The sequence below is a fragment of the Streptomyces sp. NPDC090022 genome, assembly GCF_044748145.1.
Classification (GTDB): Bacteria; Actinomycetota; Actinomycetes; order Streptomycetales; family Streptomycetaceae; genus Streptomyces.
Genome location: NZ_JBIVFN010000038.1, coordinates 1 through 56,307, shown reverse-complemented (window position 1 = coordinate 56,307; position 56,307 = coordinate 1). Strand labels below are relative to the sequence as shown.

Sequence of the window (56,307 nt, the reverse complement as noted above, 5' to 3'; positions counted from 1 at the left end):
CACCCACATGGTCCCCGCCACCCTCACCCCCCTCACCGCCCTCCCCCTCACCCCCAACGGAAAACTCGACCCCACCCAACTCCCCGCCCCCCGGCATCTGCTGACCTCGGCGGAGTACGTCGCCCCGCGCGACGACATCGAGGCCGAGCTCGCCGATCTGTTCGGTGAGGTGCTGGGCCGGGAGGCCGTGGGGATCCACGAGAACTTCTTCGACGGCGGTGGCGACTCCCTGCTCGCCGTGCGCCTCATGGCACGGCTGCGCCGCGCCTTCGGCGTACCGCTCCAGGTGCGGGCCCTGCTCGACGCGCCGACCGTCGAGCGGCTGGCCGTGGCCGTGATCGAGGCGCTGGCCGAGGCCGCCGATCCGGCCGAGCTGGAGCGGATGCTCGCAGGCCCCGGAGCCGGAGCCGGACACGGACACGGACCTGAAAGGACGCCATGACCCCCACGGACACGAGCCCGGGGAAGCGCGAGCGAACCCGCGCCGACCTGGGCCGGTTGATGCGCAACCGGGAGTTCCGGCTGCTCTACATCGGCCAGACCTCCTCGGTCATCGGCGACGCGATCGTGCCGCTGGCCCTGGCGTTCGCCGTGCTGGAGCTGACCGACTCGGCGTCGGCCCTGGGCCTGGTCCTGGCGGCCCGGGTGGTGCCCACGGTGGTCCTGCTGCTGCTCGGCGGGGTGATCGCGGACCGGATGTCACGGCGCCGGCTCATGCTGCTGTGCGACACCACCTCGTTCCTCGCGCAGGCCGTCCAGGGCGTGCTGCTGATCTCCGGGAACGCCACCCTCGCCTCGATGGTGGCGTTGCAGCTGGTCGCCGGCACCGCGTCGGCGTTCTTCCACCCCGCCGCCACCGGGCTGATGCCCGAGGTGGTCAAGCCCGCCGAACTCCAGCGGGCCAACGGCCTGGTCGGGCTCAGCGAGAACACCGCGTACATGGTCGGGCCGGCCATCGGCGGTCTGCTGCTGGCGCTGTTCTCCCCAGGTGCCGCGCTGATCTTCGACAGCCTGACCTTCCTCATCAGCGCCATCGCGCTGTACCTGATCCGGCTCGCGCCCGCGGGTGACGCCCGCCGGGCCAAGGACGGCGAGGGCGCGCCGGCCACGTCGGTGCTCCAGGACCTCAAGCTCGGGTGGGACGAGTTCCGTTCCCGGACCTGGCTGTGGACCATGGTCGCCTGGGCGGCCAGCTTCCACCTGCTGGTGCTGCCGGCCTGGCAGGTCTTCGGGCCGGCCGTGGCCCGGGACCAGCTGGGCGGCTCCACCCCGTGGGCGATCATCAGCGCGGCCACCGGGCTCGGTGCGGTCCTGGGCGGGGTGATCGCCCTGCGGATGCGGCCGCGGTACATCATGCGGGCCTCGTTCATCCCGCTCGGTCTGTACGGGCTCCAGCTGCTGGCGCTCGCGCTCGTCGCGCCCGTGTGGGTGATCGCGGTGGCGGCGCTGATCAGCAACATCGGTCTGTCGATGTTCAACGTGTTCTCGCTGACGGCCATGCAGCAGAACGTGCCGATGGAGTCGATGAGCCGGGTCAGTTCGTACGAGTGGCTGGGCAGCATCGGCCTGCTGCCGGTGGGGCAGGCCCTGGTGGGCCCGGCCGGCGGGCTGAGCTCGCCGACCACCGTCCTGGTGGTGGGCGCGGTGTGGATGTTCCTGACGCCGGCGCTGCTGTTCGTCGTACGCTCCGCCCGCAACCTCCGCGCGGTGCACGAGGAGCCGGGGGACGACGAGAAGCCCGAGAAGCCCGAGGAGTCCGGGGCGGTCTCGGCGGCGCCCGCGGGCGCCTGAGCCGCACCCCCGGACCGACCCTGCCGGGGCGGTGGCCGAAAGGCCCCCGCCCCGGCCTTTTTCCGCCATCAGCAGGTCTGATGACACGTTGACGACGGGCAGGGCCAAAGGCAGCCTCGAAAGGTCGGAGCGTAATACGCTCCGGTGCGGCCGAAATCGCCGCCCGAAATCGCGTTCACGGGGGAAGAGAATGACCGTCGACGTTCTGATCTGCGATGAAATGCCATTGGTTCGCGACGGCATAAAGGCTCTCCTCGCGGACGAGGAGGACATCCGTGTGCTGGATGTCACGGACAGCGGAATTCACGCGATGATGATGATCCGGACCCGTCGGCCGGACGTCGTCATCACCGGGGTCCGGCTCAGCGGCCTATCCGGTCTGGACATGATGCGGCGGCTCAAGGACGAGATCCTGGAGCCGCCGCCGCGCGTCATCGTCTTCGCCATGGACGACAGCGACGAGACCATCACCGAGGTGCTGCACGCCGGTGCCTGCGGGCTGCTCGTCAAGGACGTCAGCCGGGGCGAGCTGGTCGCGGCCGTGCACGCGGCTGCGCGGGGCCAGGTGATGCTGGCCCCGCGCATCGCCGAACGGCTGGTGCACTGGTTCTGCCGCCAGGACAGTCAGCCCGAGGAGCTGCTCCAGCCGGCCGCGGAGGCGCTCACGCCGCGCGAGCGCCAGATCCTCGTGCTCATCGCCAACGGTCTGTCGACCGAGGACGTGGCCGAGGAGCTGACGATCGGGCTGGCGACCGTGCGCACCCACATCTACCGGCTACGGCACAAGCTCGGTCTCAAGGACCGTGCCCAGCTGGTCTCCTTCGCCTACCGGGCCGGCCTCATGCAGCTGACCTCCCAGACCACGGTCACGCCCTGAGGCGGAGCCGGTCCGCTCGTCCGCGAAGTGGCAGGCGGACTCGTGCGCGGCGGGGGTGTCCTTGCCCTTGAAGCGCTCCGGGATCGCCAGCAGCGGCTCCTCGGTGGCGCACGTGTCCTCGGCCTTCCAGCAGCGGGTGCGGAAGCGGCAGCCCGAGGGCGGGTTGGCCGGCGAGGGCACGTCACCGGTCAGGATGATCCGCTCGCGCGACTCCCGCACCTGCGGGTCCGGGACCGGGACGGCGGAGAGCAGGGCCTGGGTGTACGGGTGGGTGGGGTGGTCGTAGATCTGCGCGTCGGTGCCGATCTCCGCCATCTTGCCCAGGTACATCACGCCCACGCGGTCCGAGATGTGCCGCACGATCGACAGGTCGTGCGCGATGAAGACATAGGACAGGTCGAACTCGTCCTGGAGCTTCTCCATCAGGTTGATGACCTGGGCCTGCACCGAGACGTCCAGCGCCGAGACCGGCTCGTCGCAGATGATGATCTCCGGGTTCAGCGCGAGGCCGCGGGCGATGCCGATGCGCTGGCGCTGGCCGCCGGAGAACTGGTGCGGGTAGCGGTTGATGTACTCCGGGTTCAGACCGACCACGTCCAGGAGCTCCTGGACCTTGCGCCGGCGGTCGCCCTTGGGAGCCACCTCGGGGTGGATCTCGTACGGCTCGGCGATGATGTCACCGACCGTCATCCGCGGGTTGAGCGAGGTGTACGGGTCCTGGAAGACCATCTGGATGTTGCGGCGCACGGCCTTCAGCGCGGCCCCGGACAGCTTGGTGATGTCCTGGCCCTTGTAGAAGACCTCGCCCGAGCTCGCCCGCTCCAGGTTCATCAGCAGCTTGGCGACGGTGGACTTGCCACAGCCGGACTCGCCGACGATGCCCAGGGTCTCGCCCTGGTAGAGGTCGAAGGAGATCCCGTCGACCGCCTTGACCGCACCGACCTGCTTCTTGAACAGGATGCCCTGGGTCAGCGGGAAGTGCTTGACCAGGTTGCGGACCTCGAGGATCGGCTCACGCGTGGTCGCCTCAGCCATCGATCGTCTCCTTCCAGAAGTGGCAGGCGCTGCCCCGGCCCGGTACCGCGTGGCCTTCCCGGTCCGTGACCGGGTGCAGGGCCGGGATCTCCGTGCGGCAGACGTCCTGCGCCCGGACGCAGCGCGGGTTGAAGGCGCAGCCGCTCGGGATCGCCAGCAGGCTGGGCGGCAGACCGCTGATCGCGTAGAGCTCCTGGCCCTTCTGGTCCAGGCGCGGGATCGAGTCCAGCAGGCCGCGGGTGTACGGATGGGCCGGGCGCCGGTAGATGTCGTGCACGGGAGCCGTCTCGACGATCCGGCCCGCGTACATGACCGCGATCTTGTCCGCGACGTCCGCCACCACGCCCAGGTCGTGCGTGATGAGCACGAGGCCCATGTTGAGCTCCCGCTGGAGTTCGGCGAGGAGGTCCATGACCTGGGCCTGGACGGTCACGTCGAGAGCCGTGGTCGGCTCGTCGGCGATGATCAGGTCCGGCTCCAGGGCCAGCGCCATCGCGATCATGATGCGCTGGCGCATACCGCCGGAGAACTGGTGCGGATAGTCCCCGACCCGCTGCTTCGCCGCCGGGATCTTCACCCGGTCCATCAGTTCCACTGCCTTCGCGCGGGCGGCCTTGCGGGAGAGTCCCTCGTGGACGCGGAACATCTCGCCCAGCTGGGTGCCGACCGAGACGACCGGGTTCAGGGCGGACAGCGCGTCCTGGAAGACCATGGCCATCTTGGCGCCGCGCAGCCTGCGCCGCTCCTCGGCGGTCATCGTGAGGATGTCCCGGCCCTGGAAGAGGATCTCGCCCCGGCTGATCCGGCCGGGCGGGCTGTCGAGGATGCCCATGATCGCCTGGGCGGTCACGGACTTGCCCGAGCCGGACTCGCCGAGCACGGCGAGGGTCTCGCCCGGATCGACGCTGTAGCTCACACCGTTGACGGCCTTGGCGACCCCGTCCCGGGTCGCGAACTCCACGTGCAGGTCGCGCACCTCCAGGACTGGGGTCACGCTGCCGGGCCCGGCGGCCGCGCCGGGGGCCTGGGCGGCGCCGGGTGCGGCGCCGGGCCGGTGGTCGGTGATGGTCATGTACGTCTCCCTCAGCGCAGCTTGGGGTCGAGGGCGTCGCGCAGACCGTCGCCGACGAAGACGAATCCGAGGACCGTCAGGACGATGGCGAAGCCGGGCGCGAGCCACAGGTAGTCCTTGACCCCGATGAAGCCGCGTCCGGTGGCGAGCATGCTGCCCCACTCGGGGACGCCGGGGGCGACGCCGATACCGAGGAAGGACAGCGAGGCGACGCCGACGACGGCCGTACCGACGTTGAAGGCGGCGTAGACGAGCACGGCGGTCATCGAGTTGGGCAGGATGTGCTTGAGGACGATCCGCGGGGAGCGGGCCCCCAGGGCGCGCGCGGCCTGGACGAACTCCGCCTCGCGGACGGAGAGGATCGAGCTGCGCAGCAGCCGGGCCACGGTGGCCCAGGAGAAGACGGCCAGCGAGACGATCACCGGGGTGATGCCCTGGCCGACGACGAGGATGATGGCGATCGCGCCGATGAGCAGCGGGAACGCGAAGAAGATGTCGGCCGTCCGCATGACCAGGGTGTCGACCCAGCGGCCGGCGTAGCCGGCGAGGGCCCCCAGGGTGACGCCGATGAGGCAGGTCAGGGCGATCGAGGCGAAGCCGACGAGCATGGCGAGCCGGGTACCGGCCAGGAGCCGTGCGAACAGGTCGCGGCCGAGGGTGTCGGTGCCCAGCCAGTGGGCGCCGGACGGCGCGGCCAGCGCGTTGTCGAGGTCCTGGGCGTAGGGGTCGTACGGGGAGAGCAGCGGGCCGAACGCGGCGGCCAGCACCAGCAGGCCGACGATGACGAGTCCGGCGACGGCCAGTTTGTTCTGCAGGAACCGCTGGCGTACGTCCGACCAGTAGGCGGCACGTTCGCCGGGTTCGGGGAAGGCGCCCGGCGCGGCGGCCGCGGCGGCCGCCCCCGCGGGGGCGCCGGCCGGGGCGCCGCCGCGCGGGGCGGCCGCCGCGTCCTCGTCCGCCGCCGGGCGGTGGGTGATGAGGTCGGTCATGGGAGTTTCCTCACGGACGGGGGCGCGGCGGTCACTGGTAGCGGATGCGGGGGTCGAGGATCCCGTACAGCAGGTCGACGACCAGGTTCAGCAGGACGAAGATCGCCACTCCGTACGTCACCACCCCCAGCACGACCGGGTTGTTCTGCATCTGCACGGCGGTGACCAGGGCCAGGCCGACCCCGTCCCAGTTGAAGATGGACTCGGTGATCAGGGCGCCGCCCATCAGCAGGCCGAAGGAGATGCCCAGGTAGGTGACGACCGGGATCACGGAGTTGCGCAGGATGTGGTGGGACAGGACGCGCCGGCGGGGCAGGCCCTTGGCGATCGCGGTCTTGACGTAGTCGGCGCGCAGCACCTCGAGCATGGTCCCGCGCATCAGCCGGGCCACCAGGGCGGCGTCGACGATGGCCAGCGAGATCGCCGGCAGCACCATGGACTGGAAGTCGCCCCGGCTGAGCAGGGGGAACCAGCCCAGTTCCACCACGAACACCTTCTGGAGCAGGAAGCCCGTCACGAAGGTCGGGAACCCGATGGCCAGGGTGGTGGCGAAGGTGGTGAGCACGTCCCAGACGCTGTAGCGGAAGAGGGCGGCGATCAGGCCGACCGCCAGGCCCAGTCCGACGTCGATGACGATGGCCACCAGGGCCAGCTTGCCCGTGTTGACCAGCTTGGGCGCCAGGATGTCGCTGACCTCGCGGCGCTGGACGTAGTCCTCGCCGAGGTCTCCGGTGACCAGGCTGCCGACGTAGCGGACGTACTGCTCGTGCAGCGGCTTGTCGAGCCCGTAGCGCTCCTTGAGGACCTCCACGACGGCCGGGTCGTGCGCGTTGTCGCTGCCGGCGAGCGAGCCGATCGGATCGCCCGGCAGCATGAACAGACAGGTGAACAGGATCATGGTCGCGCCGAGCAGGACGAAGACCATTTGCCCGAGGCGACGGGCGATGTACCGACCCATGCCGGGCTCACTTCCGCTTGAGGGAGATCTCCTCGAGGACCGGCGTCTCGCCGAACCCGATGTCGTCCAGTCCGTCGAACTTGTCGGTGGCGACGAGGCGGTACTCGGACCGGTTGAAGGTCGGGATCAGCGCCATGTCGTCCATGGCGATCTTCTCGGCCTGCTTGTAGAGGGCGATGCGGGCGGCCTCGTCCTTGGTGGCGCGGGCCTGCTCGATCACCTTGTCGAACTCCGGGTTGCTGTAGCGGCCGGTGTTGTCGCCGCCGACGGTGCCGTTGTCCTCCTTGGCGATGGAGGAGGAGTGCAGCATCGGGAAGAGGTAGTTGTCCGGGGTCGGGTAGTCGGCGCCCCACGAGTAGCGGAAGAGTCCGGTGGCGTCGGGGGCGTGCTCCTTCTCCAGCAGCTCGGGGAAGGGCAGGCCCTTGACCTCGACGACGATGCCGAGGACGTCCTCCAGCTGCTTGCCGACGGCCTGGATCCAGTCCTCGTGGCCCACGCCGGTGTTGAAGGCGAGGGTGAGCCGGGTGCCCGGGGTCAGCCCGCCGGCCTTGGCGAGCTCACGGGCCTTGGCCGGGTCGGGGGCGAGGCAGGAGGCGCACAGGCCCTCCTGGTACGAGTCGGGCAGCGCCGGCGGGACGATGGAGGACGCCGGCTTCTGGTAGCCCTGGTAGAGGCTCTTGGCGATCTTGGCGCGGTCGATGGCGTACGAGACCGCCAGCCGGGCCTCCTTCGTCTTCAGCGGGCCCTGGTCGGTGATCGGCAGCAGGTAGTTCTGGCCGTTGACGTCCTTGTGCAGCCACTTGCCCTGCGGCTTGTAGCGGGCCTCGGCGGCCGTCAGCTGCGTGGTGGGGACGTGGGCGTAGTCGAACTCGCCGGTCTGGAAGCCCTGGTACTCGAGGTCGAACATGCTGAAGTAGTTGACCAGGGAGATCTCGACGCGGGCCAGCTTGGCGGGCTTGAGCCCGTAGCCGTCGTTGCGGACGAGGCTGATCTTCTTGTTGTGGTCCCACTTGCCGTCGAGCTTGAAGGGGCCGTTGCCGATCGGCTGGTCGGCGAACTCCTTGTTCTCGGGTCCGCCGGCGGCCTTGGGCATCGGGGAGAAGACGGTGTGGCCGGTCTTCTTGTCGAATTCGCAGTCGCCGGAGGAGAGCTCGACCTTGAGGTGGTCGGGGCCGGTGGAGGACAGGCCGGCGAGCTTGTCGGCCTTGCCGTCCTGGATCTCGTCGAAGCCCTTGATGCCGGCCAGGTGGTAGGCGATGTCGGAGGCCATCGGCTTGCTCGTGGCCCGGTTCCAGCCGCGGATGAACGCCTCGGCGTCCACGGGCTCGCCGTTGGTGAAGGTGGTGCCGGTCCTGACCTTGAACGTCCACTCGGTGCACGTGTCGTTCGCGGTCGCCGACTCGGCCAGGCGGGGCTCCAGCTTGCCGTCGGGGGCCGTACGGTACAGCCCGGTGAAGACGACCTCGGAGACGATCAGGCCGGTGGTCTCGGAGGCCAGGGCGGGGTCGATCGCCTTGGGTTCGGTGACGCCGAACCGGAACGTCCCGCCGTCCTTGCCGGCCGCGCCGGCACCGCCGTCCGGGCCCGGGCCGCACGCCGTGGCCAGCAGTGCGGTGACCGCCGCAGCGGTCAGCCATCTGGCGTGTCGCACGCCGCGCATCATGATGCCTCCTGGGTCGTCCTCTGGGTCTTTTCACTTTTCGCCCGGAGGGGGGAGGGCGGCCATGGGCGCCGGATCACGGGATGATTACGGGCGGACCGGCGTGGAGGAGAAATACGGACCAACGGGAAAACGGCCGAATTCGCGTGTACGGGCGGGTGTTTCCCGTTTACCCGGGACCTCATCGGAATGCTGACACGGGGTGGGTCGGGGGGCTCACAATGAATTCACGCGGAAGGGTGCGGAAGGGGGGCGGAACGGGTGCGCCTCGCGTAGTGGCGGGCGGCTTTCGCCCGGTTTCCGCAGCCGGTGCCCGCGCCGGCGCACCAGCGGCGGCTGCCGTTGCGGCTGGTGTCGAGGAAGTACAGCCCGCAGGAGGGATCGGCGCAGGTGCGGATACGGCCGGGGTCGCCGGCGAGCAGCGTCAGGTAGTCGGCGGCGGCGAGCCAGCCCAGCAGCCGGGCCGGGTCGGCGACGTCCGTGCGCTCGACGGGGCCGGCCGGGGTCAGCAGGCGGCGGATCCGGCCGGGTTCGAGGAGCCGGTTGAACGCGTCGAGGGCCGCCGGGTCCGGCGGATCGGGCGGCCGCCGGCCGGCCACGACGGCCAGGGCCGACCGGGCCTGCCGGGCGACGGCGAGGGTGGCCGCGTCGGCGCGCAGGTCGCCGTCCCGGTACCGGTGGGCGGCACGGGAGCCGGCGAGCCACCGGGCCAGGCCGTCGGTGCCGGCGAGCAGGTCGTGGTGGCCGTGGCGGTCGTGCCAGCGGGTGTTGAGCAGGTCCAGGCAGAGCGGCTCGCCGGTAAGCGGCCGCGGGTCCCCGCCGCCCTCCGGACCGTCGGCGGCGCGCGCCCGGGCCGCGCCGGCCGTACCGGCGACCGCGACCGCGCCGGGGGCCGGGTCCGGGGGCGCCGCCTCGGTCGGGGTGCGGGAGGTCAGGCCCATACGTCGCTCAGGGCGGGGGTGGGGAAGGTGACCTGCGGTTCGGTGGCGCAGCCCGCCGGGCAGGCCCCGGACGAGCCCTCGGGGATGAACTCGGCGGCCCACGGACCCGGTACCAGGCCCGGCAGCAGCAGTTGCCACAGGCTCGTCAGGTGGTGCCGGAGCGGACCGCAGTCCCCCGCGGCACCGCGGCCCGGTCCGGGCGTGAGCGCGTCCAGGCCGAGCAGGGCGGAGCCGAGCTGGCCGCAGACCTCGCCGGGGTCGGCGCGCGGGTGCAGCCGGCCGCCGAAGCGGGCGGCACTGAGCAGGTCGTGGACGGGCACGATCCAGGAGGCGTGCCAGTGCACGATGCCGCCGGTGCCCAGGCCCGTGCGGGTGGCGTCGCGGGCGAGCCGGGCGCCGGCGCGGATCACCGGGTCGTGGCCCAGCAGTCCGGCGACGGCCTGGGTGGCGTCGATGGCCGTCTGCAACGGCTCGCCGCCGGAGCGCAGGACGGGCGCCAGGACCCGGCCCGTGCGGCGCCGGGACTCGGTCCGTACGGCGTCGGCGAGGTCGGCCTTGGAGGTGAAGTGGTAGGTCAGGGCCCCTTTGGTCACCCCGGCGGCCGTGCTCACGGCGGTGAGCGAGGCCGCGGCGTAGCCGTGCCGGTCGATGGCTTCGGCGGCCGCGTCGAGCAGTGCGCGGCGCGTCCGGGCGGCTCTCTCCTGCTGGGTCATGGGTGGGCTCTCCTGGATGGGGGGGTGGCGGCCGGACGGTCGTGTGCGTGCGTGGGGGGAAGCGGGCGTGCCGGAGGGGTGGCCGCGGGGTCCCGCGGCCACCCGTCCGGACGTGGCCCTAGGCCACGTCGGCGGCGGTCGCCCGGCGGTCCTCGAAGCTCTTGCGGAGCTGGGCGCGGCGGAGTTTGCCGATGCCGGTCTTGGGCACCTCGGAGCGTTCGACGGGCAGGACGTGCGTGACGTCGACGCCGAGGCGGGCGGCCACACGGGCGCGGATCTCGCCGGTCTCGGCCTCGGTGACGTGGCCGGCCCGGGGGTGGAAGAAGACCGCGAGTTCCTCGGCGGCGCCCGGCGCGGGGGCCACGAGGGAGGCCACGGTGTACGAGGGCTCGACGAAGGGGAGTTCCTCGACGGCCGCCTCGATCTCGTGGCCGTGGTAGACGACGTCGCCGAGCTGGATGACGTCGTCGGTGCGGCCGGTGACGGTCAGGATGCCGTCCTCGACGTAGGCGAGGTCGCCGGTCTTGAACCAGCCGTCCTCGGTGAACGACTGCTGGTTCTGCGCCGGGTTGTCGTAGTAGCCGCAGGTCACGGTGGCGCCGTGGACCTGGAGCCGGCCGGTGGTGCCCCAGGGGACCAGCGCGCCGTGCTCGTCGACGACCCGGACCTTCGTCCCGGGCTGCGGGCGGCCGACCGGCACGTAGCGGTCGTCGCCGGCGGCGGCCTCGGTGAACTGGCAGTCGGCGACGCCCGCGGTGGTCTCGGACATGCCCCAGCCGGGGAACATGGCGGTCTCGGGCAGGCCGTAGGGGGCGAGGATCTCCAGGAAGCGGCGTACGACTCCGGAGCGGACGGCCTCGCCGCCGTTCATGATGTAGCGCAGCCGGTGGAGGTCCAGGCCGCGCCCGGCCAGCTGGTCGGCGCGGTCGTTGACCAGGACGTACGCGAAGTTGGGCGCCCACGTGGTGTCGGCCCGGTGCGCGGAGACGGCGTCGAGCCAGCGCAGCGGGTCCTGGAGCACCCAGCCGATCTTGGCGTGGACCTGCTCGCAGGCGAGGAAGACGTCGCGCGCGTGGAACATGATCAGGCCGCCGACGTGGTCCAGCGGCATCCAGTTGAAGGTGCGCGTGTCCTGGTCGAGCCGGTTGACGCGGGCGGTGGCCGCGCTGCGCACGAGCACGTTGCCGTGGGTGAGGGTGACCGCCTTGGGCACGCCGGTGCTGCCCGAGGTGAGCAGCAGGACCACCGGGTCGCCGGCGGCGGGCCGGTGGTGGCCGGTGGCGGGCTCGTGGGCGTCGCGCAGGGCGGCGATGTCGCCGAGGTGGGCGGCGGCCCAGCCGGTGTCGGCGGTGACGGCGGCCGCGATCTCCTGGCCGGCGCCGGTCAGGACGCGGGGGCGGCCGTAGCCGGTCCAGACGCGCTCCAGCAGGGCGGGGCCGGTCTCCGGGTCGGCGCTGACGGGCAGCGGCAGGTAGCCGCCCAGCACGCAGGCCCAGAAGGCGGCGACGAGTTCGGGGTCGTAGCCGGCCTGGAGGACGACCTTCTCGCCGGGGCGGACGCCGGCGGCGCGCAGCCCGGCCAGGATCCGGGAGGCGTCGGAGAGCAGGCCCGCGTAGCTCTGGCGCACCTCCGTGCCGTCGGGCTGGATGTACGTCACGCCGTGGCCGGTGCCGGCGGCGCGGACGAGGGCGGCGCCGAGGTCGGGGACGCCGGGGTCGGGGGCGGGCCCGCCGTCGAGCAGCGATATGCCGGTGGTGGTCACGCGTGGTTCTCCTCTTGCTGGGCGGTGGATGCCCCCGCGGTGGCGACGATGACGAGCGGGCCGCGGCCGTGGAAGGGGGCGGGCTCCTTGCGGAAGCCGCCGTACTCGGCGGTGACGGTCAGGCCCGCGGCGGCCAGCAGGTCGCGCATCTCGGGGCCGGTGAGGACCGCCTGGTCGAAGAAGTTGTCGTACATCGAGACGGTGCCGTCGGCGGCGCGGACCAGGAGGGTCTCCTCGTTGCGCCAGTTCGCGGCGTGCGCGTTGACGGCCTGCCGGGCGAGGCGGGTGATCAGGACGCCGTCGGGGCCGCGGTGGTGGGCGACGGTGTGCGGCTGGAAGGTGTCGACGAAGTTCAGCAGGTGGCCGAACTCGAGGACGACGTGGCCGCCGGGGCGCAGCAGCTCGCGGATGCCGCGCAGGGTGGCGCCCAGTTCGGCGCGCGGCAGGTAGTTGAGCGTCATGAACAGGCTGTAGACGAGGTCGTAGCGCTCGTCGGTGCGGTACGTCTCGGCGCGGCCGTGGACATAGGTGAGCCCCGCGCCGCCGGCGGCGCGGGCGTAGTCGACGAAGGCGGCGCTCTGGTCGACGCCGGTACCGCGGTAGCCGCGCGCGGCCAGCGCGCGCAGGTTGGTGCCGGTGCCGCAGCCCAGGTCGAGGGCGGTGCCGCCGTCGGGGAGCAGGGAGCTGAGGAATTCGGTCTCGGCGTCGACGCTGCGGAAGTCCTTCCGCATGATCTCGTAGTACTCGCCGGGGAACTCGAAGCTGGTGCCGGTCAAATCCGTCATCCTCCTCGGATGTCAGTGCTCGTCAGTTGGCCGCGGCGGGCTCGCGCATGGTGCGGTAGCCGCGGGGCGTCACGCCGTACCGGTCGCGGAAGAGCCGGCTGAAGTGGGAGGCCTGGAAGAGGCCGGCCCGCTCGCCGATCACCCCGACGGGCAGGTGGTCGAGCCGTGCGTCGAGCAGCTCGGACCGGCAGCGCGCCAGGCGCTCCTCGCGGATCCAGCGGGCGGGACTGGTCCCGTTCTCCTGGAAGATCCGTTGCAGGTAGCGCAGGGAGATGTGGTGGCGCTCGGCGACCGCGTGCGGGGTGAGCGCGGGGTCGGAGAGGCGCTCGCGGATGTAGGCCTGGATGTGGAGCATGAGGTCGTGCCGGGCCACCTCGTCCTCGGCCGCGAGGTTGCGCAGCCGGTCGGCGAGGACGGCGGCGGCGAGGCCCGCGATGGTGCCGCCGACGCGGTCGAGGGCGGAGTGGATCTCGGTGCCGTGCTCGTCGAGGCCGGCCAGCAGCTGGGAGAGCAGGGCGCCGGCGCCCATGCGGCCGCACCAGGCGGTGGCGGTGAGCTTGGCGGTGTCGGCCGGCGGCATGCCGATCTGACGGTGCGGCAGCAGGACCTCGACCAGGCGGAAGGGGCGCGGCAGGAACAGCTGGTAGGGGCGGGTGCTGTCGCAGCAGACGATCTGCGGGGCGACCGCGTGGCCCTCGCGGCCGTCCTGGTGGACGCCGATCCCGCCGCTGAGCGGCCGGAAGAGGTGCAGGTAGGCGCCAGGGCCGGGGCGGATGGCGCGGGCGGGGCGGATGGCCTCGTGGGGGCCGCCGGCCGCGACGACGATCTGTACGTCGCCGAACTGCTTGCGTACGGCGGAGCCGCGGACGCAGTCGTCGTGGCCGCGCAGGACATGGGCGGGCTCGTGACCGGGCCGGGAATCCCGCGGTCCCGCTCCGGGAACGGCGGTGCGCGCGTCCGGCATGTCCATCGTCCTCCTCGCTCCGCGAAGCGTCGTGCCGTGCTCTGCCGTGGCGTGCCCTGCCGTGCAACCGGGCAGGCGATGCCATAAAAACATACCCGCGTGCACGTATCCGAGCGTCATCAGAGGTTTCAATCCACCGCCGCCCATCTCGGGTTTCCTGCGCAAACCGCTGATCATCAGGCGCATTTCGGCAACCACGGGGGTGGATCCCGAGGTACCGTCGAAGCCCCGGATCGGCCCGCACCGGCGATTTTCCGTACGGTGGCGGATGTAATTTCGAAGAGGGGTATCACGTGACGATCAAGGTCGGCATCAACGGATTCGGCCGTATCGGCCGCAGCTTCTTCCGCGCCGCCCTCCAGCGGGACGCCGGGCTGGAGGTGGTCGCGATCAACGACCTCACCGACGCCGCCACGCTCGCGCACCTGCTCAAGTACGACAGCACGCTCGGCCGCCTCGGCCACGAGGTGCGGGCCGCCGAGGGCGCGCTCGTCGTCGACGGCCGCACCATCGAGGTGACCGCCGAGCGCGACCCCGCGAACCTGCCCTGGGGCGAGCTCGGGGTCGACGTCGTCATCGAGTCCACGGGTGTCTTCACCGACGCGCACAAGGCCCGCGCCCACCTCGACGCAGGCGCCCGCAAGGTCATCATCAGCGCGCCCTCGAAGAACGAGGACCTGACGATCGCCTTCGGCATCAACGACCACCTCTACGACCCGCAGGCGCACGACATCGTCTCCAACGCCTCGTGCACCACCAACTGCCTGGCCCCGCTGGCGAAGGTCCTCGACGACGCGCTCGGCATCGAGCACGGCCTGATGACCACGGTCCACGCCTACACCCAGGACCAGAACCTCCAGGACGGCCCGCACGCCGACCTGCGCCGCGCCCGCTCGGCGGCCACGAACACCGTGCCGACCACCACCGGCGCCGCCAAGGCCATCGGCCTGGTGCTGCCCCAGCTGAACGGCAAGCTCGACGGCTACGCGCTGCGCGTGCCGATCCCGACGGGTTCGGCGACCGACCTGACCGTACGGGTCGGCCGGCAGACCACCGCCGAGGAGGTCAACGAGATCTTCGCCAAGGCCGCCGAGGGCGCCCTGTCGGGGATCCTCACCTACACCGACGAGCCGATCGTCTCCAGCGACATCGTCACCGACCCGGCGTCCTGCATCTTCGACTCGGGCCTGACCAAGGTCATCGGCGACGGCCGCCAGGTCAAGGTCGTCGGCTGGTACGACAACGAGTGGGGCTTCTCCAACCGTGTGGTGGACACCGCCCTGCTGATCGGCGCCCGTGGCTGACCGGAGGTCACCGTGATCAAGACGCCCTACCACGAAGGAGAGCAGGCCGTGCAGCGGCGGGCCCGCGAGGGCCGCGGGCCCGGCTGGGGCTCGCCGATGTTCGAGGACGAGATCCTGCCGGGCTTCGACCAGTACCTGCACCGCCAGCGCATGCTCTTCCTCGGCGGCCGGGACACCGCGGGGGCCGTCTGGTCCTCGCTGGTCACCGGCGAGACGGGCTTCGCGACGACGCCCGACACCCGCACGATCGTGCTGAACGCGCTGCCGGTGCCCGGCGATCCGCTCGCGGACGCGTTCGAGTCGACCGCCGACATCGGGCTGCTCGCCCTCGAGCCGCACACGACCAGCCGGATCCGGATCAACGGCGTGGCCCGGCGGGACGGCGAGACGCTGCGCGTGCGCACCGAGCAGGTCCTGGGCAACTGCCCCAAGTACCTCCAGGTACGGGTGCCGGCCCCCGACGGGCCCGCGGACCCGCCCGGCCCGTCACGGGCCGGCACCGCGCTCACGGCCGAGCAGGAGAAGTGGATCCGCGGCGCGGACACCTTCTTCATCGCCAGCCACGCCGAGGGCTACGGGGCCGACTCCTCGCACCGCGGCGGTGATCCCGGCTTCGTCACCGTGGCCGGGCCGCGCAAGCTCGTGTGGCCCGACTACTTCGGCAACTCCTTCTACATGACCCTGGGCAACCTGCAGCTGGACGCCGGCTGCGGACTGCTCTTCCTGGACTGGGAGACCGGCGGCACGCTCCAGATCTCGGGCAGGGCCCGGATCGACTGGGACGAGCAGCACCGCGCCCACGTGCCCGGCGCCCTGCGGATGTGCGAGTTCGACATCGAGCAGGTCGTCCAGATCGACGGGGCGACCCGGCTGCGCTGGGCCTACGGCGCGCCTTCGCCCTTCAACCCGCCCGCCCCCCAGGGCTGACCACCCCCGCTCACCCCCTGGGACGCCCCGGTCCGACCGGGGCCCCGTCCGGCCGTGCCGTCTCCCCCGTCGGCGCGGCCGGACGGCGTTTCACGTCCGTGCTCCGCACCGCCGGGGACACCTCCCGCGCCCGAAGCCACCGCCTCCACACGACTCCACACGACTCCACACGACTCCACCGACCTCACGATGGGATGCACCGCTGCCATGTCCGATCCGGCCTTCCCGCGGCTGCGCGCCGACGTCTCCACGCTCCCCCGCTACGTCCCGGGCCGTCCCGCCCCCGACGCACTCGTCGACAAGCTCTCCTCCAACGAGAACCCCTATCCCCCGCTGCCGTCGGTGATCCACGCGATCGAGGAGGAGCTCGGCCGGCTCAACCGCTACCCCGACCCGGCCGCCCGCGAGCTCACCGCCGAGCTGGCCGCCTTCCTCGGCGTGCCCGCCGGGCACCTGGTGCTGGGCACCGGGTCCGTGGGCATCACCCAGCACCTGGTGGCCGCCGCCGCGGGCCCGGGCGACGAGGTCCTCTTCGCCTGGCGGTCGTTCGAGGCGTACCCGCTGATCACCTGGGCGGCCGGGGCCGCCTCGGTGCAGGTGCCGCTGCGCGAGGAGCGCCACGATCTGGACGCGCTGGCCGGCGCGGTCACCGACCGGACCCGGCTGATCTTCATCTGCAACCCCAACAACCCCACCGGCACCGCGGTACGGCGCGCCGAGCTGGAGCGGTTCCTGGACCGGGTGCCGCGCGAGGTGCTGGTCGTCCTCGACGAGGCGTACCGGGAGTTCGTCGACGACCCGGAGGTGCCCGACGGCGTCGAGCTGTACCGCGACCGGCCCAACGTGGCGGTGCTGCGCACCTTCTCCAAGGCGTACGGGCTGGCCACGCTGCGCGTCGGCTTCGCGGTGGCGCACCCCCGGGTGGCCGCGGCCCTGCGCGCCTGCGCCGTCCCGTTCGGGGTGAGCGGGCCGGCGCAGGCGGCGGCGGTCGCCTCGCTGCGCGCCGGGGACGAACTGGCCGAGCGGGTCGCGGACCTGGTGGCCGAGCGGGCGCGGGTGACGCAGGGGCTGCGGGAGGCGGGTTACACGGTGCCGGAGAGCCTGGCCAACTTCGTGTGGCTGCGGCTGGGCGCACGGACCGCGGACTTCACCGACGCCTGCGAGGCCGCCCGGCTGATGGTCCGCCCGTACGGCGAGGAGGGCGTGCGCGTGTCCATCGGCGCGCCGGACGCCAACGACCGGCTGCTCAAGACCGCGGCGGACTGGCTGCGCTGACGCCGCGCGCCCGCTCCCCGGTCCCGGTCCCGGCGCGGGACCGGGACCGGGCGCGGCCGCGGGCCGGGCGGGCCGCGGTGCAGGCCCGCCGCAGCACCCGGCCCACGATGACGGCCAGCGGGACCGGCGCCTCCCCGTACGAAGCGCCGGTACCGCGGCCGTCGGCGCCGGCCGGGTGAGCGGCCGGCGCGGTCATGGCCGGCCCGCCGGCGCCGCCGTGTCCGGGGCGAAGAGCCGGGCGAGCTCCTCGTGGAAGCCCGGGAAGGTCTTGCCGACGCAGGCCGGGTCGTCGAGGACGATTCCGGGAACGCGCAGCCCCAGCACCGAGAAGGACATCGCGATGCGGTGGTCGCGGCGGCAGCCGAGGACCGCGCCCGCGACCGGAGTGCCCGGGTGCACGGTGATGCGGTCCGGGCCCACCTCGGTGCGGATGCCGAGCAGGGCCAGGTTCTCGGCGACCGCCGCGATGCGGTCGGACTCCTTGAGCCGGGCGTGGCCGATGCCCGTGATGGTGACCGGCGCGTCGGCGAGCGGGGCGATCGCCGCGAAGGTCATGAAGGTGTCGGAGATGTCCCCCATGTCGACGCCGAACCCGCCGCGCAGCGCTCCGGTGCCGGTGACCTGGGTCCAGTCGGGGGTCACGGTCACCTCGGCGCCGGCCCGCCGCAGGACCTCCACGAAGGCGGTGTCGCCCTGGAGGCTGCCCGTGCCCAGGCCCGCGACGCGGACGGTACGGCCGGTCACGGCGGCCGCCGCGAAGACGTAACTGGCGGTGGAGGCGTCCGGTTCGACGGTCAGGTCCGTGGCGGTGTAGCCGCCGGGGCGCACCGTGACGGTGCTGCCGTGCTCCTCGACGTCGGCCCCGAAGCGGCGCATCAGGGCCAGGGTCATGTCCAGGTAGGGGCGGCTGACCAGCCGGGGCACGTCCACCGTGAGGGGGCCGGCCATCAGCGGGGCGGCCATCAGCAGCCCGCTGAGGTACTGGCTGCTCAGCCCCGAGTCGAGCCGGACGCGGCCGCCGGCCAGGCCCCGGCCGGCGACCGTGAACGGCAGGCCCGCACCGCGTACGTCGGCCCCCAGGCCCGTGAGGGCGGCCAGCAGCGGCTCCAGCGGGCGGGCCCGCAGCTGGTCCGAGCCGTCGAAGCGGACGGGCGCGTGGCCGGTGGCGGCGAACGGGGGCAGGAACCGGGCGGCGGTGCCCGCGTCGGCGCACCACACGTCGGCGGGGCGGGCGGGGCCGGCGCCGGTACCGGTGACCGTCCAGGCCCCGGCTCCCCCGTCACCGCCGTCGTCGGTGACCCCGCTGCCCAGGGCCGTGAGCGCGGTCCGGAAGGCGAGGGTGTCGTCGCTGACGAGCGGGGCGGACAGCCGGCTGCGGCCGGGCGCCGCCGCGGCGAGCAGCAGGGCCCGGTTGGTGATGCTCTTGGACCCCGGGACCCGCGCGTGCAGCACGGGGCCGGGGGCCGTCGCAGGGGCCGGCGCGCTCATCGGGCGGCGGACGTACGGCGGGAGCGGGCGTGGCTGGCGCGGGCGGCCGCGGCGACCTTGGGCGCCGTCAGGCCGTGGGCCTCGTACAGCGCCTGGTAGGGGGCGCTGGCGCCGAACGAGTCGATCCCGACGGGCACGCCGGCCTGCCCGAGCAGGGCGTACCAGCCGAGGACGGAGCCCGCCTCGACGGAGACCCGGGCGGTGACCTCGGGCGGCAGCACCTGGTCGCGGTAGTCCTGGTCCTGGGCGTGGAACCACTCCAGGCAGGGCATCGACACGACCCGCGTGGGCAGCCCCTCGTCCTGGAGGATGCGGCGGGCGTCGAGGGCGACGGCGACCTCGCTGCCGGTGGCCATGAGGACGATCTCGGGCCGGCCGCCGTCGGCCTCGGCGAGGACGTAGCCGCCGCGGGCGGCGCCGTCCGCCGGGGCCAGGCCGCTGCCGGCGGTGCGCTCCAGGACGGGCAGGTTCTGCCGGGACAGGCACAGGCCGGCGGGGCGGTCGTGGTGCTCCAGGATGGTGCGCCAGGCGACCACGGTCTCGTTGGCGTCGGCGGGGCGTACGACGTCCAGGCCGGGGATGCCGCGCAGCGACCACAGGTGCTCGACGGGCTGGTGGGTGGGGCCGTCCTCGCCGAGGCCGATGGAGTCGTGGGTCCACACGTAGGTGACGGGCAGCCGCATCATGGCGGCGAGGCGGACGGCGGGCCGCATGTAGTCGGAGAAGACCAGGAAGGTGCCGCCGTACGGACGGGTGCCGCCGTGCAGGGCGATGCCGTTGAGGACGGCGCCCATGGCGTGCTCGCGGATGCCGAAGTGCAGGGTGCGGCCGTAGCGGTGGCCGGGGAAGGCGCCGGTGGCGAACTCCTCGGGGACGAAGGAGGGTTCGCCCTTCATGGTGGTGAGGTTGGACTCGGCGAGGTCGGCGGAGCCGCCCCACAGCTCGGGCAGCACGGCGGCGAGCGCGTTCAGCACCTCGCCGGAGGCCTTGCGGGTGGCCATCTGGCCGGGGGCGTCGAACACGGGCAGCCGGTCCTGCCAGCCCTCGGGCAGCCGGCGCTCGGCGAGCCGGTCGAAGAGGGCCGCGCGCTCGGGGTTCAGGGCGCGCCAGTCGGCGTACGTCTTCTGCCAGGCCTCGTGCGCGGCGCGGCCCCGGTCGGCGACCCGGCGGGCGTGGGCGAGGACGTCTCCGGGGACCTGGAAGGCGAGGTCGGCATCGAGGCCCATGGCCCGCTTGGCGGCGGCGGCCTCCTCGGCGCCCAGGGCGGAGCCGTGGACGGCGCCGGTGCCCTGCTTGCGGGGCGCGGGCCAGCCGATGATCGTGCGGAGGCTGACGAGCGAGGGGCGGTCGGTGGTGGCGCGGGCCTCGGCCAGGGCGCGGTACAGCGCGTCGACGTCCTCGCGGTAGCCTCCGGCCTCCCCCGCGGTCCAGTCGACGTGCTGGACGTGCCAGCCGTAGGCCCGGTAGCGGGCCAGGGTGTCCTCGGAGTGGGCGATGGTGCGGTCGTCCTCGATGGAGATGCGGTTGTCGTCGTAGAGGACGACGAGGTTGCCGAGCTTCTGGTGGCCGGCGAGCGAGCTGGCCTCGTGGGCGACGCCCTCCTCGAGGTCGCCCTCGGAGGCGATGACCCAGACCGTGTGGTCGAAGGGCGAGGTGCCCGGGGCGGCGTCGGGGTCGAAGAGCCCGCGCTCGCGGCGGGCCGCCATGGCCATGCCGACGGCGTTGGCGACGCCCTGGCCGAGCGGGCCGGTGGTGGTCTCGACGCCGGGGGTGTGCCCGTACTCGGGGTGGGCGGGGGTCAGGCTGCCCTCGGTGCGCAGGGCCTTGAGGTCGTCGAGGCCGAGCCCGTAACCGGACAGGTAGAGCTGGGTGTACAGGGTGAGGCTGGCATGGCCGCAGGACAGCACGAAGCGGTCGCGGCCGGGCCAGTCGGGGTCGGCCGGGTCGTGCCGGACCAGGTTCTGGAACAGCAGGTAGGCGGCCGGGGCCAGGCTCATCGCGGTGCCCGGATGGCCGTGTCCGGCGGCCTCGACGGCGTCGACGGTCAGGCCGCGGGCGATGTCGACCGCGCGGCGGTCGAGGTCGCTCCAGAGCAGGTCGGCGGGGGCGGCGGCTGTCATGGCGGAGCCCTTCGTGTTCGGTTCGGTGTCAGGAGGCGGCGGCGAGCGGCCGGGGCTGCCAGGTGGAGCGGACGGGCAGCAGGACGGCGGCCGCGTGGGCGACGGAGGCGAGGGTGATGTGGCGGTGCCAGGCGGGGAAGGAGCGGCCGGTGTACGCGTACAGCCCGGTGTCGGGCTGCGGGCCGCCGCGCCGGGCCGCGCGCAGCAGGCTCAGCAGGTCGAAGGTGGTGCGGTCGGTGAGGTCGGTGAGCCAGAAGGCGGTGGCGGAGGGGGCCGGGCCGATGCGGTCGGGCCGCTCGGACCGTTCGCTGCGTTCGGCCCGGTCGACCCGCTCGGCGAGCAGGACGTGCGGGCGGCCGGCCGGCGGGCCGTCGGCGGGCCGGCAGGCCACGCGGACGATGTCCCGGCGGCCGCCGTCCCGGCCGGCCAGTGTCAGCGCGGCGGTGCCGGGCCGGCGGGGCGGCAGCCCGGCGGCGGACAGCGCGCCGAGGCGGCGGGCCGGGACGGGGGCGGTGTCCCCGGCGACGGAGAGCGGCTCGGACCCGCCGACCCGCAGCAGGTACGGGATCCCGCGCGCGCCGAACTCGGCGACCACGGTGGGGACGTCGGCCTGCCGGGCGTCGAGGACGACGGGGTGGCCGAGGGGGTCCGGCTCGCCGTCGAGCACGCAGTCCAGGGCGGTACGGGCGGTGTCGGCGGGCGCGACGCCTTCGGGGACGGCGGAGCGGGTGCGGTGGACGGGGTCCTCCAGCCAGGCCGGTGAGAGGACGAGCCGCCAGTCGACGGGGATGTCACCGCGGTCGGTGACGAGCCAGCGGCCGACGCAGCGCTGGGCGCGGACGGAACGGCCGCTGCGGTAGTCGACGTAGTGGTCGACGCCGATGCACTGGCGGCCGCGCCGCACGACGGTGGCGGGCCGGACGGCGGAGGCCACGGGCCGGGCCAGCTCGGCCACGGACTCGGCGAGCGCGGCGCGCACGGGCCGCCAGTCCCAGGGCGCGGAGCTGATCAGGTGCTGGAGCCGCTGCCCGTCGTCACCGTGGCCGGCACAGCGCGCGATGTGCCGCAGGCTCTTGCGCCCGGGCACGGCGAGCAGCGCCCGTACGTAACTCTCGGCGGTGGCCCGCTGGTCGCGCCGGGGCAGCCCGGCGAAGACGGCGCGGCAGAGCTCGGCGACGGCGTCGTCGGCGGTGGGGGCGGTGGCGAGTGCGCTCATGGGCGCACCCGCGGCGAGGGGGGTGGGGTGGGTCATCGGTGCACCTTTCGCCAGGCGGCCGTGAGCAGGTCCTCGGGCGGGCCGGTCAGCAGGGCGGGGCAGCCGATGGCGTCGAGGACGACCAGACGCGGCCGGGTACCGCGGGTGTGGGCGTCGAGGTTCATGGCGGTGCGCAGGGGCAGCCAGCCGGCGTCGCAGGCGGTGGGCAGGCCGGCGGCGGCGAGCAGCTCGCGGTGGCGGTCGGCCTCGGCGCCGGTCAGCCGCCCCGCGAGGCGGGCGAGTTCGGCGGCGTAGACCATCCCGACGGCGAGGGCGTGCCCGTGCGGGACCCGGTGGCCGGTGGCCCGCTCCAGCGCGTGGCCGAAGGTGAGCCCGTAGTCGAGGTGCGCGCGCCGGTCCGCCGGACCCGCCGTGAGCCGGGCGGCGGCCCGCAGGGCCCGGTCGAGGAGGAGGCGGGTGTCGGTGCGGGAGGCGGCCGCGTCCAGCAGCGGCGGGTCGGCGACGAAGGCGGTCCTGAGGATCGCGGCGAGCCCGGCGGCGTGGCCGGCGGGCGGCAGGGTGTCCAGCAGGTCCAGGTCGCACAGGACGCCGGCCGGCGGGTGGTGGGCAGCCAGGAGGTTCTTGCCCGGGGGCAGGTTGACGGCGGCCGGCCGGGCGTCGGCCGCGACCGCCATGCCCAGCAGGGTCGTCGGCACCAGCACCAGCCGTACGCCGCCCTGCCAGCCGGCCGCGGCGAACCCGGCGAGGTCGGTCGTCGCCCCGCCGCCGACGGCCACGACCGCGTCGCCGCCGCTCAGTTCGGCGTCGGCGAAGGCCCGCCACAGGTTCAGCAGGACCGCCGGGTCCTTGGCGGGCTCACCGTCGGGGACCTCCAGGGACACCACGATCCGGCCCTCGTCGACGAGCCCGGCCGCCACGCGGCGCGCTGCCGTCCGTACGGCGCGGCCGTACACGACGGCCACCCGCAGCGGACCGGGCCCGAGCAGCCGTCCGGCGCCGCCCAGCAGCCCGGTGCCGAGGACCACGTCGTACGGGCGCTGCCCGCCGACCGGGATCCGGGCCGTCGGCGCCGTGGCGGCGGGGGCGGGGGCGGGGGCGTCGAGGGTCGCCGTCGCGGTGTTCACCGGACCGCCGGGTGGGTGCGGTGGCCGCGGGCGGTCCTCGCGGGACCGTGCGGTGCACGGGCGGTGAGCCGTCGCAATGTGGTCAAGGGGGGCCTCTGTCCTGTCCGTTCCGTGTCCTGCGTGCGGTGGGTGGGCCGTGCGGAGTCCCCCGGGCGGGGCCTTGCGGAGGCGGGGCGTACGGGTCCGGCGGATGTGGCCGCCGGGACCCGGGCCGGCCCGGACCGACCCGTGCCCCGGCGGCCGCAACCGCCGCCCCGTCCCCGCCCCGTTCCTGGCACCGGTCCGGTCCCAGCCCGGCCCCTCCGGGCCGGAACCGGTGCCGGACCGAACCGGTCACCGACCGGACCAGTGACGGGCCGTCGGCGGACCGGCGGGCCGGGACCCCGGGTCGGCGGGAGCCGTGCGGGGCCCGTCACCGTGATGCGGCCGCCGGGGTCCGGACCGGCCCGGACCGGCCCGGGCCCCGGCGGCCGCATCGGCCGGCCCCGTCCCGCCCTGCCCCCGCCCGCCCGGTGACGGACCGGGGACGGACCGGCGGCCCCGGGGCCGGGTCCGGCGCGGCCCGCGGTGTCAGACCGGGACCGGGGCCGGGGGTTCGGAGGGGGCCGCGGGGCCGGCCGGGTCGTGCAGGCGCTGGACGCGCCAGCCCGCCTCGCGCAGCCGGCCGGCCATGGAGTGGGCGCTGGCGCGCGAGACCATCAGCTCGACCAGGCCGCTCTCCTCGCCCGGCGAGTGGTCGATGGTCATGTCCTCGATGTTGACGCCCAGATCGGCGGCGCTCGCCAGCAGGCGGGCCAGCTCCCCGGGCTGGTCCCCGATCAGGACCCGGACCGGCGTGCAGGCCGGCGCCGGGTGGCCGTGCTTGCCGGGGATCCGGTCGCGGCCGGTGACCCCGCGGTCGAGGAGGTCGGCCAGGAGCGTGGTGCCCTGGGCGCGTTCGTCGGCGTCACCGGTGGCCAGGCCGCGCAGCGCGGCGACGGTGACCTCGAGGTCCTCGGCGAGTTCGGTGAGGACGTCGGCGACGGCGGTGGCGTTGGCCTCCAGGATGTCGCTCCACAGCCGGGGGTCACCCCCGGCGATCCGCGTCATGTCGCGCAGCCCCTGCCCGGCCAGCCGGGAGGCGTCCTCGGGTACGTGCTGGAGGCGCGCGGCCAGCAGCGAGGAGACCACGTGCGGGGTGTGCGAGACCCGGGCGACGGCCCGGTCGTGGGTGCCGCTGTCCATCACCACCGGGACCGCCCCGCACAGCGCCACCATCATCAGCGCCATGTTGAGGGTCTCGCGGGTGGTGGCGGCGGTCGGCGTGAGCACCCAGGAGCGGCCCTCGAAGAGGGTGGCGCAGGCGGCCAGCGGGCCGGAGCGCTCGCGCCCGGCCATCGGGTGGCCGCCGATGAAGGTGCTGGCGTCGGCGCCGGTGGCGGCGACGGACAGCTCCGGTTCGGTCTTGACGCTGGCGACGTCGGTGTACGCGCGGGCCAGGCCGCGGGCCTGCTGGGCGGCGAGGACCGCGCCGACGTGGGCGGGCGGCACCGCCAGGACCGCCAGGTCCACGGGGTGGTCGGGGGCGCCGACGACGCCGGCGCCGAGCGCGGCGGCGGTGCGGGCCGCGGACTCGTTCTCGTCGAGCAGGTGGACGGCGACGCCGCGCCGGCCGAGGGCCAGCGCGACGGACGTGCCGATCAGGCCCGTTCCGACGACCGCGGCGGAGCGGATCATGTCGTGGTCCCGCCCGGGGCGAGGTCGCGGCGCAGGGCGGCCGCACCCCCCAGGTAGACGTGCTTGATCTCGGGCTTGGGCCGGTCGGTCTCGGCGTGCGCGAGGATCCGTACGACGCGCGGCAGGGAGCCGGCGATGTCCAGTTCCTGGGCGCACATCAGGGGGACGTCGGAGACGCCCAGTTCGCGGGCGGCGAGCGCCGGGAACTCGCTGACCAGGTCCGGCGTGGCCGTGAAGATCACGCTGACCAGGTCGTCGTGGCCGAGCCCGTTGGCGTCCAGCATCTCCTGGAACAGCGTCCGGACCCCGTCGAGCAGGTGGAGCCGCTCGTCGCGCTCCAGCTGGATGGCACCGCGCAGGGCGCGCACCGTCATGGTCTTCTCCTTGGCGTACGTCAGTCGGTGGGCGGGGGCCCGGGGCCGGGACCGGAGCCGGGACCGGGGGCGGCCCCCGGCCGCGGCGGCGGCCCGGGGGCCGGGCGTCAGGCCGCGGCGGGGACGGCGGCGGGCGCGCGGCCGGCCGTGGCGCGGGCCGGCGCGAGCGTGCGCTCGCGTTCCCGGTAGAGCTCGGCGACCTGGAAGGCGAGGTCGAGGGACTGCTTGCGGTTCAGCCGCGGGTCGCAGGCCGACTCGTAGCGCTGTTCCAGGTCGGTCAGGGTGACGGGGGCGCCGCCGCCGACGCACTCGGTGACGTCGTCGCCCGTCAGTTCGATGTGGATGCCGCCGGGGTGGGTGCCCAGCGCGTGGTGGACCTCGAAGAAGCCGCGGACCTCGTCGAGCACGTCGTCGAAGCTGCGCGTCTTGTGGCCGCTGGGGGCCTCGAAGGTGTTGCCGTGCATCGGGTCGCAGATCCACGCGGGCTGCGCGCCCTCGGCGGTGACCTTGGCCACCAGCTCCGGCAGGATGTCGCGGATGGCGCCGGCGCCCATGCGGGTGATGAAGGTGAGCCGGCCGGGCTCGCGCTGCGGGTCGATCCTGTCGATGAGGGCGAGCGCGTCGTCGGCGGTGGTGGTCGGGCCGAGCTTGACGCCGATGGGGTTGCGCACCTGGGAGGCGAACTCGACGTGGGCGCCGTCCAGCTGGCGGGTGCGCTCACCGATCCAGATCATGTGCGCGGAGACGTCGTACGGCTGGCCGGTGCGCGCGTCGTTGCGGGTCAGGGCGGCCTCGTAGTCGAGCAGCAGCGCCTCGTGGCTGGCGAAGATCTCGGAGGAGTGGAAGGCGGACGGGTCGGCGCCGCAGGCCTCCAGGAAGGTCAGCGCGTCGTCGATGTCGCGGGCCAGGCGCTCGTAGCGCTCGCCGACGGGGGAGCCGGCGACGAAGTCGCGGTTCCACTCGTGGACCTGGCGCAGGTCGGCGTAACCGCCGGTGGTGAAGGCCCGGATGAGGTTCAGGGTGGTGGCGGAGGCGTGGTACATCCGCTTGAGCCGCTCGGGGTCGGGGGTGCGGGCCTCGGGGGTGAAGGCGAGGCCGTTGACCGCGTCGCCGCGGTAGACGGGCAGTTCGACGCCGTCGCGGGTCTCGGTGGGCTTGGAGCGGGGCTTGGAGTACTGGCCGGCGATCCGGCCGATCTTCACGACGGGCACGGAGCTCGCGTACGTGAGGACGGCGGCCATCTGCAGCAGGGTGCGGACCTTGTCGCGGACCTGGCCGGCGGTGACGGCGTCGAAGGTCTCGGCGCAGTCGCCGCCCTGGAGGACGAACGCCTCGCCGCGGGCGACGGCGGCGAGCCGGTCGCGCAGCCGGTCGCACTCCCCGGCGAAGACCAGGGGCGGGTAGGAGGACAGGTCGTCCACGGCGGCGCGCAGCCGGTGCGGGTCAGGCCAGGCAGGCTGCTGGGCCGCGGGCCGGAACCGCCAGGAGTCGGCTGCCGTGACGTGCTGGGCGAGTGTCATGGTGGCTGTGCCTCAATCGGTTTCGGTCGGAAGGGGGCGGGGGTGCGGGGTTCCTGTCGTCCGGGTGGCCGGCCCGGGTGCGTACGTCGGATACGCGTACGCACCCGGGCCGGCATCGGTGGTGCGGGGTCAGCCGCGGACCGGCGCCGCGGCCTCCGGGGCGGCGGCCGGGGCCGGCGCCGGGGCGTCCTGGGCGTCCGGTGCGGCCGCCTGGTGCGAGCGGGTCAGCACCGCGTACGAGAGCAGGCCGCCGACGCCGAGGACGGCGATGACGATGCCCATCGGTACGGCGGTGTCCTCGCCGGCGAGGCCGACCAGCGGCACCACGGCGGCGCCGATGAGGTGCTGGGCCAGGCCCAGCAGCGCGGCCGCCGAACCCGCGACGTCACCGTGGTCCTGGAGGGCCAGGGCGAACGAGTTGGGCATGATCAGGCCGACGCTGGAGACCACCAGGAACAGGGCCACCAGCAGCGGCGCCAGGCCGGCGTCGGTGAGCGTGACGGCCAGCAGGCCGAGGCCGCCGACGGCGGAGACGACCAGGCCGGTGGCCAGCAGGGCGCGCGGTCCGGTCCGGTGCACGATGCGGCCGCTGACCTGCGCGGCGATCACCAGGCCGAGCGCGTTGACGGCGAAGACCAGGCTGAACATCTGCGGCGACATCCCGTGCAGCGACTGCAGCACGAAGGTGGAGCCGGAGATGTACGCGAACATCGCGGCGAAGCCCAGGCCGCAGGCGAGCAGGTAGCCGACGAAGACGCGGTCGGTCAGCAGCCGGCGGAACACCGGCCCGGTGGCCTTCAGGCCGCCGCTGATGCGCTTCTCGGCGGGGTGCGTCTCGGGCAGGCCGACGGCGACGCCGAGCAGCATGATCGCGCCGACCACCGCGAGGGCGACGAAGATGCCGCTCCACGAGGTGACCAGGAGCAGCTGGCCGCCCAGGACCGGGGCGAGGACGGGCGCGAGTCCGGTGATGAGCATCAGCATCGCGAAGAAGCGGGCCGCGGCGGCACCGGAGTGCCGGTCGCGCACGACCGCGGACGCGATGACGATGCCGGTGGCGCCGCCCAGGCCCTGGAGGGCGCGCAGGATGACGAGGGTCCAGATGTTCGGCGCGACCGCGCACAGGGCGGCGGTGACGGCGAACAGCACCAGGCCGGCGATGAGCGGGCGGCGCCGGCCGAGGGCGTCGCTGAGCGGTCCGGCGATCATCTGGCCGATGCCGAGGCCGAGCAGGCAGGCGGTCAGGGTCAGCTGGGTGGCCGACGCGCTCGCGGTGAGGTCCTCGGCGATCTGCGGCATGCCGGGCAGGTAGGCGTCGTTGGCCAGGGGGCCGAGGGCCGTGAGGGCGCCGAGGATGATGACGAGGCGGGCGCGCCCGCCTGCACTCGGTGTGGTCTCGGGTGAAGACATGGGGTCGAGTCCCTCCGGGGGGATCGCGGTCAGTAGGCGACGTTGATGCGGGACTTGATGGCGTTGCCCTGTTCCAGCTCGTCGGCGAAGGCGACGGCGTAGTCCGCGTAGCTGATGCGGCTGTTGCCCTCGGCGTCGACGACGAGCTGCTCGCCGCCCTTGCGGTAGGTGCCGGTGCGCTCGCCGGGCTCGATGAGCTTGGCCGGGGAGATGAACGTCCAGTCCAGGTTCTCGGTGGCGCGGTAGAGGCCGAGGGCCTCGATCTGCGCGAGGGCGTTGTTGCGCCACATCTCGGGGAAGTGCGGGCTGTCGATGACGCGCACGCCGGGGGCGGTCTCCAGGCTGCCGGCGCCGCCGAGGACGACCAGGCGGCGGGCGCCGCTGCGGCCGAGGCCCTCGATGAGCGCCTTGGCCGCGCCGACGATGATCTTGCGGTCGTCCTCGGCGCCGACCCGGGGGCCGACGGCGGAGGCGATCAGGTCGTAGCCCTGGCCGGAGAGCTCGGCCACGGTGTCGGCGTCGGTGGCGTCGCCCGCGACGACGGTGAAGCCCTCGCGGTCGGCGGAGCCCTCGATGCGGCCGGAGCGGGTCACGCCGGTGACCTGGTGGCCGCGGGAGAGGAGCTCGTCCGCGATGGCGCTGCCGATGTTGCCGCTGGCGCCGAAGAGCAGGATCTTCATGGTTTCCTTCTTCATCTCGGTGGAACTCGGGGGTGGGTGGTCCGGGGCCGGACTACTCCTCGTCGAGGAGGTCGGGCTGTTCGCGCGTGATCTCGTCCCAGAGCAGCTGGAAGCTGAACCAGCCCAGCTGCTCGTTGCCGAAGCCGTCCCCCGCGGCGACGGCCTGCTCGTGCGTGAACGTCTTGGGCGTGCCGGCCGCCTGCGCGAGCAGCTGCACCTGGGCGCAGCTGTCGTAGGTGAAGAACCAGTGCACGGCCTCGTCGAGGGAGCCGCCGACGGTGATCAGGCCGTGGTGCTGGAGCAGGATGGCGCGGTTGTCGCCGAGCTTCTCGGCGATGTCGCGGCCCAGTTCGGCGGAGACCGAGGGGCCCTCGTACTCGCCGTAGAGGACCTGGCGGCCGTAGAAGGCGGCGGACTCCTGGTCGATGGGCTCCAGCAGCCGGCCGAGCGAGCCGAGCGCGCGGGAGTGGGCGGTGTGGCCGTGGGCGGCCGCGGTGGCTCCCGGGCTCAGCTCGTGGATGGCCGAGTGGATGACGAAGGCGCTCGGGTTGACGCGGTGCCTGCCCTCGACGACCTCGCCCTGCGCGTTGACGCAGATCAGGTCGGCAACCTTGACGAGGTTGAAGGAGACGCCGAACGGGTTGACCCAGAACCGGTCGGGGTACTCGGGGTCGCGGACGGAGATGTGGCCGGATATGCCCTCTCCGAAGCCGTACTTGCCGAACAGGCGCAGGGCCGCGGCCAGGCGCTGCTTGCGGTGCCTGCGGGTCTCCTCGTGGGTGGCGAACACCGGCTCGCCGGGGATGGGCAGACCGGTGTGCGTGTCGGCGAGGTACGCGGGGCGGTCGGCCCCTGCCGTGGTGTCGGGAGCGGTGGCGGTCTCGGTCTCGGTCTCGGTGATGGTCATGCGCGGGCAGTCCTCAATCTGGGCGGGGCGGCTAGACGGTGAGCAGGACGTCCTCGGTGTTCGCGGCCCGGACGGTCTCGGCGTGCTGGAGGATCGTGCTGACGATGTCCTGGCTGCGGTCGACCAGGGACGGGATGCCGAAGGTGAAGAAGAGCGAGCCGGCGGCGATGTTGCCGAGTCCGTACAGGCGCGGGTCGGGCCGTCCGTTCGTCGTCAGCTGGCTGGTGGGGCGGGCGATGTGCAGGCCGCCGTGGGGGTGGCGGCTGGCGACGCGGCTGCGCATCAGGGACGTGACCAGGGGGGCGGCGCTGGTGGGGATGCGTCCTTCGGACGCGTTGACGGCGCTGACGACCCGGTCGGCCGTGAAGTCGGTGCCCTCGGCGGTGACGATGTCGAAACCGGCCTCGGGGTGGGGCGTGATGTTCTGCAGGCCGGCGGCGATGTCGAGCCGGCCGGCCTCGACGAGTTCGAGCAGGACGCCCGCGCTGCCCGGCGGCATGGGGCAGCACAGGCTCATGATCGTGCGGTAGTGCGCGCGCAGCAGCTGGACCTTGTCCTGTTCGCGCAGCATCGGCCAGACGTCGGGGCCGGTCTCGGGCACGGCGCGCTGCAGGATCCGCAGGCCCATGTGCGGCGAGTCGACCTCCTCGATCTGCCGGCGCAGCCGCTCCACCGGGTCCTCGAGGTCGACCCGGATGATCTCCGAGACGACCGCGTCGAGGTCGGCGCCGGCGTCGCGGAACTCGGCCCGCATGATGGCGGCGACGTCCTCCAGGGTCACCTCGGTCCGGCCGACCGCGAGGGCCTCCATCCGGTGCGGGGTGAAGTGGCGCAGTTCGAAGGGGACGTGCTTCTGGCGTACGCCGGGCAGCACCCCGCGCCGGGACAGGAGCGTGATGCGGCCCTGGTGGCCCTGGGCGGCCAGCGACAGGATGATGTCGATGGCCGTCAGGCCGCTGCCGATGACCGCGACGTGGTCCTGCTCGCCGACGTCGGCGAGCTTGCTGACGATGGGGTACGGGTCGGCGACGAAGCCGGGGGTGCCGGTCAGGCCGTAGACGTCCTTGGGGCTGTCGCCGCCGACGCACAGGACCGCGTAGTCGAAGGCGCGGGCCCGGCCGTTGCCGGTGCGCAGCAGCACCCGGTTGGCGGCGCGGCTGGCGGAGGTGACCCCTTCGCCCACGAGGTCCACCCGCCAGCCCTGCCGGCGCAGCTCGCCCAGGGCGGCGTACGCGGTCTGCTCCAGGTACTCGCCGTAGACGGTGCGCGGGGCGAAGCGGCTGCCGGACCAGCGGTCGATGCCGACCGGGACACCGATGACCTTGTCCCGGGTCTCCAGCCACCGCTCGAAGTGCTGGAGGTCGCCGGCCCGGACGGACATGTCGTCCGGGGTGGCGTTGACCTTGAGCGTCTCGGTGTCGACCTGGTAGGCGCGGCCGCGCCACAGGTGCGGCGAAGGCTCGAAGACCGTGAGGCTGCCTGGTTCGCTGTGTGTCCGGGACAACGCGTCGATCAGGCAGACTGCAGCCGCGCCTCCTCCGACGACGCCGATCGAGAATCCTCGGGACATGTGTCAGTCACCAATCAAGTCGGTTCAGCCGGCGCTGTTCGTGAAGTTCTGCATCGAGACGGTGTAGTCGCCGCGGTTGGCCCGGTACTTGATGCAGTACTCCTGCGGGTACCAGCCGGCGACCTGCCACTGCTGCGGCTGCTTGATGGGCCAGCAGCGGTTGGGGTTGGTGCCGGCCGCGATGCCTTCCATCCAGGCCTTGGTGATCATCGGCTCGAGGAAGCTGATCTTGGCGTCGTAGGCGCCGTAGATGAAGGTCTGGGTGAACTTTTCGGTGCCCCACTCCGGCGAGGTCATGTCGACCAAGTGGTTGCCCATGGCCGCCTCGGCCACGCCGTTGTCCTTGTAGTCCTTCGGCATGTGCTCGGGCGCGAGCGGCTTGGTGGCCGTGGCGAAGTCCTCGCAGTTGATCGCCAGGCCGCACGGGCCGCTACGGATCGCGTCGCGTTCGGCCTTCGACTGCGTGTAGAAGTGGAAGTCGAAGTGCGGGGTGTCGTAGATCCCGTGCGGGCCGTGGCCCATCGGGTTGAAGTTCACCAGCGCCCACTTCAGGGGCATGTTCGGCAGCGAGGTCAGCTGGGCCGGGAGCTCCAGCGGGCGCTCGTGGCCGCCGACGCACTCGGTGTGCGGGTCGACCGTGCCGTTGCCGTCCATGTCGAAGCAGTGGTTGCCGTCGGTCATGGCGGTGGGCAGGTTGTTGAACGTGCTCTTGGGGAAGGTGATGCCGACCGTCTGCGGCTTGCCGCCGGCGATCTGGGCGTACGTGCGGACGGCGCCGTCACCCAGGGCGCTGGGCGCGCCGTAGGAGGCGCAGGGGCCCTCGTACGAGCGGGTCTGCTGGAGCAGGACCTGGGCCGCCCACGGGGCGACCCTGACCGTGCGCTCGCGGTCGGGCGCGTTGGCGGTGACCAGACAGACGGACACCGGGCCCGAAGAGGCGGCGGCCCGGTCCACGGTCGTGGCCTCGGCCGGGATGTTCGGCCAGAGCAGCACCGTGATGCCCGCGATGGCCAGGGCCGCGGCCAGGATGCCGCGCCAGGTCAGGAACTTCTTGGCTCGCACGTCACACCTGTTCCAGTTCGAATCTGTGGAACCCGCCCTGGAGGAAGATCAGGGGGGTCTGGGACTCACGGGCTCCCAGCCCGACGACTTCGCCGATCACCATCACGTGGTCGCCGGCCACGATGTGGTCGCGGTAGCGGCACTCCATCCAGGCGGCGGCCTCGAACAGCAGCGTCCCGGTGGCCTCGCCCGGCTCGCTGGGGAGCTCGGCCAGGCTCTGGTCGCGCTCGGGCCGGCGGCGGGCGAAGGCGCGGGCGGTGCCCTCGCCCTCGGCGCCGAGGATGGAGATGCCGACCACGCGGGACTTCATCAGCTCGGCGAAGAACTCCGAGTCCTGACGGAAGCTCAGGGACACCAGGGGCGGGTCCAGGGAGACGGAGGTGAGCGAGTTGACGGTGATGGCGTTGTGGCGCCGCTCGCCGCCCTGCTCGGTGTAGGTGCTGACGACGCAGACCCCGGTGGCGAAGGTACGCATCACGTCACGCAGGTCGTTCTTCATGACCAGCCTCTCTGCTGGGCGCGGACGGGTGCACGGGGCCCGGTTGGCCGCGGGCACCCGTCCGGACGCGGAACTCGGGTCAGCTCTCGTCGGCCCAGCGGCCGCGGCGCCACCCGTCGAGGTCGTAGTCGTCCATGGCCTGCTGGACGAGGTCGCCGTAGCTGTCGAGCAGCCCGGCACCGCGGGACCAGTTCAGGGTGTCCAGGCGCACCTGGTCCGGGCCGCCGGCGTAGTTGAGCTCGTAGAGCTCGTGGCGGGCGCCGAACTCGGTGCCCAGCGCGTCCCAGGCCAGCTTGAAGAGCTTGGCGCGCTCCTCGGCCGTGGCGCCGGAACCGCGGTAGTAGCGGTCCAGCAGCGGACGCAGCTCCGGGTTCTGGAGGTCCTTGTTGCTGGAGGGGGTCATCAGCAGGGCGCCCGCCAGGTGCTCCTCGAAGAAGCGGTGGGTGCGCTCCCAGCTGATGGGCGCCAGCGCCCGGTAGCCGGCCGAGTAGTCCATGCGCGGCAGGACGGTGCCGGCCGGGCCCGACTCGGGGTCCATCGCCATGGCGGTGGTGGTGGCCCAGGTCATGTGGCGCCAGGCCAGCAGCTCGCCGAGGCCGGCCTGGACGCCGCGGAACTGGTCCGTGCCGTTCAGGCGCGTGCCGCGGTCGAGGATGCCCGCCATGAACTCCAGCTTGACGGCCATGCGGATGGCGCCCTGGAAGAAGCCGCGGCTGAGCAGGCCCGAGCGCGGGAAGTACTGGTGGATCTTCTCGGTGTCCCGGTAGATCAGGACGTTCTCCCACGGGATGAACGCCTTGTCGAAGACCAGGACCGCGTCGTTCTCGTCGAACCGGCTGGAGAGCGGGTTGTCGAACGGGCTGGTGGCCTTGCGCTCGTAGGAGGGGCGGCAGACGACCTTCATGCCCGGGGTGTTCAGCGGGGCGAGGAAGGCCAGCGCCATGTCGTCGGCCTTGCCGGCCTCCAGGTTGGCCAGGTGGATCTGGCCGACGAAGGCGACGTTGGTCAGGGCCGAGGCGGTCGCCATGAGCTTGGCGCCCTCGACGACGATGCCGTCACCGCGCTCCTCGACCACCTTGAGGTAGACGTCGCGGATGGCGTGGGCCGGCTTGTTGCGGTCGACCGGCGGGTTGACGATCGCGTGGCTGATGGACAGGCCCTGGCGCGCGTACTTCTCGTACCAGGCGCGGGCGTTGTCGCCGAACGGCTCGTAGAAGTCGTGGGTGACCGCGAGGCCGGCCATGAACGACGCCTTGTAGTCGGGCGTGCGGTTCATGAAGCCGTAGCTCAGCCGCGCCCAGTGCTCGATGGCGTCGCGGGCCTTGAGGAGCTCCTCGGGCGAGTGCGCGGGCGTGAAGAAGCGGTGGACGCGGGCACCCGTGTACCGGTCGACCGTCGTCATCAGGTCCTTGGTGTCCGGGTGGTGGAGCGCGTCGTAGAGGTGCGCGGTCGACTTCGCGGCGTTGGCGAAGGCCGGGTGCGTGGTCACGTCCTTGACGAGTTCGCCGTCCAGGTAGACCTGGCGGCCGTCGCGCAGGCTCTCCAGGTACGTGTCACCCGTCATAAGGTCGTTCGGGGCCTCCGCGGCCGACTGATCCGTTATCGGGACCTGACCCATTTGATGATCCTCTCCGGGGGTTAAAGCAGGCGAACCGGTTAGGGCGCACAGTTCGATGAATCCGAGACTATGCGGGGCCTTGGCTACGGCTTTGCTGGTGCGCGCACGGAGAATTGCGCATCCACGCCAACCGCCGCTGTCATCAGGGCAGTTGGCCGTCGCAGGAACACACTTCCGGGAAGTCGATTTACTGGTGGATTGATGAATTCCGGGGGCCTTGAAAAACATCGGCCCGACGGTGGGCACGACCACGTCGCGATTCACCGTCGGGCGGTTTTTTTGAATTCTCTTCAGGCGGCCGGCCGGGCCGGGCGGGCGGCCGCCGCCTCCCGGCAGGCCGCCTCGGCGATCAGGATGATCTGCTCGGCGTGGGGCAGCAGCCGCGCCCCCGCCTCGGTGAGCGCGATCCGGCCACCGGTGCGATGGAACAGCGGGGCGCCGATGAACTCTTCGAGGTTCTTGATGTGGGCGGTGACGCTGGGCTGCGAGTAGTGGAGGTTCCGCGCGGCGCGGGTGAAGCTCATCTCCGCGGCCACCTCGCGAAACGTGCGCAGCTGCTGGAACTGCACGGCGAAGGCTCCCTTCTGCGGGGCCAGGTCGGCCCCGGAGATAGAAACATACCACGGTGCACGTATAAATGTCGCGCCGACGGGGCCGAAAACCGCTTGTGGCCGTGACCCCGAGGGGGCACGGCCACACGCTGGTGCGAAGGGTCGGACGTCAGTCGGACATCTCCATCGGGGACAGCAGGTCACGGGCGATCTGCGGGAGCAGACGGTCGATCAGCAGGCCGGTGCGCGGGTGCCCGTCGGCGGTGCGCGGGATGGCGTCGACCGCCACGGCGTGCGAGAGCACCCACGGCAGCCGGCGCTCGCAGGCGGCCAGCGCCGCGCGCCGGCCGCCGATCTCCTGGTCGGCGGCGAGCGGCACGAAGGCGACCACGAGCGTCTCGCCGACCTCGGGGAGCCGGGTGCGCAGCAGGGCGATGTCCTTGACGCAGGGCAGGCTCAGCAGCTCGAGTTCGAGCGCGAAGAAGGCCGGTTCGAACTCCTCGGCCGGCGTGTCGCCGTCGATCCGGTCGTCGTCGAGGGTGGGCAGGTTCATGCGGACATCTCCTGGTGCATCGACTGCTCGAGCTGCAGGTTCAGGCTGATGATGGGGAGCACCGCGTCGAGCAGGTCCGCGGTGCGGATGCGGCCCGTCGGGCTGTACGGGATGGTGTCCACGGCGATGACGTGGGCGGGCAACGAGGGCACCCGGCGGGCGCACGCGGCGCTGAGCGCCTGGTAGCCGGTGGCCTCGCGGCCGACGGCGACCGCGATGAACGGCACGACCAGGGCGTCCCCGAGCACCCCGCCGCCGACCCGCATGACGGCGGTGTCGCGCAGGCAGGGCAGGTTGAGCAGGTCCGACTCCAGGCGGAACAGCTCGGTGTCCACCGCCGAGTCGCGCACCTCCACGGGCACCGGGGTGGTGCGTCCGGTGAGCCGCGTCCGGCCGGTCTCGTCGATGAGCCCGCGCTCGCCGGTGACCAGGAAGCGCTGCTCCCCCGCGCCCAGGTCGAGGGTGGTGAACTCGGCCTCGCCGTGCAGGTAGCCGTCCATCACCTGGTGGCCGGCGACCGCGATGCGGCCGGCCTCGCCCCGCGGCAGCGGGCGGCCGTCCTCGCCGAGGACGGCGACGGTGGTGCCCAGGGTGGCGTGGCCCGAGCGCGGCGGCGAGACGAGCAGTTCCTCGGGGCCGAGGACGGCGGTCAGGCCGGTCTCGGGGCTGCCGAGCGCGGTGTGCAGGACGGGGCCCAAGCGCTCCCAGGCCTCGTCGACGGCCCAGCGGCCCAGGTGCGCGCCGGGGGCGAGCAGGAAGCGCAGCGGGCCGGCCGCGGCGGGCTGCCCGAGCAGCCCCTGCAGGGTGGTCGGCGTGACCACGCCGGTGGTGACGCGCTCGGCGGCCAGCAGCGCGGTCAGGGCCGGGGCGTCGGCGCCGTCCGCGAGCACGACCGTGGCCCCGATGCCCAGCATGGTGCGGGTCAGCGCGAGGGAGACGTGCTGGGCGGGCGGGGCGGAGGCCAGGTGCACGTCGGTGCGGGCCAGGCCGAACTCGTCGACGAGGTCCACCAGGTGGCGGCCCTCGGACGGGGTCCGGCGCACGGCGACGCGCACCTCGCCGGCGCCGTCGGCGGCGACCGTGAAGGACTCGTACGGCAGCGGGGCCGGCAGCTCGCGCAGCGGCTCGGCGGAGGTCAGGCGGTCGAAGGAGACGTACGGGGCGGTGGCCGGTCCGTCGAGCAGGACGCGCAGGGTGGTCCCGGCGGCCGTCGGCCGGGCCTCCTCCAGGGCCGCCCGGCGGTCGGAGGCGGTGAAGACGGCGAAGGGCTCGAGCTGGTCGAGGACCTGGCCGAGGGCCCGCGGGCCGAGGGCGGGGTCGACGCCGGTGCAGGACACCCCGAGGGTCGCGCAGGCGCTCATGGCGACGGCGAGCTGCCAGGTGTTGCCGGCGAGGAACACCGCGCGGGCCGGTCCCTGGACCGGCAGCTGCTCGGCCAGGCCGGCGACGGCCCGTTCCACGCTGTCCGCGAACTGGCTCCACGTCAGCCGCACCTGTCCGTCGACCAGCGCGTCCCGCGTCGCTCCGTTGGCCGCGTGCCGGCGAATGTCATCGAGCTTGATCATGTGACTTCTCCGTGGTCGGTCATGAGCCGATTCGTTTCTGGGCGCGGGGCCTCCCGCGAAGACAGAACCGATGGAAACAAACGTGCAAGAAGGTATGCAACTGTCATCGGAAGTTCTGATGCCTGGCCGGCAGATGCACGTCGGCCACCTGGCCCGGTGACCGCGTGGGGATCATCGGGCCAGGTGGCCGACGTGGGGTGGGGGGTTGAGGGTGGGGGTCGAGGGTTGAGGGAGGTGGAGGGGGAACGGCTAGGCGATCTGCGCGGCGAGTTCCGCCGCCTCGTCCTCTTCCTGCTGGATCCGCTGGAGTTCGTCCAGGACCCGCTGCCCTCGCGTGCAGCTCATGTCGAGCTGGGCCAGCGGGCCCGGCAGCGCGATGGTCGGCAGGATGTGCTGGAGCATGACCGAGATGCGCTCCTCCAGATCGGACCAGCCGCTGAGCACCTCCGACAGCACCTGGATGCCGGAGAAGGCGCCGACGAGGAGCTGCGCGACCGTCTCCGGATCCACGTGACTGTGCAGCTCACCGGCGTCCTTGGCGCGGGAGAGCGCCATCCGGTTGTGGGCGATCCAGTCCTCGTACGGACGGCGCCGGTCCAGCTCGTGCGCGCCCCGCTCCAGCGAGAGCCGCAGGCTGCCCTGCACCGTGGTGTCGCTGCGGATCTGGTGCGCGAACACCATGCCGCCGTCGACCAGTTCCTGCAGCCGGGTCGTGCGCGGCACCAGCGGGAAGACGAGAACGCCGCCCGTCTGGCTGCCGAGCACCGCCCGGGCCAGATCCTCCTTGCCCGTGAAGTAGTAGTAGAAGGCGCCCTTGGTCAGTCCCACCCGCTGATAGACGTCGGCGATGGTGGCCCCGTTGAACCCCTTTTCGGCAAAGACTGCACCAGCGGCCTCGACGATGAGCCGCCGGGTCCTCGCAGACCGCTCCTGCTGAGTCACGCATGCTCCTGTGCTGGTTTGCTCCGATTCACGGCTGTGAGTCGGTGGGGGCGAGAGCTTGTCCTACACAATAGTCATTGTAAATTATACCAGGCAGCACGTATCTTCCCTCTCGTTCGGACCGTGAAGGTCCGAAAACGTCATGTGCATCCAGAGGGGGGAACCATGTCGTTCGGTACAGCCATGGACGGCACGATCCAGCGTCCGCATGACCAGGGGGCCCGCGATTTAGCACGGCAGAAGGCCGGTGAGCTCGTCCACCGCACGATCAGGTCCGACATCCTGCTTTCGGACTGGACCCAGACGGATGACGACCGCTTCACGCTCACCCTGCAATGGCCCGAATTCCATCCGTTCCACACGCCGCTGCACGGCCGGCACGCGCCGTCACTGATCGCGGAGACCATCCGCCAGGCCGGCCGGCTGATCGCGCACGCCGAGTACAACGTCCCGCTGGATCACCACTTCCTGATGTGGGACCTCAACTACACGATCGAACCCGATCTCGCACATACCGGGCAGGACGACCTCCCGCTCCTGGTGGACGTCACCTGCTCCGCCATCCGCCGCCGTGGCATCCAGCTCACCCGGATGACCTGTCACATGGCCATCACCCGGGGCGGCCGGCTCCTGGCCACCGGCTTCGGCAGCCTCACCTGCACCTCCCCGGCGGCCTACCGGCGGCTGCGCGGCGCACAGTTGGGGACCGTGCCCGCGCCGGAGCTGCTCGACCCGGTGGCGCCGGCCTCCGTGGGGCGGACGGACCCGGCCAACGTGGTCCTGGCGCCCACCGACCACCCGCGCTGCTGGCTGCTGCGGGCGGACCTGAGCAATCCGACGCTGTTCGCCCGGACCGGCGACCATCTGCCGGGCATGGTGCTGCTGGAGGCGACCCACCAGGCCGCCATCGCCGCCACCGCGGCGACCACGGGCGGCGGGTTCTACCCGACCTCGCTGAGCGTGGTCTACGACCGCTACGCGGAGTACGGCGCTCCGGTCATGATCGAGGCACGGCCGGCCGGAGCCGCCGGAGACGGCTCGCATACGCTGCACGTCACCGGCCATCAACAGGACCAGCGGGTGTTCTTCGCGCTCATCAGCGGAATTTCACCGTCCGACTGAGTGCACGCCACAGCATGAGCACAAGCGCACGACCACAGCACGCCGTGCCCGTCCGCGAGGCCGGGTCACGGCTTCCTTGAGGGGGGATATTCCTGTGACTCAGCAGTGCCCGTTCCGCATCGATCCGCTCGGCCGGGACATCCACGGCGAGGTGGAGGAGATCCGTTCCCGGGGCCAGGCCGTCAAGGTCGAGCTGCCGGGCGGAGTGGAAGCATGGTCGGTCACGGGCTTCGACACCGTCAGACGCCTTCTGGTGGACCCACGGGTCTCCAAGGACGCGTACCGGCACTGGCCGGCCTGGATCAACGGCGAGATCTCCCAGGAATGGCCGCTCGCCATCTGGGTCTCGGTCCAGAACATGGTCACGGCCTACGGTGACGACCACAGACGGCTGCGCAAGCCGGTGGCCGGCGAGTTCACCACGCGCCGGGTGGCCACGCTCCGCCCGCGCATCGAGGCCATGACCGCGCAGTTGCTCGACGCCCTGGAAGCCCTGCCGCCCGGCCCGGTCGACCTGCGCGAGGAGTTCGCGCACGTCCTGTCCCACCAGGTGGTGGCCGAGCTCTTCGGGATCCCCGAGGAGTCCCGCCCGGCCCTGCACCGCATCATCAAGGGCTTCTTCGCCACCTCCTCGACCGCCGAGGAGGCCATGGCCAACGCGATGGACCTCTACCGCAGCATGAGCGAGCTCGTCGCGCACAAGCGGGAGAACCCCGGCGACGACCTGACGTCCGGGCTGATCGCCGCCCGCGACGCGGGCACGGCCGACCTGAGCGAGAAGGAGCTCCTCGACAACCTCATCCTCATGTACTCGGCCGGCTACGAGCCCACGGTGAACCTGATCGACAACGCGGTCACCGCCCTGCTCGGCCACCCCGAGCAGCTGGCCATGGTCCGCGACGGCCGGGCCTCCTGGGCGGACGCCGTCGAGGAGACGCTGCGCCTGGAGGCCTCCGGGGCCCACAGCATCCTGCGGTACGCCGTCGAGGACATCGAGATCGACGACGAGGTGACGATCCCGCAGGGCGACGCCATCGTCCTGTCGTTCATGGCCGCCGGCCGCGACCCCGCGCACCACGGGCCGGACGCCGCCCGCTTCGACCTGACCCGCCCGACCCGGGGGGACCACGTCTCCTTCGGATACGGGGCGCACTTCTGCCTGGGCGCGCAGCTGGCCCGGCTGGAGGTCGCCGTCGCGCTGCCCGCGCTCTTCGGGCGGTTCCCCGATCTGACGCTCGCGGTCCCGGTCGCCGAACTGCGGCCGCAGGAGTCGTTCATCTCCAACGGGCACCTCGCGCTGCCGGTCCTGCTGCGCACACCGGTGGGGGCGGTTTCCGGCCACTGAGGTCAAGTCGTCGGTCCGGACGGCACTTCGCCTCTCCTCCGGCCGGTACGGCACACGACACCGCGGATCAAGCCAGATGCGAGGCGCCGCCGTACCGGCCGGTGCTCTGACGTGGCATCTTTCCGGCATGGTGAAGATCGACGGCCTCCTGGCCGGCAAGCGGGCCCTGATCACCGGCGCGAGCAGCGGCATCGGCGCGGCCGCCGCACGGGTCCTGTGCGAGAGCGGGGCCTCGGTGTTCCTGGTGGCCCGCCGCAAGGACGAGCTGGCGGCGCTGGCCGCCGAGCTGACCGCGGAGGGCTTCGTCGCCGACTACGTCGCCGCGGACGTCGCGCGGCCGGAGGAGGCCGCGGCCGCGGTCGCGCGGGCGGTGGAGTCGCTCGGCGGACTGGACGCCGCGTTCAACAACGCGGGCACGTCGACCGTGCCGGCACCGCTTCACCTGACGGACGACGCGGACTTCGAGACCATCATGGACACCAACGTCCGCGGCACCTGGAACTGCATGAAGCACGAGATCGCGGCGATGCTGCCGGCAGGCGGGGCGATCGTGAACAACAGCAGCGTGGCGGGTCTGGTGACCACCCCGGCCGCGGCGCCGTACATCGCCTCCAAGCACGCGGTCATCGGTCTGACGAAGGCGGCCTCCTCGTACGCCGCCCAGGGCATCCGGGTCAACGCGATCGCGCCCGGCACCACGCGCAGCGAGATGATGGCGCAGTGGTTCGAGCTGAACCCGGGCCTGGAGGAGGAGCTGCACGCGATGGCTCCGCTGCCCCGGACGGCCGATCCGGCGGAGATCGCGCGGGCGGCCGCGTGGCTGCTCAGCGATCAGGCCTCGTTCGTCGTGGGCGCCACCCTTCCCGTGGACGGCGGCTGGACGGCCCGCTGATCTTCCTTACGGAACGGCCTGCCCGACGGCCTCCCGCACGATCCGCGCGTACCAGGGCGCGGCCCCGGCGAAGCCCTCGGCTGCCGGGCCCGGTCCGGGGTCGGCGCCGAGGTCGGCCCACAGGGGCGCGCCGTCGAACCAGTGGTCGGTGGTGAACATGTCCAGGGACCGCGGCGGCAGGCCGGCCCGGGTCAGCAGCTCCCGGGCGTCCTCCTCGGTGATCCGGCCGGCCGGCAGCGGCAGGCCGGCGCACTCGGCGACCAGGCCCAGCAGGGTGGCCACGGTGACGGGCTCCGGGTGGACGGCGTGATAGACGGACGCCCTCAGCCGGCCGGCCGGCGCCAGGGCCACGCCCAGCAGCAGGCGGGCGAGGGCGGGCGCGCCGATGAGGGAGAGCCGGGCCGGCCAGCCCGCGACGGAGCCGGGCAGGGCGTGCAGCACCCGGGCCAGGCCCGGCACCACCCAGGTGTCGCCCTCGCCGAGGACCAGATGGGGGCGCAGGACGGTGCCGCCGGCCGCGAGGACGGCGTCCTCGGCCAGGGCCCGGGTGTGCGAGGTGGGTGAGCCGGGGTTGCGGACGAGGTCCTCGGGGCGGCTGTTGACGTACGTACCGCGCCCGTAGACCGAGGCCGTGCTGAGATGGACCACGCGGGAGACCCCGGCGCGGGCGGCCTCCTCCAGCAGGGCGGCGGTGCCGCGGACGTTGACCGCTTCGTTGGCCTCGGCGGTACCGCCGATCTGCGCGGCGCAGTGCACCACGACGTCGACGCCGTCGCAGCTGCCGCGCAGGGAGCCGGGGTCGGTCAGGTCGCCCCGTACGCTCGCGCCGGCCGAGCCTGCGGGCGCGGTGCGCCGGTGGGTCATCAGCCGGACGGCCAGCCCCTGCCGGGCGGCCTCACGGGCGACATGGCTGCCGACGAATCCGGCCGCGCCGGTGATCAGGAGGGTGGACACCGGGTCACGGTACGCCCAACTCCCTTTGCTTCAGGGGCTGTTCTCGCAAGGTGAGACGGGTGGGGCGGATGGGGCGGGTGGGACGGCTGTGCCGTGCGGAGACCGCCGGATTCACATCCCTTCCAGCAGCAGCTTCTTCTGCGGCTTGCCCATGGCGTTGCGCGGCAGCGCGGCGACGAAGCGGACCTCACGCGGCCGCTTGTGCACCGAGAGGTGGGCGGCGACGAAGTCGGTCAGTTCCGGACCGGTGACGCCCTCGGCGACGACGAAGGCGACGATGCGCTGGCCGAGGTCGGGGTCGGGCACGCCCACCACGGCGGCCTCGCCGACCTTGGGGTGGTCCAGGAGGGCGTTCTCGATCTCGCCGGCGCCGATCCGGTAGCCGCCGGACTTGATGAGGTCGATGGAGGCGCGGCCGACGATGCGGTGCACGCCGTCCTCGCCGATCGCCGCGATGTCACCCGTACGGAACCAGCCGTCCTCGGTGTACGCCGCTGCCGTGGCCTCGGGGCGGCCGAGGTAGCCGGCGAACAGGGTGGGCCCGGTCAGCTGGAGTTCACCGATCTCGGCGCCCTCCTCGGCGGCGATCCGGGTCCGGACGCCGGGCAGCGGGGTGCCGACGGTGCCGGGCCGGACCTCGCCGCCGGCGCGGCCGCTGACGGTGATGAGGGTCTCCGTCATGCCGTACCGCTCGACGGGGCGGTGGCCGGTGAGCCGCTCCAGGTCGCGGAAGACGGGGGCGGGCAGCGGGGCGCTGCCGGAGACCAGCAGCCGGGCCGGGGCGAGGGCGGCCGCGGCCCGCGGGTCGGCGGCGATCCGGGACCAGACGGTGGGGACCCCGAAGTAGAGGCTGCCGCCGGCCGCGGCATAGGCCTGGGGCGTGGGGCGGCCGGTGTGCACCAGGCGGCTGCCGGTGCGCAGCGCGCCGAGCACGCCGAGGACCAGACCGTGGACATGGAACAGCGGCAGGCCGTGGACCAGGGTGTCCTCGGCGGTCCACTGCCAGGCGCCGGCGAGCGCGTCGAGGTCGGCGGCGACGGCGGCGCCGGTGAGGACGACGCCCTTGGGGGCGCCGGTGGTGCCCGAGGTGTAGAGGATGAGGGCGGGGTCCTCGGGGGCGGGCACGGGGCCGCTGAAGTCGGCGCGCCGGGCGAAGTCGGCCTCGACGGGGTGCGCCCCGGAGTCGCGCAGGATGTGCTCGCGCTCGGCGGGGCCGGCGTCGGGCGGCAGCGGCACCACGGGGACGCCGGCCAGCAGGCCGCCGACGACGACGGCGACCGTCTCCAGGGTGGCGGTGGCGGTGACGGCCACGGCGGGGCGGCCCGCGATGTCGGCGGCCACCGCGCCGGCGGCGGCGAGCAGCTCCTCGTACGAGGCGGCGCGGCCGGCGATCTCGACGGCGTCCCGCCGGTCCCCGTACGCGCCCTCAAGTGCCGTGAGCACCGCTGCTCCCCTTTCGTGGTCCTGCCACCAGGCTGCCCGACCGGGCCCCGCAGGCGCCACCCCAGCCCGGCGCGCCACGACCCCGGAACGGGCGGACGGCGTCGTTCGGAGCGGCTTTGGCAGGGGGGCCGATCCTGGCCGCGCAGTGAGGTCGCTGCCTCCGTATCCGCGCCGAAAAGGGAGAGGCCCCATGTCCACGCAGACCCCCAACGTGATCCTGCACGGCGGGCCCGCCCACGAACTGAGCCCCGAGCAGCGGGTCCGCTACGTGGCGGACACCAATGACTAAGGTCAAGGTGCTCTGGGGCAACCGGTACGAGCACTTCGAGCCCACGGACGGCACCATCACCGCTGAAGAGCTCGAGCTCATGGTCTACCAGTGGAGCGGGTACACGTACGTCGCCGAGTGACCGCGCGCGTCGTTCCCCGGAGCGGGGTACGGCGCCCCGCGCGGCCGGGCTTGACCTTGCCCCAGGGGCAAGGTTCGACGATGGTCCGCATGACCACCGACGCACTGAACACCGACGCACTGAACACCGACGCAATGAACACCGACGCACTGAACACCGACGCGCCGAGCACCCACGCCCTGAGCACCGTCGAAGCCCATATCCGCGAACAGGCCGCCGCCTTCTGCGCGTCCCACCACGTCCCCGGGTTCGTCGCCGGCGTCCACCACGCCGGCGAGCAGATCGTCGTCGCCCACGGCACCGCGAACGCCGCCACCGGCGCGCCGATGCTCGACCACACCGGATTCCTCTTCGGCTCGGTCACCAAGGTCATGACCACCACGCTGGTCCTCCAGCAGGTCGACCGCGGCTGCCTGGACCTGGACACGCCGGTGGTGACGTACCTGCCCGAACTGGCCCTGACCGTGCCGGGCGCGGCGGACAAGATCCTGGTCCGGCACCTGATCTCGCACACCAGCGGTATCGACGCGGACCTGTTCTTCCCCGATGCCAAGGGCCGCGACGCCCTGAAGACGTACGTCGACGGCCTCGCGGGCAACTGCGGCGTCCTGTTCGAGCCCGGCGAGCAGCTCAGCTACTCCAACGGCGGCATGATCGTGGCGGGCCGCCTGCTGGAGGTGGTGACCGGCCTGTCCTTCCCCGAGCTGCTCGAGCGTGACGTCTACGCGCCGGTCGGCATGACGGACTCCAGCACCTCGGCCGAGGAGGCCATCCTGCGCAGCACGGCGGTCGGCCATTTCCTGGACCCGGAGAGCATGACGGCCAGGCCCACCACCATGTTCACGCTGCCCGAGACCTGGGGGCCGGCCGGCGGCACGCCGATCGGCACCGCGGCCGACCTGCTCGCCTTCGGACGCACCCACCTCGCCGACGGCATCTCCCCGTCCGGAACCCGCGTCCTGTCGGCCGAGTCGACCGCGCTGATGCGGCAGGTCGCGTTCGACATGGGCACCCCGAACACCCCGCCGATCGGCCTGGGATGGGTGCGGTACCCGTTCGGCGACACGACCGTCCTGGCCATGTCGGGCGCCTCGCCGGGCGGCGTGTCCATCCTGTGCGTCCTGCCGGAGCACGACCTGGTCTTCACCGCGTTCGGCAACAACCCGGGCGCGATCATGCTCCAGGACCAGCTGCTGCAATGGCTGCTCGGCGAACACCTCGGCGTCCAGGTCCCCGCGCTGATCACCGAGCCGGCCGAGGACGTCGACCTCACCCCGTACGTGGGAACGTACCGCTCCGACCAGCTCCGCGTCGACGTCAGCGTCGTCGACGGCCAGCTGGAGGAGCGGACGACGTACGAGCCGGCGGACGCCTCGCAGGAACGGATCTTCACGGAGTTCGTCGGCGGGACGACCTCCGCCCCGCCGCAGCGCCTCGTGCCGATCCGGCCCGGCCTGTTCGCACCGGCCGGGTACCCCCTGGAGTCGTTCGACGGGTACCTGCGCATGCTGCTCGTGTCCTACCACGACGTCCGCGACGGCCAGGCGCGCTTCCGCAACGGCGGCGGCCGACTGACCCGCCGGGTCTGAGCAGCCGGGTCTGACCCGCGGGGTCTGAGCAGCCGGGTCCGGCGCCTGCCGCATGACTCCCAAGTGGCAGGATGTCCGGCATGCTGACGATAGGACAGCTCGCGGACTACGCCGGGGTGACCACCAAGGCCGTCCGCCACTACCACGAGCGCGGCCTGCTCGCCGAGCCCGGCCGCGACGCGTCCGGCTACCGGCGCTACGACGCCCGGCACGCCCTCACCCTGGTCAAGATCAGGACGCTGGCCACCGCAGGCGTGCCGCTGGCCCGTGTCAAGGACCTGCTGGACGCCGACCCGGAGACGCTCACCGCGGCCATCACCGAGATCGACCATGACATCCGGGACCGCATCACGCAGCTGCGGCGAGCCCGTACGGAACTCGCCCAGCTGCGCGGCGGCGACCGGCTGTTCGTCTCCCCGGAGGTCGTCGAGTATCTCGACGAGCTGCGCGAACTCGGGATCAGCGAGCGCCAGGTACGCCTGGAACGCGACGGCTGGATCCTGCTGCACCCCACCTCGCCCGAGGACGTCGACCAGTGGTTCGCGCAGAAGCGCGAGCTGATCCGCGACCCCGAGTTCCGCGCCCTCTACCAGGAGACCGACGCCGCCTACGACTGGTCGCCGGACGACCCCCGCCTGCCCGCGCTCGCCGAGCGCACCCTGGCGTGGTTCGCCGGCCACCACGGCCCGTCGGACGCCGAGTCCGTCGACGATCCGCGGATCGCCCGGCTGGCCGCGCTGACCCAGGCCGGGGTCTCGTCCCCGGCCTGGGACCGCCTCGCCCGGCTCATGCGGGGCCAGGAGACGCGCTAGATGATGCCCTGGGCGAGCATCGCGTCGGCGACCCGCTCGAAGCCGGCGATGTTGGCGCCGGTCACGTAGTCGCCCGGCGCGCCGTAGCGCTCCGCCGTGTCGGAGCAGACGGTGTGGATGTCGCGCATGATGCCCGCGAGCTCCTCCTCCACGCGCTCGGCGCTCCACGCGGTGCGCGCGGCGTTCTGGCTCATCTCCAGCGCGCTGACGGCGACACCGCCGGCGTTGGCGGCCTTGCCCGGCCCGAAGGCGACACCGGCCTCCTGGAGCAGGCGTACGGCCTCCGGCGTGGTGGGCATGTTGGCGCCCTCGGAGACCGCCTTGACGCCGCCGGCGATCAGCGCGCGGGCGTCGTCGGCGCCGAGTTCGTTCTGGGTCGCGGACGGGAAGGCGACCTCACCGGCCACCTCCCAGACCCGGCCGCCCGGCACGAAGCGGGCGGAGGAGCCACGCCGGGCCGCGTACTCGCTGACCCGGCCCCGCTCGACCTCCTTGATCTGCTTGAGCAGGTCGAGGTCGATGCCCTTCTCGTCGACGACGTAGCCCTCGGAGTCCGAGCAGGTCAGGGGGTACGCGCCCAGCCGCTGGAGCTTCTCGATCGTGTAGAGGGCGACGTTGCCCGACCCGGAGACCACCGCGGAGCGGCCGTCCAGCTCCAGGCCGTCGCGCCGGAGCATCTCGGCCGCGAACAGCACGCTGCCGTAGCCGGTGGCCTGCGGCCGGATCGCGGACCCGCCCCACCCGGTGCCCTTGCCGGTCAGGACGCCGGCCTCCCAGCGGTTGGTGATCCGCCGGTACTGGCCGAAGAGGTAGCCGATCTCGCGGCCGCCCACGCCGATGTCCCCGGCCGGGACGTCGGTGTGCTCGCCGATGTGCCGGTACAGCTCGGTCATGAACGACTGGCAGAACCGCATGACCTCGGCGTCGGACTTGCCGCGCGGGTCGAAGTCGCTGCCGCCCTTGCCGCCGCCGATGCCGAGCCCGGTGAGGGCGTTCTTGAAGATCTGCTCGAAGCCGAGGAACTTCACCACGCCGATGTCCACGGAGGGGTGGAAGCGCAGGCCGCCCTTGTACGGGCCCAGGGCGCTGTTGAACTCCACCCGGAAGCCCCGGTTGACGTGGACGGTACCGCGGTCGTCCTGCCACGGCACCCGGAAGATGATCTGGCGCTCGGGCTCGGTCAGCCGCTCGACGAGGCCGGGGACGGCGTACTCGGGACGGGCCGCGAAGACGGGGGCCAGGGTCTCCAGCACTTCCCGTACCGCCTGGTGGAACTCCGGCTGCGCCGGGTTGCGGCGCTCGATCTCGGCACGCAGCGAGTCCAGCCTGTCCTTGGGGTCCTTCACGATGTGTCCCTCCTGGTGGTGTCGGGTGTTCGCGCGCGTCACCGCGATGTCGTACAGCGTCCATCCCGACGGTCGGGCGGGACTGGGGCGGCGCCCGAGGAGCCGGGTGGTGAGGTCGCCCTCGCCGTGGCGGGCGACGGCGGCCTCGAGTTGATCAGTCATCAGTGTGTCGTAGACGGGGCGATCGGTGCTGCGGAAGACGCCGATGGGGGTGCGGTGGAGGGTGTCGGGGTCGGTGAGGCGGGAGAGGGCGAAGGCGGTGGTGGGGGAGGTGGCGCGGGCGTCGTGCGCTTGTACGGCCAGAACACCTCCGTGCCGTCCGCGAGGGTGTGGTCGGGTCCGTCGGCGAAGCGCACCCGCAGGTCGGGCAGCTCCTCGGGATCGGGGATCCGCCAGGGCTCGGAACCGTTGGCGAGGTAGCCGTCGGAGAGCAGGAACACCGGCGTCCGGTACGACAGCGCGATCCGCGCCGCCTCCAGCGCCGCCTCGAAGCAGTCCGCCGGGGTCCGCGGGGCCACCACCGGCACCGGCGCCTCACCGTTGCGCCCGTACATCGCCTGGAGCAGGTCGGCCTGCTCGGTCTTGGCCGGCAGTCCCGTCATACAGGAGCGAGCTGATGCACCCCTGTTACGCGGCCGAGCGCGGCCTGGTGGACGACGTCATCGACCCCGCCGAGACCCGCGGCCGGCTGATCGGCGCCCTGGAGATGCTGCGCGGCAAGCACGTCCCGCGGCCGGCCCGCAAGCACGGGAACCTTCCGCTGTGAGCGCCGTCGACGCGGAACTGCAGCAGGCGGCGTTCCGGGTGGTCGGCGGTTCGCCGACCCCGGGAGGAGGTCGCGGCCATCGCGGCGCTCCTGACCGCCCGGCTGGGCGCGGCCCCGGAGCCGGAGGCGCAGGCCCGCCCGGCGCGCACCGTCTGGCGGCGCGGGCGGCAGGACTTCCGGCCGCCGGGCGCCTGGGCCTCGTAGCGCGGCCCCCGGCCGACGGCGGGGCCCACCGATCGGGGCACCCCCACCGACGGGGCCCCCACCGATGGAGGGGCCTCCGCCGACGGGGGACCTTACGCCGTCGGGGATCAGCGGCGGCGCCAGGTGCCGGCCTGCCGGAATGCCGTGCTCCGGTCCCAGCCGGTGGGCCCGGTGCGCAGCCACTGCCGTACGGGCGCCGCCGAGCCGGCCACCGCCAGGGCCAGGACGACGGCCAGGGCCGCGGTCTCCAGCGCGTCGGGCCGTCCCCGTACGACGCGCCAGGTGCCGTCGCCGCTCATACGGGCGGGTTGCCGTGCTTGCGCGAGGGCAGGTCGGCGTACTTGGCGCGGAGCATCCCGAGGGCGCCGGTGAGCACCGAGCGGGTCTCCGACGGGGCGATGACGTCGTCGACGAGGCCGCGCTCGGCGGCGTAGTAGGGGTGCATGAGCTCGGTCGTGTACTCCTTGATCTTCTGCGAGCGCATCGCGTCGGGATCGTCGGCGGCCGCGATCTCGCGGCGGAAGATGACGTTCGCGGCGCCTTCCGCGCCCATCACCGCGATCTCGTTGGTGGGCCAGGCCAGGGCCAGGTCGGCGCCGATGGAGCGGGAGTCCATCACGATGTACGCGCCGCCGTACGCCTTGCGCAGCACCAGCGAGATCCGCGGCACCGTCGCGTTGCAGTAGGCGTACAACAGCTTGGCGCCGTGCCGGATGATGCCGCCGTGCTCCTGGTCCACGCCGGGCAGGAAGCCGGGCACGTCGACCAGGGTGACCAGCGGGATGGAGAAGGCGTCGCAGAACTGCACGAACCGCGCCGCCTTCTCGGAGGCGTGGATGTCCAGGACCCCGGCGAGGGCGGCGGGCTGGTTCGCGACGAAGCCGGTGACGTGGCCGTCCATCCGGGCGAGCGCGCACACCACGTTCTGCGCCCAGGCCGGCTGCACCTCGAAGTACTCGCCGTGGTCGACGACCTCCTCGATCACGCGCCGGATGTCGTACGACTGCTGCGGGTTGACCGGGACGATGTCCAGCAGGGCGTCGGTCGGCCGGTCGGCGGGATCGTCGCACTCCTCGCGCGGCGCGGTCTCGCGGTTGTTGGCGGGCAGCAGCGAGAGCAGGTGGCGGACGTCCTCCAGGCAGCTCTCCTCGTCGTCGTACGCGAAGGCGGCCACCCCGGAGGTCGCGGCGTGCACGTCGGCGCCGCCGAGCCCGTTCTGGGTGATCTCCTCGCCCGTCACCGCCCGCACCACGTCCGGACCGGTGATGAACATCTGCGAGGTCTCCCGCACCATGAACACGAAGTCCGTCAGCGCCGGGGAGTACGCCGCCCCGCCCGCGCACGGACCCAGCATCACCGAGATCTGCGGGATGACCCCCGAGGCGCGGGTGTTGCGCTGGAAGATGCCGCCGTACCCGGCGAGCGCCGAGACGCCCTCCTGGATCCGGGCGCCCGCACCGTCGTTGAGCGAGACCAGCGGGGCGCCGGCGGCCTCCGCGAGGTCCATCACCTTGTGGATCTTCTCGGCGTGCGCCTCGCCGAGGGCCCCGCCGAAGATGCGGAAGTCGTGCGCGTAGACGAAGACCGTGCGGCCCTCCACGGTCCCCCAGCCGGTGATCACACCGTCGGTGTAGGGCCGCTTGTCCTCCAGGCCGAATCCGCTCGCGCGGTGCCGCCGCAGGGCCTCGATCTCGTGGAACGAGCCCGCGTCGAGCAGCAGCTCGATCCGCTCCCGGGCGGTCAGCTTGCCCTTGGCGTGCTGGCGCTCGGTGGCCCGCTCGTCCGGCCCGGCAACGGCCAGGGCCTTGATGTCGGCCAGTTCCGCGGCACGGTCCTGGAGCGGTACGGGCGGTGCGTCGGCGATGGTCATATGGATCCTCCAGGTCTGAAGGCCGGATTCAGCCACCGTCGCGCGGAGCCCTCAAGACTCCTTGGAAGCCCACTCGAATCCGCCGCGACCGGTGGCCCTTCCGCCCGTATGATCGCGGTGACTTGACGATTCGATGACCCGTTCATGACCTGACCACGAGCAGGGGGAATCCGACGTGGAAACGGCACGGCTCGCGTCGCTCATCGCCGCGACGATCACGATGGGCCTCGTCAGCGGCCTCTTCTACGGCTTCTCCGTCTCGGTGATGCCGGGCCTCAAGCGCACGGACGACCGTACCGTCATCGAGGTCATGCAGAAGATCAACGTGGCGATCCTCAACGGCTGGTTCGTCCTCGGCTACATCGGCGCCTTCCTCTTCACGGCGCTGGCGGTCGGCCTGCACGTCCCCGAGGACGGCCGGGACGTCCTGCCGCCGCTGATCGCGGCCCTGGTGCTGTACGTCATCGCGATGGGCGTGACCAACAAGGTCAACATCCCGCTGAACAACGTCCTGGAGAAGGCCGGCCCGGTCGCCCGGATCGCCGACCCCGCCGCGGTCCGGCGGGCCTTCGAGGGCCCCTGGGCCCGCGCCAACGTCTGGCGCACCCTGCTGTGCACGGCGTCGCTGGGCTGCCTGGCGTGGGCGCTGTTCCTGTACGGCGACCTGACGTAGGCCGCTGGATCAGGTGAGTTCTGCGGGCCGGCGCCCGCGCCGCCGCCTCGTGATGGCCATGGAGCCCGCCAGCCCCAGGAAGATCAGGGCGCTCGCGCCCGACGTCACGGCCAGCACGGCTGCCCCGCCGCCGTTGACATCGTTCTCGCTGGCCACCACCTGGGGATCGGCCGCCTCGTACCGGACGGTGAGGCGTTCGCCCGCGACGCTCTTGCCGCCGCCGCTGCCGAGGGGCAGGTACGACACCACCGTCCGCCCGTCGGCCTCGAACTCGACCTGGCACCGACCGCCCAGGATGCAGGAGCCGCCCGAGACCAATGTCGCCTCGGCCCGCTTGCCGTCCTGCAGGGAGCGCAGATGCCGGGCCGCCGGGTACATCACCAGCACCGACAGGGCGCCCAGGAGCAGCGCGATCACCAACGCCGTCAGGAGTGCCCCGCGGGACGTCGGGAGCCCCGCCGTCGTGCTCTGCGGGTGCGTCCCGGAGGCGCCTTCCTTCGATTCCCCGCCCATGTTCGCAAGCACCTGCCCAGCGGCTCCTTCGGGTTGTTTCCGACACCGCGAGGCTACGTTGCCCGCACGGGTGCGACAACATGATCATTTCAGACGGCGAAGGGCCCGCAGGCCAGGCCTGCGGGCCCTTCGGGGTCGGTGCGACGCGGCTCAGCGCCGGGCGGTGGCCCGGCCGTAGAGGACGAGGGCACGGGAGAGCGCCGTCAGGGCCACCGTGCACAGGAGCGTACGGATGATGTTGGTGGAGACCCACGTGCTCTTGAACGTGTCGACGACGGAGAAGTCCGTGGCCTTCGCGGCGTCGCCGAGGTCCTTCAGCTCGTTGTTCAGCGGGATGTTCACGGAGAAGGTGATCATGAGCATGATGAAGTAGGCGACGGCCGCGGCGCCGACCCACAGGGCCACGGCCTTGCGGCCCCTGCGGAACTCGATGACCGCCGAGGCCACGGCCGTCAGCAGGGCCAGCACGAAGGCCATGCCGAACAGGCCGTTGCCGTCGATCTCCGCGTTGAAGTTCTGCATCGCGGTGACGTACGTGCGCTGGTCGGTGTCGGCCAGGCCCGGCATCACCGAGACGTCGTAGGCGAAGAACAGGCCCGCCATCAGGCCCACCAGCACGGTCGAGACGACGAGCAGGGCGGTGCCCAGCTTGGTGCTCCCGGGGGCCGGCGCGGACTGCGCCGGGGGCTGGTGGGCGCCAGGAGGAGCCGCGGAATAGGGGTTGTGGCTACCGGCCGGATTGGGGTTCATGGGGTGCGTCCTCATCTGGGGTCGTCGGAGTACTGATTGCCCTCGGCACGGACATCCGATCGTGGCACTCCCCCGGGAATTCCTGCCATGGCCGTCCACCCGCCCTTGAGCGGGCGTCGAGAGCGGGTGGTCGTTTCCGGCCGGTCGGCCACGCGTCAGTAGCGGTAGTGGTCCGGCTTGTAGGGGCCGTCGACGTTCACGCCGATGTATTCGGCCTGCTCAGGACGGAGCGTCGTGAGCTTGACGCCCAGCGCGTCGAGGTGGAGACGGGCAACCTTTTCGTCAAGGTGCTTGGGGAGCACGTAGACGCCGATGGGGTACTCGTCGGTCTTGGTGAAGAGCTCGATCTGGGCCAGGGTCTGGTCCGCGAAGGAGTTCGACATCACGAAGGACGGGTGGCCGGTGGCGTTGCCGAGGTTGAGGAGACGGCCCTCGGACAGCACGATCAGGACCTTGCCGTCGGGGAAGGTCCAGGTGTGGACCTGCGGCTTGACCTCGTCCTTGACGATGCCGTCGATCTTCGCGAGACCGGCCATGTCGATCTCGTTGTCGAAGTGGCCGATGTTGCCCACGATGGCCTGGTGCTTCATCCTGGCCATGTCCGAGGCCATGATGATGTCCTTGTTGCCGGTGGTCGTGATGAAGATGTCGGCGGTCTCGACGACGTCCTCGAGGGTGGCGACCTGGTAGCCGTCCATCGCGGCCTGGAGGGCGCAGATGGGGTCGATCTCGGTGATGATCACACGGGCGCCCTGGCCGCGCAGGGACTCGGCGGAGCCCTTGCCGACGTCGCCGTAGCCGAACACGACGGCGGTCTTGCCGCCGATGAGGACGTCGGTGGCGCGGTTGATGCCGTCGATCAGGGAGTGGCGGCAGCCGTACTTGTTGTCGAACTTCGACTTGGTCACCGCGTCGTTCACGTTGATCGCCGGGAACAGCAGGGCGCCGTCGCGGTGCATCTCGTACAGGCGGTGGACACCGGTGGTGGTCTCCTCGGTGACACCGCGGATCCCGGCGGCGAGCTCGACCCAGTCCAGGCTGCTGTCCCGCAGCAGGGCCAGGACCAGGGCCATCTCCTCGTTGTCGGCGGTCGAGGGGTCCGGCACGGAACCGGCCTTGGCGTACTCGACGCCCTTGTGGACCAGGAGGGTGGCGTCACCGCCGTCGTCCAGGATCATGTTCGGGCCGTCGCCGTCGGGCCAGGTCAGCGCCTGCTCCGTGCACCACCAGTACTCCTCCAGCGTCTCGCCCTTCCAGGCGAACACGGGGATCCCGGCCGCGGCGATGGCCGCCGCCGCGTGGTCCTGCGTGGAGTAGATGTTGCACGACACCCACCGCACCTGCGCGCCGAGCGCGACCAGGGTCTCGATCAGGACCGCCGTCTGCACCGTCATGTGCAGCGAACCGGTGATCCGCGCCCCGGCCAGCGGCTGGGAGGCGGCGTACTCCTTGCGGATCGACATCAGGCCCGGCATCTCGTGCTCGGCCAGGGTGATCTCCTTGCGGCCGAACTCGGCGAGGGAAAGGTCAGCGACCTTGAAGTCCATTGCGGCTACTCCGTGATGGTGGTGGTGACGGTGGGCTGGGTCTCTTGCGGACGCACGTCCAGGTTCTGATGGATCTCTAGAGTCGCGGTGGACTTGTTCAGGGTGATGTAGTGCAGCCCCGGCGCTCCCTCGGCCAGCAGCCGCTCGGACATCCGGGTCGCGTACTCGACGCCGATGCGGTGGCCGTCCGCCGGGCTGTCCTGCGCCGCCTCCAGCCGGGCGGCGAGCTCCGCCGGGAAGCGGGCGTCGCTGAGCTCGGCGAACCGCTGGATCTGCCGGAAGTCGGTCGCCGGCATGATCTCCGGGATGATCGGTGTGAGGCAGCCGACCGAGGCGAGCCGGTCGCGCAGCCGCAGGTAGTCCTCGACGTGGAAGAACATCTGGGTGATGGCGTAGTCGGCGCCCGCCCGGCACTTGGCGGCGAAGTGCTTGATGTCCTCGGTCCAGTTGGGCGAGCGCGGGTGCCGCTCGGGGAACGCCGCCACGCCGACGGTGAAGTCACCGAGCTGCCGGATCAGGCTGACCAGCTCGTGCGCGTGGGTGAAGCCCGCGGGATCGGGCGTCCACTCCCCCTTGGGGTCGCCGGGCGGGTCACCGCGCAGGGCCAGGACGTCGCGGATGCCCGCGTCGGCGTACTGGCCGATGATGTGGCGCAGCTCGGCGACCGTGTGCCCGACGGCCGTCAGGTGCGCGACGGGCCGCAGGGTGGTCTCGGCGGCTATCCGCTTGGTGACCTCGACGGTGCGGTCGCGGGAGGAGCCGCCGGCGCCGTACGTGACGGACACGAACGACGGCGCGAAGGCCTCGATCCGGCGGATGGCGTTCCACAGGATGCGCTCTCCGTTCGCGGTCTTCGGGGGGAAGAACTCGAAGGAGAAGCTCGTACGGCCCTGGGCCAGCAGCTCGCGCACGCTGGGCGTGCGGGGAGTGGACGTACGAGGGCGTTCGGCGGTGGCGGCTGCGGCGGCCAGGGCTGTCGGCACGGTCGGACTCCTTTCGGCGTGGCGGGTCAGCGGGCGTTGAAGTAGTTCGCCTCGGGGTGGTGGACGACGATGGCGTCGGTGGACTGCTCGGGGTGGAGCTGGAACTCCTCCGAGAGCAGGACGCCGATCCGCTCCGGCTGGAGCAGGTCCGCGATCTTGGCGCGGTCCTCCAGGTCGGGGCATGCGGGGTAGCCCAGGGAGTAGCGGCAGCCCTGGTACTCGGTGCGGAACATGCCCTCCATGGCGGCCGGGTCGGAGCCGGAGATGCCCAGTTCGCCGCGGACCCGGGCGTGCCAGTACTCGGCGAGGGCCTCGGCCAGCTGCACCGACAGGCCGTGCAGCTCCATGTACTCGCGATAGGCGTCGGCGGCGAACAGCCGGGCGGTCTCCTCACCGATCCGGTTGCCGACGGTGACGACCTGGAGGCCGACCACGTCCGTCTCCCCCGACTCCTCGGGGCGGAAGAAGTCCGCCAGGCACAGCCGGCGGCCGCGGCGCTGGCGCGGGAAGGTGAACCGGGTCCGCTCACCGCCGTCCTCGTCCAGGAGGATCAGGTCGTCGCCCTTGGAGACGCAGGGGAAGTAGCCGTGGACGACGGCCGCTTCCAGGAGCCCGTCGGTGTGCAGCCGGTCCAGCCAGCCGCGCAGCCGGGGCCGGCCGTCGGTCTCGATGGTCTCGGCGTCCTTGAGGCCCCACTGGCCCTTGAACAGGGCGGTCTCGTCGAGCCAGGAGGCGTAGTCCTTCAGCGGGATGCCCTTGATGACACGGGTCCCCCAGAACGGCGGGGCCGGCACCGGGTTGTCGACGGCGACGTCGGAGCGGCCGCCCTCCTCCGGTTCCGTGACCAGCAGCGGAGTGTCCCGCTTGGCGACGCGGCGCTGCTTCAGCGGGGGCAGCTCGGCGCCGGGCACGCCGCGCTTGATGCCCATGAGGGCGTCCATGAGGCGCAGGCCCTCGAAGGCGTCGCGGGCGTAGCGGACCTCGCCCTCGTAGATCTCGTGGAGGTCCTGTTCGACGTACGCCCTGGTCAGGGCGGCGCCGCCGAGGATGACCGGGTAGTCGGCGGCCATCTTGCGCTGGTTGAGCTCCTCGAGGTTCTCCTTCATGATCACGGTCGACT

The 56,307-nt window shown here is 72.7% G+C and carries 51 protein-coding genes and 2 pseudogenes; 14 read left to right on the top strand and 39 right to left on the bottom strand.

The window, feature by feature from the left end; all coding sequences use genetic code 11:
- The 3 genes from ACIPXB_RS35725 to ACIPXB_RS35715 all read left to right on the top strand — a co-directional run.
- Positions 1–442: phosphopantetheine-binding protein (locus ACIPXB_RS35725; protein ID WP_401456927.1), on the top strand; the 442-nt coding region annotated here is incomplete at its 5' end.
- Complete coding sequence (locus ACIPXB_RS35720; RefSeq protein WP_401456926.1) at positions 439–1,791, top strand: MFS transporter; 1,353 nt, start codon at positions 439–441, stop codon at positions 1,789–1,791. The genes ACIPXB_RS35725 and ACIPXB_RS35720, both read left to right, overlap by 4 nt.
- A 190-nt stretch (positions 1,792–1,981) precedes the next feature.
- Positions 1,982–2,668 (top strand): response regulator, encoded by a 687-nt coding sequence (locus tag ACIPXB_RS35715; RefSeq protein ID WP_401456925.1) that lies wholly within the window; start codon positions 1,982–1,984, stop codon positions 2,666–2,668.
- Here the strand turns inward: ACIPXB_RS35715 and ACIPXB_RS35710 are convergent.
- From ACIPXB_RS35710 to ACIPXB_RS35665, 10 genes are all read right to left on the bottom strand, one after another.
- Entirely contained in the window at positions 2,567–3,703 is a 1,137-nt protein-coding gene (locus ACIPXB_RS35710; RefSeq protein WP_401456923.1) for an ABC transporter ATP-binding protein, read from the bottom strand. The genes ACIPXB_RS35715 and ACIPXB_RS35710 overlap by 102 nt on opposite strands.
- Positions 3,696–4,775: an ABC transporter ATP-binding protein gene (locus tag ACIPXB_RS35705; RefSeq protein WP_401456922.1), complete on the bottom strand. Its 1,080-nt coding sequence runs from the start codon at positions 4,773–4,775 to the stop codon at positions 3,696–3,698. The genes ACIPXB_RS35710 and ACIPXB_RS35705 overlap by 8 nt, the downstream gene beginning before the upstream one ends.
- 11 nt (positions 4,776–4,786) lie before the next feature.
- Positions 4,787–5,764, bottom strand: coding sequence for an ABC transporter permease (locus tag ACIPXB_RS35700; protein ID WP_401456921.1), 978 nt, complete (start codon positions 5,762–5,764; stop codon positions 4,787–4,789).
- A gap of 31 nt (positions 5,765–5,795) precedes the next feature.
- On the bottom strand, positions 5,796–6,722 hold the full coding sequence (locus tag ACIPXB_RS35695) for an ABC transporter permease (protein ID WP_401456920.1): 927 nt from the start codon (positions 6,720–6,722) through the stop codon (positions 5,796–5,798).
- Positions 6,723–6,729: 7 nt separating this feature from the next.
- Positions 6,730–8,382: an ABC transporter substrate-binding protein gene (locus tag ACIPXB_RS35690; protein WP_401456918.1), complete on the bottom strand. Its 1,653-nt coding sequence runs from the start codon at positions 8,380–8,382 to the stop codon at positions 6,730–6,732.
- A gap of 227 nt (positions 8,383–8,609) precedes the next feature.
- Complete coding sequence (locus ACIPXB_RS35685; RefSeq protein WP_401456916.1) at positions 8,610–9,323, bottom strand: CGNR zinc finger domain-containing protein; 714 nt, start codon at positions 9,321–9,323, stop codon at positions 8,610–8,612.
- Complete coding sequence (locus ACIPXB_RS35680) at positions 9,314–10,036, bottom strand: ScbR family autoregulator-binding transcription factor (RefSeq protein ID WP_401456913.1); 723 nt, start codon at positions 10,034–10,036, stop codon at positions 9,314–9,316. Before ACIPXB_RS35680 ends, ACIPXB_RS35685 begins: the two co-directional genes overlap by 10 nt.
- A 118-nt stretch (positions 10,037–10,154) precedes the next feature.
- Positions 10,155–11,798, bottom strand: a complete 1,644-nt coding sequence (locus ACIPXB_RS35675; RefSeq protein ID WP_401456911.1) for an AMP-binding protein — start codon at positions 11,796–11,798, stop codon at positions 10,155–10,157.
- Positions 11,795–12,583, bottom strand: coding sequence for a class I SAM-dependent methyltransferase (locus ACIPXB_RS35670; RefSeq protein WP_401456909.1), 789 nt, complete (start codon positions 12,581–12,583; stop codon positions 11,795–11,797). Before ACIPXB_RS35670 ends, ACIPXB_RS35675 begins: the two co-directional genes overlap by 4 nt.
- A gap of 22 nt (positions 12,584–12,605) precedes the next feature.
- Positions 12,606–13,553, bottom strand: coding sequence for a helix-turn-helix domain-containing protein (locus tag ACIPXB_RS35665; RefSeq protein ID WP_401456907.1), 948 nt, complete (start codon positions 13,551–13,553; stop codon positions 12,606–12,608).
- A gap of 287 nt (positions 13,554–13,840) precedes the next feature.
- Here ACIPXB_RS35665 and gap point away from each other — a divergent pair, with 287 nt between their 5' ends.
- The 3 genes from gap (at position 13,841) to hisC (ending at position 17,053) form a co-directional block, all read left to right on the top strand.
- Entirely contained in the window at positions 13,841–14,851 is a 1,011-nt protein-coding gene (gene gap / locus ACIPXB_RS35660) for a type I glyceraldehyde-3-phosphate dehydrogenase (RefSeq protein ID WP_401456905.1), read from the top strand.
- 12 nt (positions 14,852–14,863) lie between these two features.
- Positions 14,864–15,778 carry a pyridoxamine 5'-phosphate oxidase family protein gene (locus ACIPXB_RS35655; RefSeq protein ID WP_401456904.1) on the top strand — a complete coding sequence of 305 codons (915 nt, stop codon included), beginning with the start codon at positions 14,864–14,866 and terminating at the stop codon, positions 15,776–15,778.
- Between the two features lie 207 nt (positions 15,779–15,985).
- Positions 15,986–17,053: a histidinol-phosphate transaminase gene (gene hisC / locus ACIPXB_RS35650; RefSeq protein WP_401456901.1), complete on the top strand. Its 1,068-nt coding sequence runs from the start codon at positions 15,986–15,988 to the stop codon at positions 17,051–17,053.
- A gap of 192 nt (positions 17,054–17,245) precedes the next feature.
- Here hisC and aroA read toward each other — a convergent pair whose 3' ends face one another.
- From aroA to ACIPXB_RS35560, 18 genes are all read right to left on the bottom strand, one after another.
- Complete coding sequence (gene aroA, locus ACIPXB_RS35645; protein ID WP_401456899.1) at positions 17,246–18,541, bottom strand: 3-phosphoshikimate 1-carboxyvinyltransferase; 1,296 nt, start codon at positions 18,539–18,541, stop codon at positions 17,246–17,248.
- Positions 18,538–20,661, bottom strand: a complete 2,124-nt coding sequence (gene tkt / locus ACIPXB_RS35640; RefSeq protein WP_401456897.1) for a transketolase — start codon at positions 20,659–20,661, stop codon at positions 18,538–18,540. Before tkt ends, aroA begins: the two co-directional genes overlap by 4 nt.
- A gap of 28 nt (positions 20,662–20,689) precedes the next feature.
- Entirely contained in the window at positions 20,690–21,913 is a 1,224-nt protein-coding gene (locus tag ACIPXB_RS35635; RefSeq protein ID WP_401456894.1) for a transposase, read from the bottom strand.
- A complete protein-coding gene (locus tag ACIPXB_RS35630) occupies positions 21,910–23,001 on the bottom strand; it encodes a 3-dehydroquinate synthase family protein (RefSeq protein WP_401456892.1) in 1,092 nt (363 codons plus the stop codon). Before ACIPXB_RS35630 ends, ACIPXB_RS35635 begins: the two co-directional genes overlap by 4 nt.
- Positions 23,002–23,571: 570 nt before the next feature.
- Positions 23,572–24,714: a prephenate dehydrogenase gene (locus tag ACIPXB_RS35625; RefSeq protein WP_401456933.1), complete on the bottom strand. Its 1,143-nt coding sequence runs from the start codon at positions 24,712–24,714 to the stop codon at positions 23,572–23,574.
- Entirely contained in the window at positions 24,714–25,091 is a 378-nt protein-coding gene (gene aroH, locus ACIPXB_RS35620) for a chorismate mutase (protein ID WP_401456889.1), read from the bottom strand. Before aroH ends, ACIPXB_RS35625 begins: the two co-directional genes overlap by 1 nt.
- A 107-nt stretch (positions 25,092–25,198) precedes the next feature.
- Positions 25,199–26,611, bottom strand: coding sequence for a class II 3-deoxy-7-phosphoheptulonate synthase (locus tag ACIPXB_RS35615; RefSeq protein ID WP_401456886.1), 1,413 nt, complete (start codon positions 26,609–26,611; stop codon positions 25,199–25,201).
- 129 nt (positions 26,612–26,740) lie between these two features.
- Positions 26,741–28,021 (bottom strand): multidrug effflux MFS transporter, encoded by a 1,281-nt coding sequence (locus ACIPXB_RS35610; protein WP_401456885.1) that lies wholly within the window; start codon positions 28,019–28,021, stop codon positions 26,741–26,743.
- A gap of 29 nt (positions 28,022–28,050) precedes the next feature.
- Positions 28,051–28,701 (bottom strand): NAD(P)-dependent oxidoreductase, encoded by a 651-nt coding sequence (locus tag ACIPXB_RS35605; RefSeq protein ID WP_401456883.1) that lies wholly within the window; start codon positions 28,699–28,701, stop codon positions 28,051–28,053.
- Between the two features lie 52 nt (positions 28,702–28,753).
- A complete protein-coding gene (locus ACIPXB_RS35600; protein WP_401456880.1) occupies positions 28,754–29,608 on the bottom strand; it encodes a class II aldolase/adducin family protein in 855 nt (284 codons plus the stop codon).
- A gap of 31 nt (positions 29,609–29,639) precedes the next feature.
- Positions 29,640–31,178: an FAD/NAD(P)-binding protein gene (locus ACIPXB_RS35595; RefSeq protein WP_401456878.1), complete on the bottom strand. Its 1,539-nt coding sequence runs from the start codon at positions 31,176–31,178 to the stop codon at positions 29,640–29,642.
- A gap of 24 nt (positions 31,179–31,202) precedes the next feature.
- Positions 31,203–32,240: a hypothetical protein gene (locus tag ACIPXB_RS35590; protein WP_401456876.1), complete on the bottom strand. Its 1,038-nt coding sequence runs from the start codon at positions 32,238–32,240 to the stop codon at positions 31,203–31,205.
- A gap of 1 nt (position 32,241) precedes the next feature.
- Positions 32,242–32,739: a flavin reductase family protein gene (locus tag ACIPXB_RS35585; RefSeq protein WP_401456875.1), complete on the bottom strand. Its 498-nt coding sequence runs from the start codon at positions 32,737–32,739 to the stop codon at positions 32,242–32,244.
- 79 nt (positions 32,740–32,818) lie between these two features.
- Entirely contained in the window at positions 32,819–34,303 is a 1,485-nt protein-coding gene (locus ACIPXB_RS35580; protein ID WP_401456872.1) for a 4-hydroxyphenylacetate 3-hydroxylase family protein, read from the bottom strand.
- Between the two features lie 344 nt (positions 34,304–34,647).
- On the bottom strand, positions 34,648–34,926 hold the full coding sequence (locus ACIPXB_RS35575; RefSeq protein ID WP_401456871.1) for a LysR family transcriptional regulator: 279 nt from the start codon (positions 34,924–34,926) through the stop codon (positions 34,648–34,650).
- A 151-nt stretch (positions 34,927–35,077) separates the two neighbouring features.
- The gene (locus ACIPXB_RS35570; RefSeq protein WP_401456868.1) at positions 35,078–35,461 is read right to left on the bottom strand and encodes a hypothetical protein; all 384 of its coding nucleotides are present in this window, start codon (positions 35,459–35,461) and stop codon (positions 35,078–35,080) included.
- Entirely contained in the window at positions 35,458–37,026 is a 1,569-nt protein-coding gene (locus ACIPXB_RS35565; protein ID WP_401456867.1) for an AMP-binding protein, read from the bottom strand. The genes ACIPXB_RS35570 and ACIPXB_RS35565 overlap by 4 nt, the downstream gene beginning before the upstream one ends.
- Positions 37,027–37,275: 249 nt before the next feature.
- Positions 37,276–37,968, bottom strand: coding sequence for a ScbR family autoregulator-binding transcription factor (locus ACIPXB_RS35560; protein ID WP_401456864.1), 693 nt, complete (start codon positions 37,966–37,968; stop codon positions 37,276–37,278).
- A 165-nt stretch (positions 37,969–38,133) separates the two neighbouring features.
- Between ACIPXB_RS35560 and ACIPXB_RS35555 the strand changes: the two genes are divergently transcribed.
- The 3 genes from ACIPXB_RS35555 (at position 38,134) to ACIPXB_RS35545 (ending at position 41,327) form a co-directional block, all read left to right on the top strand.
- Positions 38,134–39,090, top strand: coding sequence for a ScbA/BarX family gamma-butyrolactone biosynthesis protein (locus ACIPXB_RS35555; RefSeq protein WP_401456862.1), 957 nt, complete (start codon positions 38,134–38,136; stop codon positions 39,088–39,090).
- A gap of 94 nt (positions 39,091–39,184) precedes the next feature.
- A complete protein-coding gene (locus ACIPXB_RS35550) occupies positions 39,185–40,435 on the top strand; it encodes a cytochrome P450 (RefSeq protein ID WP_401456861.1) in 1,251 nt (416 codons plus the stop codon).
- A gap of 127 nt (positions 40,436–40,562) precedes the next feature.
- Positions 40,563–41,327, top strand: coding sequence for an SDR family NAD(P)-dependent oxidoreductase (locus ACIPXB_RS35545; RefSeq protein ID WP_401456858.1), 765 nt, complete (start codon positions 40,563–40,565; stop codon positions 41,325–41,327).
- Between the two features lie 6 nt (positions 41,328–41,333).
- On the opposite strand, the gene ACIPXB_RS35540 is transcribed toward ACIPXB_RS35545, so the two are convergent.
- Positions 41,334–42,281, bottom strand: coding sequence for an NAD-dependent epimerase/dehydratase family protein (locus ACIPXB_RS35540; RefSeq protein ID WP_401456856.1), 948 nt, complete (start codon positions 42,279–42,281; stop codon positions 41,334–41,336).
- A 111-nt stretch (positions 42,282–42,392) separates the two neighbouring features.
- Entirely contained in the window at positions 42,393–43,724 is a 1,332-nt protein-coding gene (locus ACIPXB_RS35535) for an AMP-binding protein (protein ID WP_401456854.1), read from the bottom strand.
- Between the two features lie 281 nt (positions 43,725–44,005).
- On the opposite strand from ACIPXB_RS35535, the gene ACIPXB_RS35530 reads away from it, so the two are divergent.
- The 3 genes from ACIPXB_RS35530 to ACIPXB_RS35520 all read left to right on the top strand — a co-directional run bounded on the left by ACIPXB_RS35530 (position 44,006) and on the right by ACIPXB_RS35520 (position 46,535).
- A complete protein-coding gene (locus ACIPXB_RS35530; protein ID WP_401456852.1) occupies positions 44,006–44,134 on the top strand; it encodes a DUF5988 family protein in 129 nt (42 codons plus the stop codon).
- Positions 44,135–44,223: 89 nt separating this feature from the next.
- Positions 44,224–45,723 carry a serine hydrolase domain-containing protein gene (locus ACIPXB_RS35525; RefSeq protein WP_401456849.1) on the top strand — a complete coding sequence of 500 codons (1,500 nt, stop codon included), beginning with the start codon at positions 44,224–44,226 and terminating at the stop codon, positions 45,721–45,723.
- Between the two features lie 80 nt (positions 45,724–45,803).
- Positions 45,804–46,535 carry a MerR family transcriptional regulator gene (locus ACIPXB_RS35520; RefSeq protein WP_401456847.1) on the top strand — a complete coding sequence of 244 codons (732 nt, stop codon included), beginning with the start codon at positions 45,804–45,806 and terminating at the stop codon, positions 46,533–46,535.
- Here ACIPXB_RS35520 and gdhA read toward each other — a convergent pair.
- Together gdhA and ACIPXB_RS35510 are read right to left on the bottom strand one after the other, a co-directional pair.
- Positions 46,532–47,881 (bottom strand): NADP-specific glutamate dehydrogenase, encoded by a 1,350-nt coding sequence (gene gdhA, locus ACIPXB_RS35515; RefSeq protein ID WP_401456930.1) that lies wholly within the window; start codon positions 47,879–47,881, stop codon positions 46,532–46,534. The two genes, ACIPXB_RS35520 and gdhA, sit on opposite strands and share 4 nt — an antisense overlap.
- A 248-nt stretch (positions 47,882–48,129) precedes the next feature.
- A pseudogene (locus tag ACIPXB_RS35510) lies at positions 48,130–48,480 on the bottom strand (2-oxoglutarate ferredoxin oxidoreductase subunit alpha); the annotation flags it as partial.
- Here ACIPXB_RS35510 and ACIPXB_RS35505 point away from each other — a divergent pair.
- Positions 48,474–48,647: pseudogene (locus tag ACIPXB_RS35505) on the top strand (carboxyl transferase domain-containing protein); the annotation flags it as partial. The pseudogenes ACIPXB_RS35510 and ACIPXB_RS35505 sit on opposite strands and share 7 nt — an antisense overlap.
- Before the next feature lie 311 nt (positions 48,648–48,958).
- On the opposite strand, the gene ACIPXB_RS35500 reads toward ACIPXB_RS35505, so the two are convergent.
- Together ACIPXB_RS35500 and ACIPXB_RS35495 are read right to left on the bottom strand one after the other, a co-directional pair.
- Positions 48,959–49,150 carry an acyl-CoA carboxylase epsilon subunit gene (locus tag ACIPXB_RS35500; RefSeq protein WP_401456845.1) on the bottom strand — a complete coding sequence of 64 codons (192 nt, stop codon included), beginning with the start codon at positions 49,148–49,150 and terminating at the stop codon, positions 48,959–48,961.
- Entirely contained in the window at positions 49,147–50,721 is a 1,575-nt protein-coding gene (locus tag ACIPXB_RS35495; protein WP_401456843.1) for an acyl-CoA carboxylase subunit beta, read from the bottom strand. The genes ACIPXB_RS35500 and ACIPXB_RS35495 overlap by 4 nt, the downstream gene beginning before the upstream one ends.
- Before the next feature lie 175 nt (positions 50,722–50,896).
- Here ACIPXB_RS35495 and ACIPXB_RS35490 point away from each other — a divergent pair, with 175 nt between their 5' ends.
- Positions 50,897–51,394, top strand: a complete 498-nt coding sequence (locus ACIPXB_RS35490) for a DUF1772 domain-containing protein (RefSeq protein WP_401456840.1) — start codon at positions 50,897–50,899, stop codon at positions 51,392–51,394.
- Positions 51,395–51,403: 9 nt separating this feature from the next.
- On the opposite strand, the gene ACIPXB_RS35485 is transcribed toward ACIPXB_RS35490, so the two are convergent.
- From ACIPXB_RS35485 to ACIPXB_RS35465, 5 genes are all read right to left on the bottom strand, one after another.
- Positions 51,404–51,919 carry a DUF3592 domain-containing protein gene (locus tag ACIPXB_RS35485; RefSeq protein ID WP_401456838.1) on the bottom strand — a complete coding sequence of 172 codons (516 nt, stop codon included), beginning with the start codon at positions 51,917–51,919 and terminating at the stop codon, positions 51,404–51,406.
- 138 nt (positions 51,920–52,057) lie between these two features.
- The gene (locus ACIPXB_RS35480) at positions 52,058–52,657 is read right to left on the bottom strand and encodes a DUF1772 domain-containing protein (protein ID WP_401456837.1); all 600 of its coding nucleotides are present in this window, start codon (positions 52,655–52,657) and stop codon (positions 52,058–52,060) included.
- A 155-nt stretch (positions 52,658–52,812) separates the two neighbouring features.
- Positions 52,813–54,204, bottom strand: a complete 1,392-nt coding sequence (gene ahcY / locus ACIPXB_RS35475) for an adenosylhomocysteinase (protein WP_401456835.1) — start codon at positions 54,202–54,204, stop codon at positions 52,813–52,815.
- A 5-nt stretch (positions 54,205–54,209) separates the two neighbouring features.
- Complete coding sequence (gene metF / locus ACIPXB_RS35470) at positions 54,210–55,115, bottom strand: methylenetetrahydrofolate reductase [NAD(P)H] (RefSeq protein ID WP_401456929.1); 906 nt, start codon at positions 55,113–55,115, stop codon at positions 54,210–54,212.
- Positions 55,116–55,213: 98 nt separating this feature from the next.
- Positions 55,214–56,307, bottom strand: a 1,094-nt coding sequence (locus ACIPXB_RS35465; protein WP_401456832.1) for a vitamin B12 dependent-methionine synthase activation domain-containing protein, incomplete at its 5' end; no start/stop codon positions are given.

Bases quoted from the DNA above. Each gene is read 5' to 3' on its own strand.
- ACIPXB_RS35480 (WP_401456837.1), bottom strand. From the start codon at position 52,657: ATGAACCCCAATCCGGCCGGTAGCCACAACCCCTATTCCGCGGCTCCT.
- ACIPXB_RS35615 (WP_401456886.1), bottom strand. From the start codon at position 26,611: ATGACACTCGCCCAGCACGTCACGGCAGCCGACTCCTGGCGGTTCCGG.
- ACIPXB_RS35520 (WP_401456847.1), top strand. From the start codon at position 45,804: ATGCTGACGATAGGACAGCTCGCGGACTACGCCGGGGTGACCACCAAG.
- ACIPXB_RS35605 (WP_401456883.1), bottom strand. From the start codon at position 28,701: ATGAAGATCCTGCTCTTCGGCGCCAGCGGCAACATCGGCAGCGCCATC.
- ACIPXB_RS35635 (WP_401456894.1), bottom strand. From the start codon at position 21,913: ATGACCCACCCCACCCCCCTCGCCGCGGGTGCGCCCATGAGCGCACTC.
- aroA (WP_401456899.1), bottom strand. From the start codon at position 18,541: ATGAGCGCGCCGGCCCCTGCGACGGCCCCCGGCCCCGTGCTGCACGCG.
- ACIPXB_RS35500 (WP_401456845.1), bottom strand. From the start codon at position 49,150: ATGAGCGGCGACGGCACCTGGCGCGTCGTACGGGGACGGCCCGACGCG.
- ACIPXB_RS35595 (WP_401456878.1), bottom strand. From the start codon at position 31,178: ATGTCCCGAGGATTCTCGATCGGCGTCGTCGGAGGAGGCGCGGCTGCA.
- aroH (WP_401456889.1), bottom strand. From the start codon at position 25,091: ATGACGGTGCGCGCCCTGCGCGGTGCCATCCAGCTGGAGCGCGACGAG.
- ACIPXB_RS35555 (WP_401456862.1), top strand. From the start codon at position 38,134: ATGTCGTTCGGTACAGCCATGGACGGCACGATCCAGCGTCCGCATGAC.
- ahcY (WP_401456835.1), bottom strand. From the start codon at position 54,204: ATGGACTTCAAGGTCGCTGACCTTTCCCTCGCCGAGTTCGGCCGCAAG.
- ACIPXB_RS35705 (WP_401456922.1), bottom strand. From the start codon at position 4,775: ATGACCATCACCGACCACCGGCCCGGCGCCGCACCCGGCGCCGCCCAG.
- ACIPXB_RS35685 (WP_401456916.1), bottom strand. From the start codon at position 9,323: ATGGGCCTGACCTCCCGCACCCCGACCGAGGCGGCGCCCCCGGACCCG.
- ACIPXB_RS35545 (WP_401456858.1), top strand. From the start codon at position 40,563: ATGGTGAAGATCGACGGCCTCCTGGCCGGCAAGCGGGCCCTGATCACC.
- ACIPXB_RS35715 (WP_401456925.1), top strand. From the start codon at position 1,982: ATGACCGTCGACGTTCTGATCTGCGATGAAATGCCATTGGTTCGCGAC.
- ACIPXB_RS35680 (WP_401456913.1), bottom strand. From the start codon at position 10,036: ATGACCCAGCAGGAGAGAGCCGCCCGGACGCGCCGCGCACTGCTCGAC.
- ACIPXB_RS35695 (WP_401456920.1), bottom strand. From the start codon at position 6,722: ATGGGTCGGTACATCGCCCGTCGCCTCGGGCAAATGGTCTTCGTCCTG.
- ACIPXB_RS35710 (WP_401456923.1), bottom strand. From the start codon at position 3,703: ATGGCTGAGGCGACCACGCGTGAGCCGATCCTCGAGGTCCGCAACCTG.
- ACIPXB_RS35665 (WP_401456907.1), bottom strand. From the start codon at position 13,553: ATGGACATGCCGGACGCGCGCACCGCCGTTCCCGGAGCGGGACCGCGG.
- ACIPXB_RS35585 (WP_401456875.1), bottom strand. From the start codon at position 32,739: ATGAAGAACGACCTGCGTGACGTGATGCGTACCTTCGCCACCGGGGTC.
- tkt (WP_401456897.1), bottom strand. From the start codon at position 20,661: ATGACAGCCGCCGCCCCCGCCGACCTGCTCTGGAGCGACCTCGACCGC.
- ACIPXB_RS35530 (WP_401456852.1), top strand. From the start codon at position 44,006: ATGACTAAGGTCAAGGTGCTCTGGGGCAACCGGTACGAGCACTTCGAG.
- ACIPXB_RS35580 (WP_401456872.1), bottom strand. From the start codon at position 34,303: ATGACGGGTGACACGTACCTGGAGAGCCTGCGCGACGGCCGCCAGGTC.
- ACIPXB_RS35565 (WP_401456867.1), bottom strand. From the start codon at position 37,026: ATGATCAAGCTCGATGACATTCGCCGGCACGCGGCCAACGGAGCGACG.
- ACIPXB_RS35670 (WP_401456909.1), bottom strand. From the start codon at position 12,583: ATGACGGATTTGACCGGCACCAGCTTCGAGTTCCCCGGCGAGTACTAC.
- hisC (WP_401456901.1), top strand. From the start codon at position 15,986: ATGTCCGATCCGGCCTTCCCGCGGCTGCGCGCCGACGTCTCCACGCTC.
- ACIPXB_RS35610 (WP_401456885.1), bottom strand. From the start codon at position 28,021: ATGTCTTCACCCGAGACCACACCGAGTGCAGGCGGGCGCGCCCGCCTC.
- ACIPXB_RS35720 (WP_401456926.1), top strand. From the start codon at position 439: ATGACCCCCACGGACACGAGCCCGGGGAAGCGCGAGCGAACCCGCGCC.
- ACIPXB_RS35700 (WP_401456921.1), bottom strand. From the start codon at position 5,764: ATGACCGACCTCATCACCCACCGCCCGGCGGCGGACGAGGACGCGGCG.
- ACIPXB_RS35600 (WP_401456880.1), bottom strand. From the start codon at position 29,608: ATGACCATCACCGAGACCGAGACCGAGACCGCCACCGCTCCCGACACC.
- ACIPXB_RS35690 (WP_401456918.1), bottom strand. From the start codon at position 8,382: ATGCGCGGCGTGCGACACGCCAGATGGCTGACCGCTGCGGCGGTCACC.
- ACIPXB_RS35495 (WP_401456843.1), bottom strand. From the start codon at position 50,721: ATGACCATCGCCGACGCACCGCCCGTACCGCTCCAGGACCGTGCCGCG.
- ACIPXB_RS35525 (WP_401456849.1), top strand. From the start codon at position 44,224: ATGACCACCGACGCACTGAACACCGACGCACTGAACACCGACGCAATG.
- ACIPXB_RS35570 (WP_401456868.1), bottom strand. From the start codon at position 35,461: ATGAACCTGCCCACCCTCGACGACGACCGGATCGACGGCGACACGCCG.